Here is a 54,462-nt window from a genome sequence, read left to right on the forward strand (position 1 = left end):
GAGGATGCTCGGATAAAATTGAAAAAGCTTTATCCGACACTTAAAGAGTGACTAAGTACTAGACGAAAACAGCTTAGCCACTTTTATAGTGGAGGTTATGGAGCAACTGGACATCAGCCCGATAGAGTAGGCGTATACAAAGTGGAACACCTATCGAGGTGTTAAAAGAACTTGGCGGGTGGGCGGCAGATATTGAAATCGTATTGAAATACGCTCATCTTTCGAGTAAAAACTTAGTTAGTCACAAATATGTCACACGCGCAAAAAAGGCCTAGATGAAACCATCTAGGCCTTTGATTTGTTGGAGCTGGAGATGGGACTCGAACCCGCGACCGGCTGATTACAAATCAGCTGCTCTACCAACTGAGCTACACCAGCAATTCGTTTATTATACATAATAAAATAAAGATTGCTATAGTTTTATTGCGTCCGTAAGATTTTTAGTTGAAATAGCGCAGTTTACTGCTCGCGTTTGGCTTTTTCATAGTCATCAACAAAGAAACTAAGGCGTTCGCTAAGAATGGAAGACAATTGAAAACTTAAGTCTTTTACTTGTTGTGCTAGTTTAATTTGTAAAATAGCTTGGTCAACTTGACCGCTGGCATAGTAATATTCAGCCATGTAGCGGTGCGATTCGGCAGGTTGATTAAGTTCGCCATAAGTTTGAGCCAATAATTGCCAGTAAAGTGGTAATTTTTGTGTTTGCACACTTAGTAAGCCCAGTGTTTTTCGTGCTTGCTCGGCGTTGCCTGTTTTAAGCAGTGCCGCAACATATTCCAGTTTAATAGCATCATTTTCAGGAAATTGATCGACTATTTTTTTATAGCGTGTCAGTGCTGTGTTGTAATCTTTGGCATCTAATGCGGTGCGTGCTAGCGCCGCCGCATAATGGCTTTGCTGAGGGTATTCGCTTGCCAGTTGCTGAAAAATAGCTTCAGCATCTTTATGTTTTTGTGTGCTGAGTGCAATCAAACCCAATCCGTAACGCGCCACTGAGCGCTGTTCGGTAGTACCTTGTGATAAACCTCTTTGAAAATAATTGTGGACATCAGCCGCGTTAGTAGCTGTTACGACACGAATTTTAGCCTTGATTAATTGATAGGCCAATGAATCAGGGTATTGTTTATACGGGTAAGTGTCTGCTCGGCCGCGCGTATCAGAAATACGTGACGCGGTAACAGGGTGCGTTCTTAAAAACTCAGGGACATTATGGCCATAATAGCGGGTAGATTGCTGCATACGCTCGAAAAAAGTTGGCATACTGCGTGGATCATAGTGTGCTTCGGCTAAATTTTGCATACCCACACGGTCGGCTTCAGCTTCGTGTTCACGGGTAAAATTAATCTGAAATTGTACACTACCAGCTTGGATAGCGACCAGTGCGGCTTGCCCTAATTGTGGCGATTGTGAACCCAGTAAAATCGCCGCCAAGGTGGCTGCCATTGTTGGAATAGACATACGTTTGGCCGCTTCCGCTGCACGGTATAAGTGGCGCTGAGTAACGTGGGCAATTTCGTGGCCAAGCACAGAGGCTAATTCACTTTCAGCTTCTGTGATCAGCAGTAAACCCGCATTTACGCCAATATAACCGCCAGGACCTGCAAAAGCGTTGATGTCATTTTCCATCACCACAAAAAAATGGAAGGGGTTGCTGGGCAAATCGCTGCTAGCCACTAATTTTTCGCCGATGGATTGAATGTACTGCTGTATTTCTGGATCTTGGTTAATGGCGATTTGTGCGTGTAAGCTTCTGAAAAACGCCTCACCTAATTCTTTTTCTTCGGCGGGGGTAATCAGCGTACCAGAAGAATCCCCCATATCGGGTAGGGTAAGTTTAGAAATGTCCACAGCCTGCGAACAGGGTGAAAACAATATCAGGCTTAAAGCCAGTGCGCGAATGCGTGGTTTGCGTGTCATGACAATAGAACTCGGTAAAGTACGTGTCGTTTCTGAAAGAGACCGATGTAAAGCAAGCGTGGTCTTATTTTAAATGCGGTCAACCATTCGGTGCAGGCTTTAAACAATGCCATAATATGGCGCATTCGGCAAACAGACGATTAAATTACGCAATAATATGAAATTTGCACTACAGATAAACAGCAGCCCGTATCAATCAAATGTAGCCTATAGTGCTTATTTATTTATTAAGGCTTTGCTTGCACAAGGCCACCAGGTATTTAGGGTGTTTTTTTATCAAGAAGGGATTTACCATGCTTTTAAACATAATACACCGCCAGACGATGAAGTGCATTTTACCCAATTATGGAGTCAATTAGCCGAGCAGCATCATATTGATCTAGTTGTCTGTATTTCTGCCGCGCAGCGACGTGGCTTGTTATGTGCAGATGAAGCGGCGCGGCAAGGTAAACACGACAACGACATAGCGGAGGGTTTTCGTATTTCTGGTTTAGGACAGCTGATTGAAGCTACACTTGAAGCCGATCGCTTTATTGTTTTTGGTTAAAACCGATGAAACGCTATTTATGTATTATGAGAAAACCGGCGCACAGTGGCAATTCAGTACAAGAAATGCTGGATATTGTGTTAACCGCTGCGGCATTTGATCAGCCGGTGAGTATTTTGTTGTTAGACGATGCGGTGTTTCATTTAAAACACGGCCAATCCCCTGAAAAATTAGCACTAAAAGATACGGCGGCAATATTTAAGGCGTTAGAAATTTATGATGTGACAGAAATACACATTGAGCAAGAATCTTTGCAAGAACGGGGTTTAAAAACCACGGATTTGTGTTTGCCGGTTAGGTTGGTGGCCAGAAATGCCGTTGCCGGATTAGTAAAGCAGTTTGATGTTATTTTTGCAGGCTAATCTTGTTGTGCTCTAAACCGACTGTATTTTATCGTATTTTTATTATCAGGAGTGTCGCATGTTAAAACCATTTGTAACGCTAAATATGTTTTTATTTTGTGTCACTTCAGCAATAGCGGGTGAGCTTAAAAATGGTATTTGGATGCCAGCTAACTGTGGTATTCGTGAACAGCCGCCCGCTATTAATGCAGGTACGATAGATGCTTACAACGCCAGTGTTAAAGCGATTGTTACATGGCAACACGCCGCCGAAGTTTACGATGCTTGTCTCGTGCAAGAAGCCAATGCTGACAGTGCATTGATTGCCAAAACCGCAATGCAAGCGCAAGACGCGGTAAAAATTAGTATTGATAAAATTAATGCTGACTTAGAGTCGAGCAGGGTACTACTGGAGACGTATCGTTAGCTTTTGCTGTTGTTCAAAGCCATTTTTCGTGCTTTTGCTGAAAATCATCTCAACCATACCTGCATTTTGTTCGGGCTTAAATGGGGGGTTCGTTTTAGCACCGGTGGTGCAAAAGCGGACATATTTGATTATCAACTGACTTTACGCGTTTGAGTAAAATTTGGTAAGCAGCCACTGTATAATTACTCAAAGCATACAGCGCTGCATTGCTGTTAAGTATCTGTGTTGCTCTCGTTATCAAAAGCCAATTGATGTGCTGTGAGTAATGTTTTGCGGTAGCCATAAATTTACATTTTATATCTCAGCATGAAAATACGTCGTATGTTACATATTTCTTTTTTTGCGTTACTGTCACTGGTTACCGTGTCTTTAACTGCTGTGGCATTTTTTACTTCTAGATCTATGCTTGAAGAGGAAATTGGGCGTAATTTAACCAGAGATGCTGCCATGTTAATGGCGCAAGTTGATATGTTAATGTTTGAGCGCATGCAAAATATACATTCTTGGAGTCAAATGGATATTATGCAAGAGGCGCGCGTCCGTGATGTTGATAAACGCTTATCGCAATTTTTAACCGATGTCGTCATCGGTTATAAAGGTATGTATAGTAAGTTATTTTTTGTCAATATCGATCAACGTATCATTGCTGCAAGTTCTCCAGAACTTATCGGTATTGTCCATTATGCAACAGCAAACTGGGTGCGTGCAGAAGTGCCTAATGGTGATGTTTTTATAGAAGATTTGCAACTGCTAAGCCCTTATAACGATGCCAGTTTGGTGATTCGTGCGCCGGTACAAGATAATTATTCGTCCCAATATATGGGGCAATTTTATGGCTTGTTTGATATGCGACAATTATTTCGTTTATTGGATGAAGCCAGCCGTTCTGATTCTGGCGAGCGTTATATTGTGTTATTAGATGCCGAAGGTCGAGCGATTGCCGCTTCAGGCAATCTACGTAAGCCAGAATTTTTATTAAAAACAACTTTTTCCAATTGGAAAGCAGATAAAGACCAAGCATTTTTTATTCATTCAGGGGAGCCGGTTATCGCATCCTCGGTATTGGTTGGCCGTGCCAGTTCACCGAATTATTTGGGTTACGTGCAAATGGGCTGGTCACTGTTGGTTTTTCAAAGTACTCATACGGCGTATGCGCCTATTTACAAGCTCTTAGAAATATTTATAGGGATTATTTTTTTTACCATGTTGTTAGCTTTTTGGCTTTCGCAATGGATTTCTGGGCGTATTGCCAGCCCCTTGCTGGGTTTGACAAAATGGGTGCGCGGCGTGCGTTATTTTGAAAAACAAACACCACCTAAATTGGAAGGTACGCTGGAAATTCGTGAACTGGAGAAGGCTTTTGCCACTATGCTACAGCAGTTAGAGCGTTCTCGTGAACAAGTCATTCAAGCATCAAAACTTGCTGTTATCGGTGAAATGGCCGCTATCATGGCACACGAGGTGCGTACGCCACTGGGTATTTTATCGACCTCGGTGCAAATGCTACAAAGAGAACCGGCATTAAGTGCAGAAGGTCACGAAATGACGCGGTTTATCTTAGATGAAAGTAGCCGATTAAAACGCTTGGTAACCACGATGCTGGAATGCTCGCGCCCAAGAAAGCCACAAATGTTGTTTCACAATGTTCATGATATAGTACTGCACACGCTTGAGTTGTTGGCGCGACAAGCCAATGCAAAACACCTGTGTATTGAACGGCAGCTACAGGCTAAAACCCCCGTTATTGTTTGCGACGCTGAGTTATTGACGCAAGTATTTTTAAACTTATTGCATAATGCCATACAGCTGGTAGCTAATGAAGGCAGGGTTTGCATAAGATCAACCTCGTGTAATCAGCATCTTAGCATTGAAATTGCTGATAATGGTCCAGGTATTGCTGTCGCTGATTATCATAATATATTCGAGCCTTTTTTTACTAAACGCGAAGGCGGGGTAGGCTTAGGGTTAACTGTTACCAAGCAAATTATGCTGGCACATCAAGGCAATATTTTTATAAAACAAAGTGAATGGGGCGGCGCTTGTTTTGTTTTAGATTTACCCCTAACACAGGAATAACAGAATGTTACAAAGCGCACATGTCTTGGTGGCTGATGATGAAAAAAATGGCCGCCGCTTATTGGAGATTCTTTTAAGCCAGCTGGGTTTTCAGGTAAGCACGGCGGCGGATGGTGCAGAAGCACTCGACATTATTCGCAAGACATCGATTGATTTATTAATCACTGATCTCAGTATGCCAAAAATGGATGGCTTAGCTTTATTAGCGGCTTTGCGTGCTGAAAAATATGACCTGCCGGTTATTATTGTGACCGCTTACGGCACAGTGGAAAGCGCTGTTGCTGCCATGAAGCTTGGGGCTTTTGATTTTATTGTTAGGCCGTTGGATATAGAGCAAGTTGAAATGGTTGTTCGTCATGCCTTAGACAGCTGTTGGTTAAAGCGGGAAAATAGATTTCTGCGCGATCAACTGGATAAAAAAGGCTGGGGGGAATTTATCGGGCAGAGTACCGTTATGCACGATGTGTATAATTTAATTCAACAGGTGGCATCAACCAAAGCCAGCGTGTTTATTTCCGGTGAAACGGGTACGGGTAAAGAATTAGTTGCCAGAGCCATTCACCGGCATTCAGGACGTACCGGCTTATTTGTTACCATTAATTGCGCTGCTATTCCTGCCAGTATTCTAGAAAGTGAATTATTTGGCTATGTGCGAGGTGCCTTTACTGGTGCGGATAAAGACCGTATTGGTAAGTTTGAGTTTGCCCACCAAGGTACGGTATTTCTGGATGAAGTCACCGAAATACCACTGGAAATACAGGCTAAACTATTACGTGTACTGCAAGAAAATACCATTGAACGCTTAGGCAGCAATCGCAGTTCTCAGATTGACATTCGTATTATTGCCGCAACTAATCGCGATCCTCGTGTAGCGGTTGAGCAAGGCTATCTACGCGAAGACGTGTATTACCGATTAAATGTCGTCAACATTAATTTGCCCCCGTTACGGGACAGACAAGAAGATACTTTATTACTCGCACATGAGTTTATTAAAAAATACTGTTTACAGTCAGGTTATCCGGTCATGACGTTATCGACAGCGGCTTGTGAGCTGTTAACCGCATATTCTTGGCCAGGTAATGTGCGAGAATTAGAAAATGTAATGGAACGTGCAGTGGTAATAAACCAGAGCGGCAGAATAGACGAGGAACATTTGCCGCGCGAAATGACGCGCTTAGAATCACCGTTACAACTGTTGCCTGGTCAGTTTGATGACGCAGTACAAAGTTGTGATAACTTGGAAGATTGTGTGACAAATTTAGAAATTAGCATGATTAACAAAGCATTATGCAATGCCGAAGGCAGTAAAGCGCAGGCCGCGCGAAGCCTTAAAATTAGCGAGCGTACCCTGTGGTATAAGCTTAAAAAATATAAAATAAGTGCTTGATTTATACAAAAAAATAATTATTTTGCACCATAAAACACCGTGTTACGCACGGTATAAGGGCTGCTTATAATGCGCCATGCTTTAAATGTATTGGTGATAGCACTTATGTCGGTGGTGGCCAGTCCTGTGGCTTTAGCCACAGAAGCAAAAACGGCTTATCAATTAGGTCACGGTTATCGACTGGGTAAGACGGGCATTCAACTGGGCGGTTATGTCAGTAGTAAATTGTCAGGTTTTAGTCCTAGACCCTGGAAATTTGATGTCAGCGATCTCAGTTTGTTTGTTAGCTGGAGCAATGGTGCCAAGCTGAACTTTTTTTCAGAGTTAGAGTTGGAAGAATCGATTTCTGGCGGTCAAGAACATGGATTATCTACTCGAAATGCACACGTCGCATTAGAAAGACTGTATTTTGATTATTTGGTCAATGACCTGTTGGCGGTGCGTGTTGGTAAGTTTTTAACGCCTGTTGGTCAATGGAATCAGATTCATGCTGATCCTTTGGTATGGACGACCACACGCCCTGTTGCTACGGAGAATTTATTTTCTAAACATGCAACCGGCATTATGCTGCATGGCAACATCCCGTTCGGCGAACAGTCTTTAGATTACACGATTTATGGCGATTACAGTACCGTTCTTGATCCTTTGTATGAGACAGGTAGGCACGAAAATTTTGATAATGCACTGGGGGTACGTTTACGTTATAACGTTGATGAAGATTTACAAATTGGTTTGTCTTATGTTGATTTTAATTTACTGAGTATCCGTGGCGCTCCCGATATACGCCATCATTTGTTAGGTGTCGATCTTGCGTGGACTTATCAGCGTTTGGCAGTGACCAGTGAAATCGTGTACCGCAATAATAATTCAGCGGGTAACGCCGCCAATGCCTGGCAAGGCTATATTCAAGGCGTAGGATCTTTGTCTAAGCATTTTTATGCGGTGGGGCGGTATGAATTTTTTGAACAGACAAGTAATAAACTGGGTCAGGTGGGGGTATTGGGGATGGCATATCACCCAAGCCCTCCGTTGATTTGGAAGCTGGAATATCGCTACGGTGTCAATAATAAAGATTTTGCTCCCGATGGCTTATTTGCTTCATTTTCTGTGTTGTTTTAACCGATGCACAGACTTCATGTTTTTTTTCGTATTTGTTTGTTGATAGCGGCATTACCCGTATTTGCTGATCATCAGTCGTTAGTGATTGTAACCATGAAGACCAGTCCGTTACAGCGTTTATCCTTGGATGCCTTAAAACGGGTGTATTTACGTAAAAGTTTATTAGATGAAAAAGGCAGGCGTTGGATTCCTTTAAATTTACCGGCTTCAGACAGCTTGCGTGTTGGATTTTCTTTGACTTTGTTTAACAAGCGGCCAGAAGAGTATGAAAATTATTGGAATGAACAGTATTTTCAAGGCATCAATCCACCGGAAGTAATGGCTTCTGAAGAGGCGGTATTGCGGTTTATTGCCATGACTCCTGGGGCGATTGGTTATGTGCGTAAAGGCAGTGTTGATAAGCGCGTTAAAATATTAAATACGTTAATTATTGCTGAACCGCACTGAGTCTGCTGTTTTAAGCCTTTCTTGCTTAAGCGGATTTAATAATCAGCAGTGTAAATTCAGCTTGTAAAGCGCATTGTTATTGCTAAACGCAATGACAATGCGGCGTACAGAGACCGTGCTTTTAATGACCGTGAACAATATTATGCAGGGTACAAATCAATCCCACCCCCGCTGCAATCAACATAATCTGCTGTAACGAGGTTTTCATATCGGTTTTTTTGTGTAAGGAGGGGATTAAATCCGCCACTGCAATATAAATAAAACTGGAAGCCGCGAGTGCTAACAGGTAGGGTAATTTATCGTGCAGGTCTGCTAAACAGAAATACGCTAACACGCCGCCCAGAACTGTGGATAAGCTGGCCAGTACATTATAAAACAGCGCCTTGGCGTTAGAGTAGCCGCTGTGTAATAAAATTGCAAAATCCCCTACTTCTTGCGGAATTTCATGCGCAGCAACGGCAAGGCTGGTGACAATACCTAATTGCACATCGGTTAAAAAGGCGGCGGCAATCAACACACCATCGACAAAATTATGAATGCTGTCGCCGACAATAATTAACGAACCTGCCGATTTAGCACCGTGACCATGATGGCCATGATTGTGGCCGCCATGATCATGATGCGCGTGTTCAGCGTCAGCGTCGTCGCCGTGTGCTTCGCAGTGTTCACCGTAATGGCAATGTCGCCAAAGCAATAATTTCTCCAGTACAAAGAAGCCTAAAATCCCCGCCAATATCGTGCCAGACAGCGCTTGAAACTGCTCAGGTTTGGCACCGGTAAATACTTCGGGGATTAACCCCCAAAATGCCACTGCCAGTAAAGCCCCAATCGCAAAACTGATGCCGTGCGGTAACAGCGCATTTCTGCGTTGTTCAGACAGTAATAAAAAAATTGCTGCCGCCAGCACACTTAACACCCCGCCAATAGCGGTAAAAATAATAATTAAAAGCAATAAATGCACAGCGTTATGTTCTCCAAATCAGGCTAGCCATGCGTCCAGTTTCCTTATCACGTCGATAAGAGTAAAAACGTTCATGCTCGGTAACGGTGCAAAAATTGCCACTATAAATTTTATCAATGCCCAAAACGCTTAATTCAACGCGTGCTAGGTGATAAATATCAGCTAGCCAGCGGTGGTTTTGCTGCGTAAAAGCACCGGTAAAAATCACTGATTTTTCTATAAAAGCGGCGCGTACTTCAGTACCCACTTCAAAACAAGCAGGCCCTATGGCGGGCCCTAGCCAAACCAGCAGCTTATCAGCGTGCATGGCCGTTATTGTGTTGGTAATAATGCCATCTAATAAGCCTTTCCATCCGGCATGAATCGCCGCTACACAGCTACCATCTTCTGCGCACACCAGTAACGGTAAGCAATCTGCTGTCATCACCGTACACACCACATTAGCGGCACGGCTGTAACTGGCATCCGCTTGTGGCAAGCCTGTTACCGTGCTGGCATCAACGGCAATATTGCTGTGTACTTGTTGCAACCACACAGGCTCAGCCGGTAGCATTAAGCTTTGTCTTATGATATTACGGTTTTGCGCCACCGTATTAACATCGTCACCCACATGAGTGGCAGGGTTTAAGCTGGCATAACAGCCAGTGCTGACACCGCCTGTGCGTAACGTACTGACAGCATGAATATTTTTAGGCGCAGGCCAGTTAGGCACTAGCCAAGGATTATTGGTTGTCATTTTCAGTCAAGGCTTCTAATAAATCGACCATATCAAAAGGCAGCGGCTGCTCCCATTCCAGATATTCTTCGGTGACGGGGTGTTTTAAGCCCAGCTTTGCCGCGTGTAAAGCTTGGCGTTTAAAACTGCGTAACGTTGTTGCAAAGCGTTCGGTACAATTAGGCGGCATTTGAAAACGCCCGCTGTACACTTGGTCGCCCAGCAACGGGAAACGAATATGCGCCATATGCACTCTAATTTGATGAGTGCGACCTGTTTCTAGCTTGACCCGAATCAGTGTGTGGCGTAAAAAACGTTGGCTAACACGGTAGTGGGTGACGGCTTCTTTGCCGGACATGCGTATCATATAGCGTTTGCGGTCAGCTGGATCTCTGCCAATTGGTTCATCGACCGTGCCACCTGCGGTCATTCGGCCACGGCAAATAGCAATGTATTCGCGGACAATGCTGCGTTCTTGCAATTGTTGCGTTAAGCTGTTGTGCGCGGGTAAGGTTTTAGCGACCATCAATAAGCCGCTGGTGTCTTTATCAATACGATGCACGATGCCGGCTCTTGGCAGGCTGTCTAAGCCAGGTACGTAATTTAGCAAGGCATTGAGCAACGTGCCATTCCAATTGCCCACGGCAGGATGTACCACCAAGCCCGCAGGTTTGTTGACAATCAAGATACTGTCATCTTCAAAAATAATATCCAGTGGGATGTTTTCAGCTTCCGCAGTAATCACTACTTCGGCTTCGGCATCTAATATGATGATTTCACCGCCATCCATTTTTGTTTTAGGGCTGATGTTGATGGCATCGTTAATTTGCACGCGGCCTGATTTAATCCACGTTTGCAATTTACTGCGCGAATAATCGGCAAACAGTTCTGCAAGCGCCTGATCTAAACGCATTCCGGCTAATTCGTAAGGCACTTCTTCGGTTAGTCTTGTCATAACAAGTTCTTCTGATAAACCCATTGTTAAGTTATACTCGCAGCTGAGCTTGGCATGATACTGTGCCATGTACACCTAACGAAAAACCTCTAATGTTACAACGTGTCGTCAGTACTATGCGATTAATTTTAATTAAATCTTTATTTATTTTTACAGTAAGCCTTATTTTAGTGGGCTGTCAGACGCTAAAAAGCATGGTGTCTGATAATTCTGAGTCAACAAAAAATGAGTGTTCCCAATGGAAAGATGCCGATAATCAAGATGATGACTGTGTTGATTGGGATGCCAGTAAATTCTCTAGTAAAGCCAAAAAAGCTTTAGAGGATGGTAATTATGATAAGTCGATTAAGATTTATGAAGCCTTAGAAGCGCGCTATCCGTTTGGGCCTGATTCTGGGCAAACGCAGTTGAATATTGCGTATGCGTATTTTAAAAATGGTGATCATGATGCGGCTATTAGCACCGCTGACCATTTTATTAAAACTAATCCGCGTAGCGCACACGTTGATTACGCGTATTATTTAAAAGGCTTAGTCAATTATAAGCGCGATATCGGCTTTATTGACCGCTATTTACCTACCGATGGTTCGCAACGCGATCCTGGTAGCGCGAATGAAGCTTACAATATTTTTGCTGAATTACTGCGGCGTTTCCCCAATAGTCGCTATGTGCCGGATGTAAAACGCCGGATGATGGGGCTTAAGAACAAACTGGCCATGCACGAAGTGAATGTCGCCCGCTATTATATAAAACGCAAAGCTTATGTGGCCGCCGCCAACAGAGCAACCGGTGTAGTTGAAAAATACCAACGTACCCCAGCAATTCCTCATGCGTTAAAAATTATGCAGGAAGCCTACACCAAGTTAGAGATAACTGAGTTAGCCAATGATGCCGAGCGGGTTTATCAAGAAAATTTTGCTCACGCGCCTCCTGAAAATACTCAAAATGTAACGTTGGCTCAGAAAGTATGGGATTTTATTGGTTTGGATGAATAGGTTGTCAATTTAAGCTGGGATTTGTTTTGTAGGTTGGGGTGACGTTAGGAACCCCAACACGTACTAGGTAGCCCCGAAAACCGATAAATAATGATGCTTATTTAGCCGTTAACGGATTACCGTTAAATTGCAAACCGTCCCAGCCATAACGCATAAAATTACGGATATTTTGATGCCCAGTGCCGTCAGGATCATTTAATACGTCATTACGGTAATAGTCGCCGAATAAAGCGAGCGTTTGCTGCTTGTCTAAGTTGTTTTGCATGGCAAAAGCAAAAATTTTACACGAGCCTTCATTGGTTCCAGCCGAATTAACTAATGATCCATTGGTAAATTCTGCTGGAGAGTAATGATAATTTTTACTGATGATTGTAATAGTTTCATCGAAAGTGATGGTTTGATTATTTTGTATTTTTTTAATAAATAAAGCCAGTGTCATAGATGTTTTATGTTTTTTTGAGATTTAATAACGTGAAAGTTTTTGTTTTTGCTATCTAATTAAGGTGGAATACAGCGTAATGTCGTTGTTGTGGGCTGGGGTAATGTTATCTCACCACAACTTACATTAACGCGGATATTTTTCGAAAATCAGGGTGCGAAGAATCTCTTATCCATTCAAATAATACCGACTCATAGTTGGTAACCGTAATATTATGCCGATGTAAGCGCTGCATGGCATTTACGCGATGCCTGTTTTTCCGTGAACAAATAGCATCTTCAACAACATAGACATCATAACCGATATGAAATAATTCCAATGCGGTTTGCAATACGCTTAAGTGCGCTTCTTGCCCCACTAAAATGATTTGCCGTCGCCCGCTAGCGCGTAAGGCCATATAAAAACCCTCGGCGGCAAAGCAAGAAAAACTGGTTTTATTAAACGCTTGTTTGGGGTTGAGTAATTTGTTAACAATATTTTTATCGGTTTGGCCTAATATTTTGGGGCATAACTCAGTTAAAAAAACAGGAATATGTAACACGCCCGCCGCTTCAACCAAGCTGCTGATATGTTGAATTGTCGGTTTGTATTCTGCTTTGGGCATCACCGCTGACAATTTAGGCTGCACATCAATGACGATTAGCAGGCTGTTTTCCGCAGACAATAGGTTTAATGGTGCGTTCATTAGTTTTAATAAAATCCAGCTGTCGGTGAATACTGACAATAGGCTAGATTAAATTAAGGAGTCAAACAATAGGTAGTATTACCTATTGCGTCTAACAAAAAATCATGCTTTTGATATTTTACAATGCGTTATTGTTAGGCATGTTTCATAATACGTTCTTTTTCGCGCTGCCAATCACGATCTTTTGAGGCGGTGCGCTTATCGTGTAATTGCTTACCCTTGGCCAGACCAATTTCTAACTTAGCCCTGCCATTTTTCCAATACATCGATAATGGCATTAACGTATAGCCTTTGCGCTCCACTGCACCAATTAACTTATTGAGTTCATGCCGATTTAATAGCAGCTTCTTCATACGCACGGCTTCGGGTTTAATATGGGTAGACGCAGACAGCATGGGTGAAATATGCGCTCCCGACAACCAGGCCTCGCCACGCTTAATCACCACATAGCTTTCTTTGAGTTGAATGCGGCCATCGCGGAGACTTTTAACCTCCCAACCTTCCAGCACTAAACCGGCTTCAAAACGTTCTTCTACGAAATATTCATGCCGTACCTGACGGTTAACTGCAATGCTGGCATTTTGTTGTTTAGTGTCTTTTTTGGACTTTTTATCAGCCATAGTATGTATTTAGTATTTTTAAACTGACGTAAAGGAATAATTTTGTTATTTTACTCGATATTAACCGATAAGTTAGTTTTTAATAGGCTCACAAAATGGATACAAAAAAATCAATACAGGGCGAATGGTCGTCAGACTTTGGCTTTATTCTCGCCGCTACAGGGTCTGCTGTTGGCTTAGGCAATATCTGGAAATTCCCCTACATTGCCGGAGAAAACGGCGGTGGCGCGTTTGTCATTGTGTATTTAGCCTGTGTGCTACTTATCGGCATGCCTATTATGATGGCTGAAACGCTGATGGGGCGACGCAGTCGGCAAAATCCTATTGATACTCTGATCACCTTAACCGAAGAAGCCGGTGCAGATAAACGCTGGCGTTATTTAGGCTGGATGGGAGTGATTGCCGGATTTTTGATACTGTCTTATTACAGCGTGATTGCCGGTTGGGCATCAGCATACGTCGTTAAAAATCTCACTGGTAGTTTTTCCGGTGCTAGTCCTGCGGACATTAAGACACTGTTTGATAGTTTTATCGCAAGTCCGATGCAGTTGATCTTCTGGCACACGCTGTTTATGGTCGCCACCATGTTAATTGTGGCGCGTGGTGTAAATGGTGGCTTGGAAAAATCAGTACGCTTTTTAATACCTGGTTTATTCGTATTGCTGATATTACTGCTCGGTTATGCGATGACTACCAGCGGTTACTTTAAAGGTTTAAACTTCTTACTTAACCCCGATTTTAGCAAATTAACCGGCACGTCTATTTTGATGGCGATGGGGCAGGCGTTTTTTACACTCAGTATTGGTATGGGCGCTGTGATGGTATACGGTGCATATTTACCCAAAAATGTATCGATTGCCAAGGCTATTTTCATTATTGCTGGCGCTGACACGCTGGTTGCTTTACTGGCGGGGCTGATTATTTTTCCGATTGTTTTTACACACCAATTACAGCCGGATTCTGGTCCTGGGCTTATTTTTCAAACTTTGCCAATTGCCTTCGGTAATATGACGGCTGGTTGGTTGGTGGGTACTTTATTTTTTATCGCTTTAGTCTTTGCGGCGCTGTCTTCGTCTATCTCGCTGATTGAACCGGCGGTTGCTTGGTTGATAGAACACAAAGGTTTAACCCGTCAGCAAGCGTGCATTAAATCGGGTTTGGCGGCATGGCTAATGGGTTTAATCACGGTATTTTCGTTTAACGTTTGGTCGGGTTTTAAGATTTTTAATCAGAATTTGTTTGAATTAATCGATTTTATAACTTCAAACCTGATGTTACCAGCCGGTGGTTTGTGTATCGCCGTGTTTGCTGGCTGGATTATGCACCAGCAGCATACTGAAAATGAATTGGCGCTGCCTGATGCGCAAAGTTACATACTGTGGCGCGTTGTGGTGCGCTATGTTTGCCCGTGTGCGGTGTTTTTGGTGTTTCTTCACGTTGCTGGAGTAGTGTAATCATGACTGTTGTAGAAAAAAGCGCTTTGGTTAAATTTTCTGCGCTGCAAATGTTTGAGCTGGTTAACGATATTGAATCTTATCCAAAGTTTTTGCCGTGGTGTAGTGCTAGTCGCATTCTTAAACGCGGTGAAGATTTTGTTGAGGCTGAGTTATTGATAGCCAAGGGCGGATTTAAAAAAGCTTTTTCTACCCGAAATAAGATAGATAATGGCGGAAAAATAACCGTTTCTTTGCTGGATGGGCCATTTTCTTACTTGGAAGGTTCGTGGAATTTTTTACCGCTACGTGAAAATGCTAGCAAAATTTCGCTGAATTTAGAATTTGAAATGGCAGGAAAATTGGCCAATTTGGCGTTTGGTGCGGTATTTAATCAAATTTGTAACACGATGGTGGGCGCGTTTACCCAGCGTGCTAAAGATGTTTATGGCTATTGATAGCGCATCCAGTCAGATGTTGTTAATAGAAATTGCTTATGCGACATCGCATAAGCAACGCCTTGTTGCGGTACAAATACCAGCAGGGTCAACGGTTGAACAGGCTATTTGGGTATCGGGTTTATTAAATGAATTTCCTGAGATTGACTTAAAGCAGACTAAAGTGGGGATTTTTGGTAGCGTGTGCGATTTGGATCAATTACTTAAGCAGGGCGATCGCGTCGAGATTTATCGCCCCCTGGTATTAGAGCCAAAAGCGGCAAGGTTACAAAGAGCGGCAAAATGATTTGCAAGCACGATATTTATTGATTATTTCGCGTATTACGCCACAGGTTTACCATGCTGACTGAAAAATATATCAATCCGTTTACTGATTATGGCTTTAAACGCTTATTTGGCGAAGAGGCTCATAAAGATTTGTTATTGGATTTTTTAAATGAGTTACTGTATGAAGAACAAGGGCAAATTAAAAGTTTAACCTTTCTCAAAACAGAACACTTGGGTTCAACTGAAACCGATAGAAAAGCCATTTTTGATTTGTATTGTGAAAATGAAAAAGGTGAGAAATTTATCGTTGAATTACAAAAAACCAAGCAAAATTTTTTTAAAGAACGGGCATTATATTATTCAACATTTCCTATTCAGGAACAGGCTAAAAAAGGTGATTGGGCGTATGATTTAAAAGCGATTTACACCATCGCTATTTTAGATTTTGTTTTTATTGAAGATGCCGAGGAGTTGGATAAATACAAATACGTGATTAAACTCAGCGATATTGAAACCAATAAGGTTTTTTACGATAAATTAACCTTTGTCTATTTGGAAATGCCTAAATTTAAAAAAGCATTAGCGGATATAGAAACGCATTTTGAAAAATGGTTATATGTGTTGAGGCATTTAAACGAACTGGAAAAAATCCCCGCCAAGTTATCAGAAAAAGTGTTTAGTCGATTGTTTGAAGTGGCAGAAATCGCTAAATTTAACCGTGAACAATTAATGCAGTATGAAGACAGCTTAAAGTATTATCGTGATTTGAATAATTCATTTTCTACCGCCAAAGTAGAGGCAATGAAAGAAGGCTTGAAACAAGGATTAGCGCAAGGATTGGAGCAAGGATTGGCACAAGGTAAGTTAGCAGAAAAGCTGGCGCAAGCTGTAAAAATGAAGAAAAAAGGTTATGATGCAGATGACATTATAGAAATAACTGGCTTGGATGAGCAAACGATTGCAAGCTTGCGCTTTTAACTAAACTCAGTCACTTTTTATATCGGGTGTGTTTTGTTTGGTGTGAGATTTACGAGGCTTTGAAAATCTTGTAGGTCTGCAATGTTACTCGATAAAATAAATGTGACTGAATGCTAGATAGTTTATTGTCTTGAAACTTGTGAGGAAAGATTATGAAGCACTGTGTAAAATTAACTCTGGCTGCGGCGATGGTAAGTTTAAGTGCAGGTTGTGCAACACATGCGGGCACCGCAGACCTGCAAGCACAAATTGATAGCCTAAAAGCACCTGAAGACCAGGTGGTAATTGATTCGGCTCGTGCGCAGGCCGCCGCTTCAGCAACTCAAATAGATGTTAATCTCACCGATCATGCGCTTGAGCTAGCTAATTTCAGGATAGGGAAAAGGTTTCGGGGTGCAATGAAAAAAAATCACTAATCGTGTGCTGATTTTTATATTGACTAATTAAGAGGGTTTTAGGGTGATAAAACAAATTTTAGCCGTCGATTTAAAAGATAGACTGCAAAACAACGAAGCGTTTTTTTTATTGGATGTCAGAGAGCCTAATGAATTTCATTATGCGCATATTGAAAACAGCGTGTTAATTCCCCTCAATGAAATTCCACAACGCCTGACGGAGTTAGATGTGCAGGATGATATTGTGGTTATTTGTCATCACGGCTTGCGTAGTCAGCAAGCGGCACATTTTTTAGTGCAAGCGGGTTTTAGCCAGGTTACAAATCTGCTGGGTGGTATTGATGCCTGGTCTTGTTTGTGCGACAGTTCAGTGCGGCGTTACTAATGCTTGTTGGTTTTAACGCTGTTGTTTACGAGATTGCGATTTGGCAAAGATGATATTTTGGTGCTCTAAGGCGGCCATTTTTTGTTGTGTGCGAACCAAAATAAAAGGATCTTGTTGGTGGGCTGCCTTTTTTTCTGTACTTTGTACGGGTAAATAGCCCTGTTGGTCTGAATACAATCGTATAATCAGGCTTTTAAACCATAGTGGTCGCCTTCGTACCACATACAAAGCAGTCGGTATGATAATCGGCACTAAAAGATCAAGTATAAAAATGATGACCAAGCCTATTGTGCAATTTTTGCGTACCAACAGCGGGTCATGGCTGGCTAATAAGGCGTAATCAGTTTCGTCTGTTTGCCATTTTTCGGCATAAAGTTCATGGGTAACAATGGGGAGCCATGTGGGGCGTTTTCTAATGGCATATAAGCTGTAAAGCGAAGTAAAAGGCACGGGGAGGATTTCAATAATTAATAAGCCAATAATGACCCATGTGCATTTGGTTTGCAGTTTCATTTTTTTGCCAGGAGAGGTTACGTGCAGTGCAAGAGCGTAACAAATAATGCGTCATGATGTAAGTTACGGTTACAAAAAATTATTTGCGCTGGCTGTTTTATACCACGTACATTCTCAACGAGATGATAAAAATGCTCTGGCTATTTTTAAACTGTTAGCTACAACCTGATGCATATCATAGTAAATATATTGACCGCAACGGCCGATAAAAGTGATATGCGTTAATTTTTCGGCCTCAGTGCGGTAGCGGTTATATATTTTTTGTGGACTACCTTCAACCGTTTTGACGGGGTAGTAACGTTCAAAATTATTGTCCTCGTAGCTACAGGGGATTTCTTTGGTGAGCAGTATTTCTGTGCGCGTGCCTAAATCGCAGCCAGGGTATAAGCGCCAATCGGTTTGGCGTGTATAAATGCCTTCATCGGTAAAGTTGATTGTGGGTACAGGCTGTTGATGTGTTGTTACACGTTCATGTATAAATTGAATTGACCGATACGGTAAAGCACCGTATTTTTCATCAAAATACACGTCAATAGGCATGGCGTTAAAAATATGCTGATAATTTTTTTCCATGCTTCTTTCAAAGCGGCATGATAGTGAAATAGAAATATCAGCATGATCCAGTAGATTTTCAAATAAACCGATATAGCCATGCTGTGGCATAGCCTGTATTTTGTCGTTAAAATAATGTCGGTTATCATCGTAGCGCACTGGTAAACGCGCTAATACTTGTGCAGGTAATTCGCTTAATGCCATCCCCCACATTTTTTGAGTATAACGACCAAAAAATAATTGCGTTAATTCAATACCATAAATATTTTCCGCCATTTGTTGCGCATTTGTTGGCATGGTATGCTGGCATTTAAGCGTATCAAGAAAGCGTTTGATATCTTCTGCGTAGTTTAATTGACATTGATAAATTCTGTTTAACGTGGTTCTATTGATAGGTAAGGGCACATAACCGATTTTATCTACCCATGCTTCAACGCTGTGTTGGTAGGGTATCCACTGTGTGAAGCGTGATAAATAGTCAAAAATGTGTTGATCATTAGTATGAAAAATATGCGGTCCGTAATGATGAACCCGTAAATTGAGCGTTTTATCGACTGGATCGTAAGCGTTGCCAGCAATATGAGGACGTTGATCTATAATGTGAATTTTATAACGGCCACTATCGGCAAGCTCACGGGCAATTGTTGCGCCTGCGAAACCTGCACCGACGATCAGTATGTTTTTTTTAATCACTGGCGTTACTCGTAAGGCTTATGTGTAACCAGTTTATTAACTTTTTTGCTTGATCTTGCCAGGTTGGAATCGTAATAGTGATGCTAACGGGATTTTGTAATAAGTATTCAATTTTTGTTTGTAAATCAATTTGGTTATCCGGTTCATACAGGCATTGCGGGTAGTCTTTAAAAGTATGTTGTAACGCGCCTAATCGGGCAGTTAAGATCGGTGTATTACATGCCAGTATTTCGTAGGTTTTTTGTGGGAAGGCATAGCGGCCAAATGCGGTATCGCGCATACAAACAACCGCTAAATTTAGGCTATTGTAAAAGCTAGCAATAGCGCTATGCGGTAATAAACCCAAATAATGAATGCGTGGATGGTTTGGAATGGGGGATGCAGAGTCGGTAGAACCTGCCAGTGCTAAATGCAAATCGGCTTGGCTTTTCGCCATGTGTAAAAAGCTGTCATAAAGCAAGTGGATGCCTCGACTGTGGCTTAATGATCCGGCAACACCAATAATCTTGGCATGAGTGGGTAATCCCCTTGCTAGCCGAGCGTCTTGTTGGTTTTGTTGATAAAAATCGCCGCCTTTGATGGTACTTTCTAACGTCAGTACATTAGTGTGGCGGTAATGCTGTCTGATGTAGTCAGACAATGGTTCGCTGACGCAGCTAATGCCCATAGAATGTCGGATAGCCCAACGATACAAAAGTAACATACCGGGTATTTTTGATAAACCGAAACTTTCGTAATTATCGTACAGGTCAATAAAATAAGGGGTTTTTATGCTGCGTGCCAGCAGTGCGGTGAGAATTACGCTAGGGCTATCGGAACTTGCCAGAATAACGTCAGGTTTAAATTTTTGAAGTAATGCACGTACGCGATAAAGATAGCGTATGAGTCCTGGCATAATAAATAGGCCAAGATTGTACGAGTACCAGTTTAAGTAAGCGTCGCCGTCTTGGTAATGCTGAAAATAACCTTCTTCTCGCTTTCGGTAGCTCAAGCAAATGCCCAAAACCTGATGCCCCTGTCGTGCTAATTGATGAGGTAATTCATAAAGTCTGGCGTAGCGATCGTCAATGACATCTTTTTGCATGTATTGGCGTTTTGAGAAGCAAATAATTTTCATGAATCGGGATAGTTTGTTGTTAAATTATTTTTATGCTGCATATAATTATGATTTATAGTCTCTAAGCTGACAGCTTCTGCTATTAAGGTGATTTATAATAATCGAACGAGTACAAGGGTTGTCGATGAAAAGCACGGAATAAAGCTATTTTTTGTGGTTTTTTGTGCTTTTCATAGAAATCACTTAAGTTAAAGATAGACCAATACGGCTATGATTGATAAGAAATAATATTTAAATGACTATTAGATTAAGTGGCATATAAGTTATAGGCTACAATCAGTTCAGATGGCAAAAAAGCAAGCGTTATTAAGCGTTGCTTAAAATCTTATTTTGTAATGGCCGCGTCAACAAGTTAAATATGCTGAGTAAATTTATTGTAATGCGGGTATTTTTTCGGCGGCAGTATTGGTTTAAGGTACGCTAAAATTTTTAAAAATGTGGCATGGATTTACCTATTTATAATGCCTTTTATTGAAAATCGGCTTATCATTGCGTATATTTTGTCAGTCTGAAAAATGATATATGCCGCAATACAAATTGATTTACTTAGCTCTTATAGTGACGCTAGCCAGCTGCGGTCAACCCGGCGCGCTTTACATACCCCATAAACCCACTCCTGTTTCTGTTAAGCCTAAGCCAGAACTCAAAGAACTTAAAAAAGATAAATAATAACAATGGATTATTTTAATTACAGGCGTAGTGAATTATTCGCCGAAGACGTTGCGGTACAAGATATTGTTTACATGCACGGCAGCCCTTGCTACATCTATTCAAAACGTACATTGGAAAAACACTGGCACGCTTTTGATGATGCATTTGGCGAACATCCGCATTTAATTTGTTATGCGGTGAAGGCCAATTCTAATATTGCCATTATCAATGTCTTAGCGCGATTGGGATCGGGATTTGATATTGTCTCGCTTGGTGAATTGGAGCGTGTTCTCACTGCTGGTGCGGATCCTAAAAAAATTGTTTTCTCAGGTGTTGGTAAACGCGAAGATGAAATACTCGCCGCGTTAAAAATTGGTATACGCTGTTTTAACATAGAAGTCAGCACTGAACTGGATAGAATCAACTTGTTGGCTGGGCAATTAGGTGTTATTGCCAATGTTTCGTTTCGGGTTAATCCGGATGTAGATGCAAAAACGCACCCGTATATTTCAACCGGTTTGAAAGAAAATAAATTTGGCATTGATATTAAATACGCGTTGACAGAATACCGTCGTGCGGCGAGCATGGCGCATATTAATGTCGTGGGTATTGATTGCCACATTGGTTCACAATTGACCGAAACCCAGCCGTTTTTAGATGCTTTAGACCGCGTACTCAGCCTGGCAGAAAGCCTTAAAGCCGAAGGCATTCACCTGCATCATCTGGATTTGGGCGGCGGTTTGGGGATTCGTTACAAAGACGAGCAGCCTACCGAACCTGCCGAGTACATTCAAGCGCTATTAGCACGATTGGCCGGTAGCGACTATGAAATTTTGTTAGAGCCTGGCCGTGCCATTGTCGGTAATGCGGGGATTTTAGTTACCCAAGTTGAGTACCTAAAGCCTACCGAGAGTAAAAATTTTGCTATCGTGGACGCGGCTATGAACGATTTAATCCGTCCAGCGCTATACAGTGCCTGGCAAGAGATTATTCCCGTTAATCAACACAGTGATGCTGTTGAACAAACCTGGGACATTGTAGGCCCTGTATGCGAAACCGGCGATTTTCTCGGTAAAGAACGTAGGCTCAAACTCGCACAAGGCGATTTATTGGCCATCCGTTCTTCTGGTGCTTATGGTTTTTCAATGAGTTCTAATTATAATTCCAGACCGCGTGCCGCCGAGTTGATGGTTGATGGCGATCAGCTATACTTAATCCGGGAAAGAGAGATTTTATCGCAGCTATGGAATGGCGAACACTTACTACCCTAGGCACACACTATGATTAACTTCACCAAAATGCACGGACTTGGTAATGATTTTGTCGTTATCGACGCTATCAACCAAAACATTAGCTTGAGCAGTGAACAAATTCGTTTTATGTCTGATCGCCACTTTGGCATTGGCTTTGACCAATTGCTATTGGTAGAAGCGGCAACTGATGACCAAGTTGACTTTACTTACCGCATTTTTAATGCTGATGGCAGCGAAGTTGCCCAATGTGGCAATGGCGCACGCTGTTTTGCTCGTTTTGTCCGTGACAAACACTTATGTGACAAAGAAGAAATTCGTGTCAGTACAAACTCAGGTATCCTGATATTATGTTTTGAAGACGATGGTATGATTACCGTCAATATGGGTATTCCTAAACACAAGCCCGCTGAAATTCCTATACTAGCGGCAGAAGAGTCTAAATTTTACAGTGTTGATATGGTAGAAGAACGCCGTCAAGTTGATAATTTTTCTCATCACGTCAGTCAGCGTGCTTTTGGTGCGGTATCTATGGGTAATCCCCATGCTGTCATGCAAGTACATGATATTAAAACAGCGTATGTACTCAGCATTGGAGCGCAATTAGAAAACCATTCGGTTTTTCCTGAACGCGCAAATATTGGTTTTATGCAAGTGATTGATCAGCAGCATATTAAATTGCGTGTGTATGAGCGCGGCGCAGGAGAGACACTAGCGTGTGGCAGCGGTGCTTGTGCTGCTGTTGTTATTGGTATTGAGCAACATCTATTGGCATCTGATGTTTTAGTTGAGCTACCGGGTGGTAGTTTAAAAATACACTGGTCGGGCAGGGGGCAGCCGGTCTTTATGACAGGTCCTGCTACCTCTATTTATGATGGAAGCATAACCCTATGACTAAACAGCACTCTTTAACGGCCGAAGAGGTTGAATCTTATCTGCAACAACACCCTGACTTTTTTAACAAGCACTTACATTTGCTAGAAAAAATGCGTATCCCACATCCGAGTGGCGATGCGGTTTCATTGATCTCTAAGCAATTGGAAATATTCAGATCTAAGCATCATGAGCAAGAAAATCAGTTGATGACATTGATTGAAATTGCCAGAGACAACGATATTGCTTGTATGCGCATGCATAAATTAACCCTGGCGTTGCTGGATGCTGCCACTTTAGAAGATGTTATCAATCATCTTAATATTGTGTTGTCAGATTATTTTTTAACTGATTTTGTTGCTTTACGTATCATAAAATCTAACGCGACATCTACGATTCCTGATCTGTTTATAGACTCGGATCCTAAAAGCTTAAAACCATTTGCGACCGAATTAGGCAGCAATCAGCCCAGCTGTGGCCGCCCGACGTTAACGCAAGCCAAAGCTTTGTTTGGAGATTGTGCGCTGGAAGTGCGTTCGTGTGTCATTATTCCTATGCTATTTACGCAATTGGAAGGTATATTGGCAATAGGCAGTCGTCAAGAAGGACGCTTTCAGAACGGCATGGGCAGTATTTTGCTAACTCAGATGAGTGAAATTATTGCCACGCGGCTGATTTCATTAATTCCCAGAGACTGATGTCACCGTTAGCTGATGCTTGGCTGGATGATTTTTTTAACAATTAACCGTTGAGCAAGGTGTTTTGGAGTACACATTAAAATGTTACCGGCGCGACATTTTGCAACTCAGTTTATACTGTAGATAAAAAGCCATAACTGAATGGTCGGCGATCAGTCAGAATGATATACGCTACCATATCGCCAGTCGGTATCGCTTAGGCATTAGCGATAAAAGTTTACAGCGTGAATTATCGGTCATACGGAGTTTTTATAATGACTTACTTAAAAACAATGTCCTAGACAGCAATCCAACGCAGTAGATAAAAACCCCTAAACCACAGCGAAAATTGCCTAAAACTTTGGATGTTGATCAAATAACTAGCAGTCAGTCAACTTTATTCTGTCGGGTGTTACAAAGACCTACGAGGTTTTAAAACCTCGTAGGTCTCACGCTGGTCAAAAATTTACCCAATATATCAAGATTGACTGAGTATTAGCCTATTAGCAGCACAAACCAGCTCGCATTTAGAAACTCGTGATGTTGCCATGTTTGAATTATTCTATTCATCAGATTTACGGCTCAGTGAGTTGGCGGCACTTGATGTTAATGATATTGATTTATATGACAATTCATTGCTTGTGCGTGTCGGTAAAAGTGGCAAAAGCCGTGTATTGCCTATAGGGCGTAAAGCTTTTAGCATTAAGCACTTAGTTGTTATTACGCAGCACAGTGGCTAAACAAACGGAATCTGCTTTGTTTGTCTCTTGGCACGGTAATCGCTTATGCCAGCGTAGCATTCAGTTAAGGCAAAGCGATGCTGTCAAAAAAAGGCATAGACACGCACGTACACCCGCACATGCTCAGGTATTCGTTTGCCAATCATTTGCTAGAGGTTAGCCAAGATTTACGTACGGTACAAGAATGACTCGGCCACAGCGACATTAATAGCGCACAAATATACACACATCTGGATTTTCAGCACTTGGCAGAAGTCTACGACAAAGCGCCTGCACGCGCCAAAAAAAAGCACGCCACCGCTATTGTCAATAAGCAAAAAACTTAAAAACCTGCTACCATGTGGACATATATTCGGTATTGACAGCAATCTGTTTTTACACACATAAATTTCTTGTTTAGTTAGGATTCCAAAATGGTGGACAGCGAAATGCAGGACGACGAAAAATCTAAAGGCATCCTTTGGGGATTTGGCGTGCTTGGCTTGGTTACAACACTCGTTCTTGTTATTTTGGGCGCATGGTGGGGAGCAGAACCAGAGCAGTTCAATATTCACGATGAAGCTTTAAAACGGATGAAGGAAACTAACACCACAGAAGTGCCGTTGGGTTACACCTATACCAACACTTTGGCACACATTTCTGAGGTTTTGCTGCATAAAAGTGGCGGCTATATTACCAATGATGTAGCACCCCCAGGTTTGTTGTTAGATAACATTAAAAACTTTGAGTACGGTGCGCTGGTTATTTTACGTGATGCTACCTCGGCGTTGAGAAATCATTTTTCACGCGATCAATCGCAGTCTTGGGAAGATGCTGACTTAGCCATTGCCGAACCGTATTTTTATTATGAAAATGATTCTTGGGCGCTGCCGTCCACAGAAGCTGAGTATCAAAAAGGTATTGATGCTTTGCATAAATACATGATACGTCTGCAAAAGTTTGATTCTACCACAAAGCAGGCGCGGTTTTTTTCAAGAGCTGACAATTTGTGGCAGTATACTGAGGTTGTTATTAAGCGCTTAGGCGGACTCTCAACACGACTGAGTTCAAGCAGCTCTAAGGCTAATTTAGGTCCTGGTTTGAATGAAATTTCTGAAGAAGATGCTTTAAAGCCCAATAGCACCGCGTTGGACAAGATATCTTGGTTAGAAATTGACGACGTATTTTATGAGGCGCGTGGTGCAAGCTGGGCTTTATTGCATATTCTTCGTGCTATTAAACACGATTTTAAAGATATTTTATTGGATAAACGCGCTATGCGTACTGTCGATATCATGATTAAAGCTTTAGAAAATGCTATGAACCCTATTATGAGCCCCATGATTTTAGACGGTGGTGGTTATGGCTTGTTTGCCAATTATTCGTTAACAATGGCAACCTATATTGCCCGTGCTAATGCGGCAGCTTTGGATTTACGTGACATTATGAACAGAGGTTAGGTACAATAATTATGGATGATCAAATCAACGAAAATTTAAAAAAAATCAGCACCTGGAAAAGAATTTTCTTTATGCTGGTTTTTGCCGCTATTGGCGGTGTCGTCAGAATGTTACTGTGGGCAGTTATTTTGCTGCAAATATTTGCGGTATTATTTACGGGGAAAATCAATAGTAATATTTTGGATTTTGGCCGTAGCCTTTCTATTTACACTTATCATATTTTGCTGTTTTTATCTTTCAACACAGACGTATTGCCGTTTCCGTTTGCTGCGTGGAATTTAACCGCTGAATTAAGAATACCGGACGCGTCCAGCAAATAATCTCATGGGCTCTATACGCAAAATCATCCATATTGATATGGATGCCTTTTTTGCCGCTGTAGAGCAGCGTGATAATCCACAATATCGTAACAAACCTCTGATCGTCGGTGGTCAGCCGTTTGCCCGTGGCGTTGTTGCCGCCTGTAGTTACGAAGCTCGAAAATATGGCATTCATTCTGCCATGCCCTCTACCAAAGCGTATCGCTTGTGCCCACAGGCTATTTTCGTTAAGCCGCGCTTTGATGCCTATCTTGATGTCTCTCGGAGCATTCGCAGTATTTTTGCTGAGTTTACCGATATTATTGAACCTGTTTCATTAGATGAAGCGTATTTGGATGTCAGTGCTGTTAATCTGTATCAGGGTTCAGCAACCTTTATTGCCAATGCTATTAAAACCGCCATTTTGCACAAAACCCAGCTCACCGCATCCGCTGGTGTGTCCTACAATAAATTTCTTGCCAAGATAGCTTCTGATATTAATAAACCCAATGGTTTATATTTAATTACACCTGAACAAGGTGGTGTGTTTGCTGAACAGCTTCCGATAGACAAGTTTCATGGCATTGGTAAGGCTACAGCGCAAAAAATGCGTAATCTGGGCGTGCATACTGGCAGTGATTTAAAAAATATTGCTCTGGAAATGTTGCAACAACACTTTGGTAAAGCGGGGTTGCACTATTATGATATTTGCAGAGGTGTAGATCACCGTCCTGTTAATAATCACAGAGTTTGTAAGTCGATAGGGGTGGAAATCACCTTGCAAGCAGACATTGTCACCCAGCACGATGTTGTTAATCATTTACAGGCACTGCTAAAAAAAGCCGTGTTAAAAGTTGCTGAAAAGCAGTTGTCTGCTTATGCAATTACGGTGAAGATAAAATATTATGATTTTATACAAATTACCCGTAGCCGCACGCTGACACAGGCGATTACACCTGTGCTTAGCGCGCACCACCTGTTTGAGGATTTACTGAAAAATACTGATGTAGGTCGTCGCAGTGTGCGTTTATTGGGTATTACGTTGTCATCGTTCAAACATTCTTCTGGCTTGCAACACGCTCAACAAATTGATCTGTTCGATAATCTCTGAGCTATTTTCTTGCCAGGCAAAGGCTTTATGCTTATTTACAGATACTGGTTTTTTAACGTGATGTAATGTTGATAGGAGTATTTTAGAAAGTCGTATTCGGAATCTTTTAGCATACGTATGCGTCTGGCTGGTGCGCCAACATACAAATGACCGCTTTCCAATTTTTTCCCTGAAGGGACTAAAGAACCTGCACCAAGCATAACGTAATCTTCAATCACAGCATCATCCATGATAATGGAGCCCATGCCGATCAAACAATAATCACCGATGGTACAGGCGTGTACTACGGCGCGATGACCAATAGTAACGCCTTTGCCGATAACCAGCGGGTAACTTTTTTCTGAAAACGGTGTCGCATGAGAAACATGCAACACCGAGCCATCTTGAATATTAGTACCCGCACCGATGGATATGCTTTCAACATCGCCTCTAATAACAGTTGTTGGCCATATAGAGACATCATCACCGATGCTGACATTACCAATAACGACAGCGCTGTTATCGATGTAGACAGATGCGCCGATTATTGGATGTATGTTATTAAATTTTAAAACTGACACGATGCACTACTCCTTGGCTAACTGTAAATTTTAATTATTCATATACGCAGATTACAGGGTAATAAGTGTATTGATTTCGACACAAAAGCTATTTTTGTTTACAGTGCTATTGGGGGTTGGTGCTATTTGTAAATACGACTGAAAAAACAAACAATTTCTGAGTGATTCATTAATTTGCTGCGATAGCGTACATTTTACCGAAGTATTTCAGTTTTTATGAGCTTAAAGCTAATATTTGCAAATATAATAAAAACGCCTGTTGGTGGCTAAAAGCGATATCAATAGTTTTAGCTGAGGCGGATATCAGGCATCGACATTTATGCGATGCCTGATCAAAACAAAAAACCAGTAAATTGGTTTTAGTGGGCTATTTTTGCACCTGCTTCCTTAATATCTTTGGTGACTGCTTTAGCGCCATCAACAGCTGCTGTGCCTGCTGTCGCTGCGCCTGCTGCTACTTTACCTGCCGCATCAGCTCCGGCGGCTTTAGTGCTATCTACTGCTTTACCTGTTGCATCTGCCGCCGCAGTGCCCGCCGCTTTAGCGCCATCTACCGCTTTGTCCGCGACATCAGTTACAGCAGCACCCGCCGCTTTAGCACCGTCAACAGCCGCAGAACCTGCCGCCGCCGCACCGTCTACCGCTTTACCTGCCACATCAGTTGCAGCAGCGCCTACCGCTTTAGCACCGTCAACAGCCGCAGAACCTGCAGCGGCTGCGTCTTCTGCTACGTTACCCGCTGCATCAGTTGCAGCAGCGCCCGCTGTTTTAGCGGTATCAACTACGGCAGCACCGGCATTAGCTGCGCCGTCAACGGCTTGGCTAGTCGCATCTTTAGCAGCACCAACAGCAGATTCTGTTGTTGATTTAACAGAGTCAATAACAGAGCTGGCTTTAGATTCTTGCTGTGTAGCGTGTCTGTCGTTAGCGGGTGGTGTGCCTTGATCTTCTGCGCCACAACCTGCAAGCAATGCTAAGCTAACTAGGCTCGTTGCTATAATTTCTTTAGTTTTCATAAATATACCCTATTTTATTAAATTTATAAGACCTGATATTACCCAGAAAAACACTAGGATCAACTTCCAATACTATCACGATTATTCATCGCACATTAGAAAAATACACGCTAGCATAGCCATGAGATTTATCAGCGAACAATTGTAAGCTATTCTATGGTTTTTTTTAGTATTTGCAATAATAATGGTCAATTTAATCCTATGGTTACAGGGTACATTTAAAAATTATTGCAGGTGTTATGGTTGCATAAGCCAAATATTTTTACAAGATTTCAAATAAATCACCCTTAGGAACGCGCACGAAATAACTTGAGCAAGTTCATGCTTCGACAGGCTCAGCACGAACGGTGGTGGCGTTTAAGTTGTTCAAGTTATTTCATGCACGTTCCTTAATACATAGTCTAGCGACAATCAGTAGGATTTTTTTATAACGGCAAGGGTAATAAATAATACCAAAGCGCTGGGGAAAATAGCCACTAAAGGTGCATTAAATTCATAAATTAAGCCCATATGGCTAGCAATTTTATCGACAATATTAAAGCTCATGCCAATTACCACACCTATCATAATCCGACTGCCAGCACTGATGCCGCGCTTAATACCTATCACAAAAGGTACAGAAATTAATAGCATAACAAAGGTGACTAACGGATTAACAATACGTCCCCAAAAGGCTAGCTCAAAAGTGAGTGATTTTTGGTGATTGTCTTGCAGAAAATCAACATAAGTAGCCAAATCGTAAAGCGATAAATTATTAGGATCTACGGTAACCATTTTAAAAAGCTGTGGATCAATCGACGATTGCCATAAACGTTGCCGTTGTTTAACAACGTGCATTTGTTGTGACGATACCAATGATTGCCGAGGCTGTTCTAAACGCCATTGTTGCTTACCCAAAAAAGTGGCTTGCTGAGCGTAAGTAGCGCTGTGTAAATGGTGCTGTTTATCGATTTCATAGAGATTAATGTTGGCCAATTTACCGTCATCTTGTATGCGCCTGACATTAATAAATTGATTATTTTCACGTAGCCATAGTCCGTAGCGCGAGTGCATAATAGCATTGGGATTTTGCGACAGTATCTTGATTTTTTGTCCCATGCGTTCGCCTAATGGCGCAATAAATTCGCCAACTAAAAAAGCAATAGTGACTAGCACGGCACCTGCTAATAGTGTGGATTTTACGATGCCTGAGATGGCTAGCCCAGACGATTGCATAGCAATTAATTCACGGTTATTGGCCATATTACCCAAGACAAATAGACTGCCCAATAACGCGGCGGCGGGTATGAGTTCATAAATAACTGTGGGTGAAGTGAGTGCGACATAGTAAAAAATTTCTTTTAAACCGTAATTATTTTTACCAAGGTAGCCTAATTCATCGCTGAAGGTGAATAAATTGAATAAAGTTAATAAACAAACTAAGGCAACAAAAGAACCTTTTAGAATTTCTTTAACGATATAAAGCGTTAAGACGTTCATTGTTTGGCCTTAGCGTTAATTTTTATGAGTAACCACTGCCAGCCATAAAGTCGCATTAGTAATAGTGCGCCTACCAGTAAAAATAATGCATTAACACCGACTACACCCAGTTCAGTTGGCAGTGTGCCGTTGCTTACCCAAGCTTGACTGACACGGGTAAAATTGCTGTAGGTAAAATAAATAAGAAACCCTATTGCAATATTGCCATATACACCGCCGCGTGGTGACATTTGCGCCAATGGCACGGCTAAAAAAGCCAGTAATAACACACTCAGCGGTGCAAAGCAGCGGCGTTGTAATTCGGCAATATCTACCAAAGCACTTGAGTGCCATAAATCGCTACTGGTCATGGCTTCGCGTGGAAAACTGAGCGCGGAATTTTTGCCTTCTATTTGCACAGAATATTCATCAAAAGCTTCAATGACGTAATTAAATGCGCCAGGTTGTCCTTGCGCTCGCTCACCGTGTTCAAAAACCATGTAGCGGCCATCGGGTAGATCTACTATGCTTGCTGTTTCAGCGGTAATAATACCGACATCGTTTTTATTGCGCTGTTGTACAAACACCTGGTGCATTTTTTTGTTGGCATCAATGTGTTCAACATAAAAAACCAAATCGCCATGACTGTATTCACTGAATTTTCCAGCGGCAATGCCTCTTAAGTCAGCCGTTTGCTTGTCGCGGTGCATTAGTTTTTCCATGCCAGCTTCGGCCCACGGCGACAATAGCATTGATAGCCCCGTGGTCACTATACTCAAAGGTAATAACAAAGTGAATACGGCGCGATAAATTGTGCTTGAACCCCCGCCTGCTGAGGCCACTGCCGCCATTTCTTGGTCTTTATACATGCGGCCAAAGACCATTAATACTGCCATAAAGACGGCTGCCGGTAGTAGGTCAACACTGATAATGATTGATTTAAGGGCAAGCATGGTCAGTAATGTTTCATTAGAAAGTTGGCCGTCTACGGCTTTATCCAAAATTCTGATAAAAGCGCGGCTGACGATAATCACCACAATCACCGACCACACGGATAGCAGTGTTTTTAATAAATCCACTACAATCATTTTATCGAATACCGTAATCCAGGGTCGATTTACCTTGTTATATGCTTTGGAACTTCGTGCTTGCAAACGACTCTCTCCCCATTAAAACAGCGGTTATGTTGTATAATTTTACTGATATACCTTAAAAATATAAAAAATCGGCAAATACTGCATTCAGTTGGTTGATTTTGTATTTTTAAGCTTGTTTTTTTCGGTCTTTCATTTTAAAGCGCGATAAAAAACTATGATACCTGTGTAAGCCGAGCAAAAAGCCTGCTCACTTTACACCGCCCTATTATTTGTTCCACTTAAAATGGCTAACCTCTTTTTTATACAGCACCTAAACGGATATACATACGATGGACTATTTTATAGAAAACGCCCCCTTAGAAACACTGGCTTGTGATTGTGTCATCATCGGCGTTTATCAAGATCAGCAGTTATGTTTACCCGCTAACGCGCTGGACAATAGCACGCGCGAGGTAATTAACGGCGTGATTAATCGCGGCGATATCAAAGGCAAAATGGGCGAAACCACGTTAATTAATGTGTTGCCCAATAGTTTATTAACACGCATTTTACTGGTCGGACTGGGTGAAAATAAACCTTTATCTAGCAAAGCCTATCGAAAAATACTGTCCAGTGCAGTTAACAGCTTAAAAAAACCGCATATTAAAGTTATTGTGTGCAGTTTGGCTGAGTGTGCAGTGCTTAACAGCGATTGGCAATGGAAGACGCGGCAAGTGGTGGAAATGTTTAGCGATGCGGTTTATCAGTTTACAGCGCTTAAAACGGATAAAGAGATTGACAGTAAACTGGAAAAAATCATCATTAGCGTGCCCACAGCGCAAAATAGCTTAGCACACGCAGGCTTGGCTCAAGGGTTGGCGATTGCCGGTGGCGTTACCTTAACCAAGCATTTGTCTGATTTACCCGGTAATGTGTGTACGCCGACGTTTTTGGCCGAACAAGCCATTGCGCTGGGCAAAACATCTGCCAAGCTCAGTATCAATATTCTCGAAGAAGCTGACATGGCGGCTTTGGGTATGCAAGTTTTCTTGTCGGTAGCGCGCGGTAGTCGTGAACCGGCTAAATTAATTTGCATTAATTATCAAGGCGGCGACAAAAACACTAAACCGATCGTTTTAGTTGGCAAAGGCCTTACTTTTGATGCCGGTGGTATTTCATTAAAACCAGGCCCTGGTATGGATGAAATGAAATACGATATGTGCGGTGGCGCGGCGGTTTTAGGTACGTTACAAGCTGCTGCTCAGATGAATTTACCACTGAACATCATCGGCTTGATTCCATCTTCTGAAAACCTGCCCGATGGTAACGCCGGCAAACCGGGTGACATCTGGAAAAGCATGTCGGGTAAAACTGTGGAAATTTTAAATACCGATGCCGAAGGCCGGTTAATACTTTGCGATACCTTAACTTACGCAGAAAGATTCAACCCTGATGTGGTAATAGATTTGGCAACCTTAACGGGGGCGTGCTTAGTGGCATTAGGTCGCGTACCCAGTGGTTTGTTAGGTAATGACGATGCGCTGTGTAACGATTTGTTAGCGGCCAGTGAAACCGCCAATGACAGTGTCTGGCGCTTGCCATTGTGGGAGGAATACCAAGAGCAATTAAAATCCAATTTTGCTGATCTGGCTAATATTGGCAGTAAAGACGGTGGTACGATTACCGCTGCGTGTTTCTTATCACATTTTACTAAAAACTTCCGCTGGGCACATTTGGATATCGCTGGTACAGCGTGGCGTTCTGGTGCTACGAAAGGTGCAACTGGTCGGCCTGTGCCGCTGTTGATGCAGTATTTGATTAACCGCACTAACGCGCTGTAGGCGATTATGCCCGCTATCAGTTTTTATATACTGGCGAGCGAGTCCACTGCGGAACGCGATGTATTTGCCTGCAAATTAATCGAAAAAATTTACCGCAGTGGTGCGTGTGCTTACGTACTTACTGATAACGCGCAACAAAGTCAGTTATTTGATCGCCTGCTGTGGACGTTCAGAGCAGGCAGTTTTATTCCACACCAAACGCATACCGGCACATTGCCCACAGCTGAAAATGCTATATTGATCGGTTCAGATACGCCACCGGAACACTGGCAAAAAACGCTTATTAATGTGTCGTCGCACTGCCCACAAAATTTTGCAAAATCTGAACGGATACTGGAAATATTGGATAATAGTGTAGCGGCTAAAACTTTAGGCAGAGATCGTTATCGGCGTTATCAACAAGCCGGTATTGCGATAACTACCCATAAAATGTGATGAGGGATTTTAAGGGTGTGGCGAGAAAAAATCTATCTGACATTACTCAATACAGCGTTTTCACAGTTTAATAGTTACAGCGTAACCGTTTGTGCTGAGCCTGTCGAAGTGTGCCGTTCATGCTTCGATAAGCTCAGCACGAACGGTGGCTGTAACTGTCCTAAATTGAAAACGCTGTAAATGGTTTTTAATAAAGTTGCCCGACCAAATCAAGGTAAGTTAAATACAGTCGCATATCAAATTCTAACTGATGATAATCAGCTTCCATATGTTGGCATAAGTTATAAAACGCTTTGTTGTGCTGTTTTTCTCGGATGTGTGCCAGCTCATGCACAACAATCATTTTTAAAAACCCAAGTGGCGCAGTTTTAAAAACTGAGCCAATGCGAATTTCATTTTTTGCTTTTAAGTTGCCGCCTTGTACTCTGGAGACAAAAGTATGTAATCCCAGCGCCTGATGGAGTACATCGATTTTATCATCGTAAATGACTTTGCTCAGTGGGCTGGATTGTCGTAGGAAGTGGTTTTTAATGTCCACGGTATAGCTATAAAGCGCCTTATCGGTGCGAATATCATGGGTGATGGGGTATTTTTTTAGCAATAGCTCGGCTAATTTATGGGTGCTGATGAGTGTCTGTACTTGCTCTGTAATGTTGGCTGAATAGCCGGCTAAATATTTTAATGGTTTCATTTTGGGTGCAGGTATTTAACGCAGATGGGGTTTGCGACAGTATGTTAATCCCATGGCGGTGCAGCCCCTTTATAGGCGATAAAATTTTTATCTGCTGCGTAAGTTATCACGCCAGTAGCATCAGTTGACACGCTGGTTTTTGTGGCTATTGTTGACGCTTTAGGCTTATTTGTACGGGGTGTGGCAGTGTCTATTGTCTCTGAAGGTATATGCCACTGTGCAAAAAGTGCAATGTCCTTATCAGCAGGTACATACCATTTTTTAAGCGTTGCATCCCATTTTGCTCCCAGTGCTTTGGCAGCATCTTTTTGTGCAAAAGCGACAGTGAGATAAGTTTTTGATGGTGTCATGTGATGTGCAGTAGCGTAGGGCGGACAACTTAGATTTGGCAATGTGCTTGCAGGAAGATAACATTGTAAATTTCAACTTGGTAAAAGTCCATGTAAAGCACAAGCCGCAGGTTAAATTTTGCTTGGGAACGTGCATGAAATAACTTGAACAACTTAAACGCCACCACCGTTCGTGCTGAGCCTGTCGAAGCATGAACTTGCTTAAGTTATTTCGTGCGCGTTCCTTAGTATGAAAACAGATAGACCAGTCAGCTTTTAGAAATCTGACTGGTCTGAGTGTACAATTTTGGGGTTAGATTAGAAACATTGTTCGGGGTATTTTTTATAGGTGATAGGCAGTTTCGCCATGTTCATTAATATCCAGACCTTCACGTTCAACGTCTTCGCTAACGCGCAGGCCAATCAACATATCAACCAACTTGAAAGCAACAAAAGACACCACGCCAGACCAGATAATGCACACGATTACGCCCCATAACTGGCTGCCTAATTGTCCTAGCAGATTGTATTCAGCCACGCCATTGCTGACATAATCCCATACACCGGTACCACCTAAAGCGGGGTTGGCTACCACAGCAGTACCTAAAGCACCGAGTATGCCACCAACACCGTGTACACCAAACGCATCCAAAGAATCATCATAACCTAATTTGGCTTTTAATACGGTAACCGACCAAAAACACACCGCACCAACAAGCAAACCTAAAAATATTGCCCCCATAGGCCCTGCCCAACCGCACGCCGGTGTAATCGCAACCAGTCCTGCCACTGCACCAGAAGCGCCGCCCAACATACTGGGTTTGCCGCGCATTAGCCATTCTGCACCTACCCACGATAAGGTTGCTGCTGCGCTGGCTAATAAGGTATTAATAAACACTAAACCGGCTAAGCCATTAGCTTCCAAATTAGAACCTACGTTAAAGCCAAACCAACCTACCCATAATAACGAGGCTCCGATCATGGTCATAGTAACGCTGTGTGGCGCGAGGGATTCTTTTTTAAAGCCGATGCGTTTGCCTACTAAAATACAGCCGATTAAACCAGCTATACCGGCATTAATATGTACTACCGTGCCACCGGCAAAATCCAATGCACCTTTTTGGAACAAAAATCCTGCGGTAGCACCGGCAGCTTCTGCGGCGGCGGTATCGGTATAAGCATCAGGGCCTGTCCAATACCACACCATGTGCGCCATTGGTAAATAGGCAAAGCTAAACCAAATCAGCATAAACAGTAATATGGCAGAAAACTTAACCCGTTCAGCAAACGCACCAATAATGAGCGCAGGGGTAATGCCAGCAAACGTCAACTGAAAAGCCACGTAAATAAATTCGGGGATATACACACCTTTGCTGAAGGTGGCGGCCATAGAATCCGGTGTAATACCTTTAAGAAATACTTTGCTGAAACCACCAAAAAACGCATTGCCTTCAGTAAAAGCTACACTGTAACCATAGATAGCCCACAGTATTGACATCATCGAAAAAATAACGAACACTTGCATCAAAATGGACAGCATGTTTTTGGCGCGTACCATGCCGCCGTAAAACAAGGCTAATCCTGGAATAACCATTAAGATAACCAGCACTGTAGCCACTATCATCCACGCTGTGTCGCCTTTGTTAATGGTTGGAACAATGGCTTCTGCTGCATTAGCGAGTTCTGTAAACGCCAGGAATGTTAATAAGGTGCTTGTTTTTGTTATTGTTTTCATATGTCCTCCTACAGTGCTTCTTCGCCAGTTTCTCCGGTACGAATCCGAACAACTTGCTCTAAATTGGTTACAAAAATTTTACCGTCACCAATTTTGCCGGTGTTGGCGGCTTTAGTAATGGCAACAATGACTTGCTCGGTTAAATTGTCAGCAACCGCCACTTCAATTTTGGCTTTCGGTAAAAAATCAACCACGTATTCAGCGCCGCGATACAATTCGGTATGGCCTTTTTGACGACCAAAGCCTTTTACCTCAGTGACAGTTACACCGGATACGCCCAAATCGGACAATGCTTCACGAACATCATCGAGTTTAAAGGGCTTAACAACAGCAGTTATCAGTTTCATACGGTCTCCTTAAGACAAGTTAGCAAGCTTGGAACTCACACTGTTTTTCTGTACGAAAAGATCGTTTAAAAATGAGATGAGTTCAGTTAAATAAGATAATGCATGGATCATGCCAACTGATAAAAATTGCTAATCTCCCTGTAAAATCGCGGCTTTAAGTGTGAGAGATGGCTAAAAATCACAGATGATGCACTTGTTTGGTGCGAGTGGGTTTTTTTTTGATAATATTTGGTGCAAATAAGCTGTTTAATAACAGCCGCACTCAGTGCCGGTAACGGTGTTTTTGCTGATAACACAGCGCAAAAAAAATGCGCCCGAAGGCGCATTTTAAGTGAGGCATATTGGGTTGCCTAAGTGTTTTAAAACGCGATGTTCATGTCGGTTGAAAACAGGAATTGGTCTTTTTGGTTGCCGCCGTCAAACGGTTGTGAGCCAGATTTTGCATCACTGTCTACCCAGTCATAACGTACATTAGGCCGTACATTTAACCAGGCGACAGGTTTCCAGTTTACGCCCGCAGTAATTGCGTAAAAAGAACCTGGCGCACAGCGTGCAGCGGTACGTGCTGGCGAACACACACGAAAGCCATTTTGGTCACGGAACCACTCGGCACGCAAACCGGCGGTTAAGTTATCTCTTACATCGTAGGTTAAATGGCTTAATACGCCATACCATTCTGCATCAGGAGCGGTTGAATAAGCAGGGTTGATACCGTCGGCAAAACCGTGATCGTGTTGTAATACAAAGTGCATTTTATCGGTAAAATTGTGTTTTAATACAGCGCTGTACATTGCCCACGCATCGCTGGTGGTTTCTGATCTAGCACCGTAAGTACCGCTCACGTTTAGCGAGGTGGCTTTATTAGTACTGGTCCAGGTTGCGCCCATTAAGCCAGACCAATTCCCCAATTCCCTATCCCAGCCGCCATCCCAACCACCGGTAGCACTGCCGGTTACCACGCCACCCATAACAGCCCAGTTTTTATCGACTGTGTAGTTAGCCATGATCCCAGTATGGGTAAACGGTTCGCCATATTGCATGGTATAAGCATGGGTGTAGAAGAAGTTATCTGGTGCAGGTACGGTTTCGTAACCAATCGGCGTGTAAAAATGACCGGCTTTTACATTTAAGCCATTACCAACGGGGATATAGGCTTCTAAATACGCTTGCGGAACGGCAAAGCCATAAAAACGATTGTTAGCGGTAATATCCAAATCCCAGGTGCCACGATCCATTGTGCGGCCTGTACCAAGATCAGCACCTGGTACGCCATAGGCTTGGGTAAAAAATGCATCCGAACCATACATGACATCAAAACGCCCGCCAAAATCCCAGGCACTGCCCTCGGTAGCGACAGCGCGTTGCATGTACAGGTTGAGCTGGTTCATTTGCAGTTCAGCAGAACGATCGCCAAAGGTAATCGGGCCATTGAAACGATCGCCTGGCGCAGTGGCATTGTAGGTAATGCCTGAATTTAACCAACCGCCTATTTTTAAATTATTGTTTTTCATGAATGCGGCATCATTTGGATTGCCCATTGCTTCTAACAAGGTATTGGCTTCGGTTAATGTTTTGGCTTCGGCAGACACATTGGCTGAATTTATCGCACACAGTGACGCTATGGCGAAAGCCAGTGGTTTAAGGGTGAAATAGCGGTTTTTAATTGGCGGGTTCATGGTAGGCTCCACATAATAATTGTAGTTTAAGTCAAGACTTTCTTAGATTATTTTAGCACAGAATGTGCCAGTTGCTTAAATGCTAATTTAATAGGCTTTATACAACAAATAGACGAAAGATAATGCACTAATAGTGTGCATTTTAGACGAATTTTGCACCATTATGGGTTGAGATTCATTTGAATGCGTGATGAAATACATCGCAGCAAATAGTCTGGCGGTTGTGGGCGTTGGTTACCTGTATTTGGTTACCTGTATATGGTGATTTCGGCGTGTAAAAAATCAGAATCACAACGCAAAGCCGATAACTCTATGGCGTAATCCGCTTAGAAAACGGATTACGCACCATTTTTACAGGAACTTATTCCAATGCTTTTTTATATTGAATAGACGAAAACACCGATAAACCAATTAATATTGCACCGGTTAAGCCAGTAATAATTTCAGGTACATGCACACGCATACTCAGTAACATTAACCCCGCCAACACGCCAATCGCATAATGTGCGCCATGTTCTAAAAACACGTATTCATCTAATGTGCCTTGGCGTACCAGATACACGGTTAAGCTTCGCACAAACATGGCACCAATTGCCAAACCCAGCATAATAATAATCACGTCTTGGGTAATGGCAAACGCACCAATCACACCATCAAATGAGAACGAGGCATCCAGCACTTCCAAATATAAAAAGCTCATTGCACCGGCTTTTTTAATCATCGCAGTAGCTTCTGCGCCTTCATCGGCATCATCAAACAAACTGCCCAGGCTATCGACAACGACATACAAAATGACACCCCACATACCCGCAACCAAGGCATCGTGGCGGATTGCAACCGGCAAATAATTTTGCACTGTCATCAATATTATCAGTGCCAAAATAATTTCTATCGCTTCAAGCTTGCCGATAGCCGACATTTTTTCTTCTATCTTGCCCAGCCAATGCAATTCTTTATCGGCATTAAACAGAAAAGAGAAAAATACCATTAACAAGAACATGCCGCCAAACGCGGAGATTTGGGTATGGGCTTCTTCTAAATGTTTGGCATAGGTGGCAGAATCATGCAGTGCCATTTGGGTGACACCCATAAAGCTAACACCGGTTGCTGCTGAAACAATCAAAATAGGAAACAACAAACGCATACCAAAGACGGCAACCAAAATACCCCAGGTTAAAAAGTAATTTTGCCAGCGCTCATCCATGCGCTTTAATACTGAGGCATTCACCACCGCATTATCAAAGGATAAGCTGACTTCAAGCACACCCAAAATAATGGCGATAGCGGCTCCCATGACACCGCCCCAGTAAAATGCTATACCGAGACAAAGCACCGAAACAATCATAGAAAGACGAAAATGCTGCATAGACAACCCCTAAATGTTTTTAATACGCCAACTATAGCGGATTTTGTTTAAAATCAAAATTTAAAGCATGAAACGAAGCGTGCCTTAAGCTTGTCTAGCCCAGCATATCGGCAGTGCTTTGCATCGCTGGATTAACTGGATTAGAAGCCTGTTTTTGCCGCTGCGATAAATATGTACCGCCTAAAATAAACCCTAAAACCAACAGGTAAATCACTGCCGCCACCCGTCGGGCTGTTTTTGATTTTTCGTATTCACTCATCACGTACTATCCAAGGCTTTAAATAAGCGCATCATACATTTTTTAGTGTCACTGTGCTAATGGCGGCTACTAACTTAATGCGAGATAAAGAATAATAGCATTCAAGCAGGTTGGGTTGCCAAACAGCATTCAACCCAGTCTACATTTTGTCCCGTATTAGCGGGTAGCTTGAAAAAACAATCCGCCGCCATAGCTGATATAATCTAAACTCTATCATAATTCTAGGAGTTTATTTAATGAGTACTATCAAACACTGTCGTCTTCTCATATTGGGTTCTGGTCCTGCCGGTTATACCGCTGCTATTTATGCCGCGCGTGCCAATTTAAAGCCGGTGATTATTACCGGTATGCAGCAAGGTGGACAATTGACTACTACCACCGAAGTCGATAACTGGCCCGGCGACGTTGAAGGCTTGCAAGGCCCCGATTTAATGGACAGAATGTTGAAACACGCAGAACGTTTCGACACAGAAATGGTCTATGATCACATCCATACTGCCGATTTGTCTAAACGCCCGTTTACCTTAACCGGCGATTCCGGTACGTATACCTGTGATGCACTGATTATTGCCACCGGCGCATCAGCCCGTTATTTAGGCCTGGATTCAGAAGAAGCCTTTAAGGGCAAAGGTGTGTCTGCGTGTGCCACCTGCGATGGCTTTTTCTACCGCAACAAGCCGGTTGCGGTGATTGGCGGTGGTAATACTGCGGTTGAAGAAGCCTTGTACTTAGCCAATATCGCTTCCAAAGTGACCGTCGTTCATCGCCGTGATAAATTCCGTTCCGAAAAAATTCTGTCTGATAAGCTGATTGAAAAATCCAAAACCGGCAATGTCGCCATCGAATGGCATTACGAACTGGATGAAGTATTAGGTGATGATTCAGGCGTTACCGGTATGCGTATAAAAAGCACACTTGATGGCTCAACCAAAAACATTGATCTGCACGGCGTGTTTATCGCCATCGGTCACACGCCTAATACCGGCATTTTTGAAGGCCAGTTAGAAATGGATCACGGCTATATTAAAGTAAAAAGCGGCATTACTGGTAATGCTACGGCCACCAGTGTTGAAGGCGTATTTGCCGCTGGCGACGTGATGGATTCGGTGTACAAACAAGCCATTACTTCCGCAGGTGCCGGTTGTATGGCGGCGTTAGACGCTGAAAAATTTCTGGATGATTTAGGCTAATCACCCCGCCATAGCTCATTCGTATTATTGATGTTATTGATTGTTGGAAAAACCTTCCGCCTGTGCGAAATATTCTTATGTCGCTGACTATACTTGATGCCAATAATCCTGAGCAAGAGTTTCCGGCACTTAATAAAGCCTTGAGCGTACCCGATGGTTTATTGGCCATCGGCGGCTGCTTGTCCAAACAACGCTTATTAAAAGCCTATCGACACGGTGTGTTCCCGTGGTTTAACCCTGATGATCCTATTTTGTGGTGGTCACCTGATCCACGCCTGGTGTTATTTCCACACAGGTTGCTTATTTCGCGCAGTTTAAAAAAGACTTTGCGTAAGGCGGTGTATAGCGTCACCTTTGATCAAGCCTTCGAAGCGGTTATTCATGCCTGTGCAGAGCCGCGCAAACAAAGCAGCGGTACCTGGATCACCTTGGAAATGAATCGTGCTTACCGCGAACTGCACCAACTGGGCATCGCGCATTCTGTAGAAGCCTGGTGTAATGGCGAACTGGTCGGTGGGCTTTACGGTGTCGGCATAGGCCAGGTATTTTTTGGAGAATCCATGTTTCATACCCAAACCGATGCCTCTAAAGTCGCTTTTGCACATTTGGTGAAGCAACTCAAAGACTGGGATTATCAGCTCATTGATTGTCAGGTACATACCCAGCATCTTACCAGTTTGGGCGCTGAAGAAATTAAACGTGCGACGTTTAAAAAATTGCTTGATCAGTATTGTGATTTACCTACCGGTTCCCGTGCATGGCAAAACCAATGATCTCTATTCCACTGCTGTTAAACGCAGAGCATGCGTGCAGTTATCTTGCCGAGCAACAGGCACGGTCTATTTTTGTACACCCGCATTTTGCGCTGAACACAGACATCTACGGTCAACTGATAGAACAGGGTTTCCGGCGCAGTGGCGATAATGTGTATGCGCCGCAATGTGCAGGCTGTCATGCGTGTATTCCGGTGCGTATTCGCGCCGATGACTTCAAAGCCAATCGCAGTCAAAAGCGTTGTTGGCAAACTAATATAAACACCCAGGTTATCGTTAAACCGGCTGAATTCGAGCAACAACATTACGATTTATATTGCCGTTATCAGCTTATGCGCCATGCTGAAGGCGCAATGGCCGATGCCAGTGCAGGCGATTATATTAACTTTCTTGGCAGCACCTGGTGCGACACGGTGTTTGTGGAGTTTTCTATTCAAGGCCAGTTAGCGGGCGTGGCGATTGTCGATCAATTACCCAATGCGCTGTCTGCGGTGTATACGTTTTTTGATCCGCACTATGCCAGTTATAGCTTGGGCACTTATGCGGTGTTATGGCAAATTGCCAGGGCAAAACGCCAAAAACGTGAGTTTGTGTATTTAGGCTTTTGGATTAGCGCGTGCCAAAAAATGGCCTATAAAAGTAATTATCACCCGTTGCAACAACGGCTGGATGGGCAGTGGTTAACCGTTGATGATCACTTAGCGTGCAGTTAACGTTGTTGTTGCTGGCGCTGGGTTTTTATACCCGCGTACCTGTGCCAAAGCAACAAGATTATAACCAACTGCCCAAAGCCACGGTGTATTTACCGGTGGTGGGCTGGCTGGTTGGCGCAGTTACCGCGCTGAGCTGTTATCTGGCGGATGCAATCTGGCCAAGCCCCGTAGCAGTGATTTTAGCGTTAAGCGTGGGTATTTTTCTGACCGGCGCATTTCATGAAGATGGCTTTGCTGATGTCTGTGATGGTTTTGGCGGCGGTTATACTAAAACCCGTATTTTGGCCATTATGAAAGACTCGTATATTGGTGTGTACGGCACGGTTGGCCTTATCGTATTGTTTGCTCTAAAAATCAGCTTACTCAGTACGCAAGGCCAGTCTGCACCGTTATTATTATTCGTAGGCCACAGCCTCAGTCGCTTGCCGCCGTTATTACTGATGCACCGTTACGAGTATGCCCGTGTTGATAACAGCAAGGTAGCCGCTGTCGTTTATAAACCCAATACACAGGATGTACTCTTTGCCAGCGTGTGTGCGGTAGCGCCAATGCTATGTTTGCCGCTTGGGTGTTTAGTCGCTGTAATACCCATGTATCTGGTCAATAGCTTGCTTGGGCGCTATTTTTACCGTCATATTGGTGGTTATACCGGAGATTGTTTAGGCGCTAGCCAACAAGTGGCCGAAGTGGTGTTTTATTTAAGCGTGAGTGCCTTGTGGACATTTATTTAATTCGCCACACCCAAACCGATACCGCTAAAGGCTTGTGTTATGGGCAAAGCGATGTTGAATTGGCCAGCAGCTTTTGGGACGATTGGCACAGGTTACGTGCAAAACTTCCCGACATTAGCGCAGATTGTAGGGTACTTAGCAGCCCGTTACAACGCTGCATGCAGTTGGCTGAACAATTTGCCAAGCCTATCATTCAAGATATACGCTTATTAGAAGTTAATTTTGGTGATTGGGAAGGTGTGCGCTTTGATGCGATTGAACCGGCGGTTTTGCAGCATTGGACCGATAATTTTGTACATTTACCGCCACCAAACGGCGAATGTTTTGCACAGTTATGCCAGCGGGTCGGCGAGTTCTGGCAAGAGGTAGTGCGCTATGATGTTGAACAGGTTTTAGTTATCACGCATGCGGGAGTGATTCGCGCTTTGTTAACCCATATTTTGCAACTGCCACCGGCCAATGCGTTCCATTTTCAGGTGGATGCAGGCTCGGTGCATAAATTGCAATACCTTAATGATTACACTTATATCAATTATATTAATCACTAAAAATAGCGTAACCGTTCAGTTCCCCTCTTTGAAAAAGAGAGGTTAGGGGAGATTTTTTAAATAAATCCCCCTCCACCCCTCGTAAACTCTCCCCCTTTTTCAAAGGGGGAGGTGAGCACATACAAGGCGAGACAGTTTCAGGTTATACCCAAGCACAAGAGCCGTTCGTGCTGAGCTTGTCGAAGCATGAACAACAGCCTTCGACAAGCTCAGGCCGAACGGAAGTTGTAGTTTATTGTCCCGTCTTCAGTAGATAGCCAAATAGCTTGAGTTGTTGCGCCACAAAAAATACGAAAGACACGAAACAATAGCTTGAGATGCCTCCTCTGCCTTTACGCATAGGATCTACACAATTTATTCAGCCCCATTACCCAAGACTATCTATTCCGTGCCTTTCGTATTTTTCGTGCTCAACTACTTTAACCCTAATTGGCTAATTGCTCAACAACGTCGTCATCAACTGTACATAATACCGCTGTCGCCAGATTATGGAATATACCGTGTTCAACCACACCCGGTGTATTATTGAGTAAGTTATTCAGTACTTGGCTGTCCAATCCGCTTTCGAATGTCATATCTAACACTAAGCTGCCATAAGACGATACGACTAAGCCGTCTTTATGGGTTGTTTGACGTAAATTGCCACGGCCACCCAATAATTCCAGTGTGTGTTTAACCATTTGCCAGGCAAACGGCATGACTTCTATTGGAATGGCGTAGTTTGCGCCAATATAATCAACCCGTTTACTAGAGTCTATCAGTACCCAGAATTCATCAGCCGCCCGCGCCAGTAATTTTTCGCGTACCAGATCAAAGCCACGACCTTTTAGTAGGGTTAAATCCGGTGTTACTTCGTCTGCGCCATCCACATACACATCAATATGGTTAATGCTTTCAAAGCCTAGCAACGGCAATTGCAAGGACTGCGCTTTTACCGCGCTCACTACTGAGCTTGAGACCACTCTAACACACAAGCCATCTTCGCTACGCCGCCGTGCCAGTTCTTCTATAAAGTAATTGGCGGTTGAGCCAGTCCCCAAACCCACCAGCATGCCGTCTTTGATTTTTTGAGCTGCATAATGGGCGACGCGTTCTTTATCATTCATGTGATGCCTGCTTCAACTGGCTTTGTTTGCTAATGTAAACAAATGATAACAAATTTGGGCGAATAAGTTTGACAAAGTGCATAATCAACCTACAATGGAACGAGCTAAGAAATACGATATACTTTTTGTTTACCACTTCGATGTCTCACTTGTAGTATTCGTCCTGTTTTTCATACCGTACTATTCAAATTTACCAGCTTACTGGCCTTTTTTTAAGGCTTTATTTTATTTATATAGGACTCCTATGACAACTCCAGCTACCACTACCGGCACCGTAAAATGGTTTAACTCTGAAAAAGGTTTTGGCTTTATTGAACAAAAATCAGGTCCTGACGTTTTCGTACATTTTAAAAATATTTTAGATACCAGCGGCTACAGAACTTTAAGCGAAGGTCAGCAGGTTGAATTTAAAATCACCCGTGGCATGAAAGGCCCACAAGCCGAAGAAGTTAAAGTCGTTTAGTTGATTGTAAGGTTGAGGGAGTCTCCCTCAACCACCCCCGTTTAAAACTGGCGTTGCTTTATTAGCCACCAATACCTTTCCCCCTCTTTTTTTTTGTTAGAGCTTATTGGCTCTCATGCGGTCATTTGTTGTTTATTTTGCATTATTGTTGCCTTGTCACACAACTGTAACATTCCTGTCATAAAGCTGTCATATTTGTCCCTTAAGCTGTTCCAAGTTTTCCCATATTAACTTGCGAGCAATCCATGAAACAACCAAGACTCACTTTGGCGATAGCAACAGCTTTAATAGCAGGCGCATCATCGACCGCTTTTGCGATTGACCTTTATGTTGATACCCGTACTCAACAAATCTATGCAGAACCTGGCTCACACCGTGAATTGATGGGGTCTTTTGAAAGAAAAGAAGATCAAGCCGCCGACACACTAAGCCCTTCTGATACCCAAGCTATTAAAGAAGACTTGGAAGCCAAAACTTTGCAGCTCAATGCGATGAAAGAGCATATGGATGAAGCTGAGAAAGTTAAAGTCAAAATGGATGAAAAAGGCTTGCAGGTTGAATCAGCGGATAAAAAATTCAAATTCAAATTGGGTGGCCGTATTCAAGCAGATTCTTCATTCCACAGTGGCGATGTGATGTCAAAAGGTGGGATTCCTGTTGAAGCCAATGATGGTACAGAACTGCGCCGTGGCCGTATCCGTTTTGAAGGCGTGTTTGGTACTGATTGGTTGGCTAGATTGGAAGCCGATTTTGCAAATGATCGTACAGCGGTTAAAGATGCGTTTATCCAATATACCGGCTTAAGCAAATACGCAAACATTACGGTCGGCCAACAAAAGCAAAACTTCAGCCGTGAGTTGCAAGAGAGTTCTAACGATATGATGTTTACTGAGCGTTCTTTAATGAATATCTTGGTAGCTCCTGTCGCTGACCGTGCCATCGGCCTTAATTTTACCCATAATGATGAAAAATGGATGGGTGAAATCGGTGTTTTCGGCGATTCGATTACACCACCCACCACATCCGGCAGCGTTGATGCCAATGGCATAGCCAAGCCTGGACGGGTTGCTATGGATGAAGGCTGGGGCATTTCCTCACGTTTTACCTATAACCCGATCATAGAAAAAACCAAAGTGATCCATTTGGGTGTGGCAGGTAACTACAGAAAAACCGATGATAACGGTGAAGTCGCGAAAAGTGCGCCTTTGAAAAATTCTTACAAAACCACCAACATGTCCGATTTGTCGCTGATCGATAGCGGTATAAGTAATGTCACGGATATAACCATGCTAGGCTTGGAAGCTGGCGGTATTTACGGGCCTTGGTCAACCGGCTTTGAATACACCAAAAGCTGGATTAACTGTAACGAAAATTGTAACGACATTGACAAAACCGATAAAATACAAGATGGTGTTAACTTGGATGCGTGGTATGGCGAAGTTGCTTACACACTTACTGGTGAATCGCGTGGTTACAAAAATGGCAACTTTGGCTATTTGAAACCCGCCAAGCCGTTCAGTCTGAAAAACGGCGGCTGGGGCGCATGGGAATTGGCGGCACGTTATTCGGAAGCCGATCTTAACGACGGTGAATTTAAAGGCGGTGGACTTTCTAACGTAACCGTTGCGCTTAACTGGTATATCAACAACAATTTCCGCTTGATGGCAAACTATACCCGCATGTTGGATATTAGAAATTCGCCCTTATCCACACTGGATGGTGCAGAACGTATCAGTGGTGATAATACTGACCTGGATACCTTTATGTTACGTGCCGCCATGTTCTTCTAAGCAACACTTTTCATTGTTCGACCTTATAAAGCCAAGCGGCTTACCGTTTGGCTTTTTTTATTGTGTCATATTTTTTTGCATGGCACAAAATCCAACTTTATTTGGTAGCTATGTTAGAGTGTTGCGACTCAACATAGGCATCAAGCAATCGGCGAATCATGCGTTGATATTGGGTGTGATTTTTAGCGGCCTCCAACTTAAAAAATTCAACACTTTTTTTACTCAAGGCTAACGTAACTTTAACACCTTCTTCATTGAAGGCCAGTTCAGCAGGTGAGGGCAAAAAGTCCGCAGTCACTTTAACATCGCCCAGAGGTTCATTTGTGTACTTGATTTTCACGCTCATAAATTGCTTTCCCTTTACGCCAGTAACCAGCGCCAATAATTCGAATAACAGAAGAACGATAAGTAAACCGCACCGTCAGAATGCCCTCTTCAAGCGCACCAAAACAATAAAAACGCTCTTCAGCTTGGCTATGGGATTCGTCTTTAGCAATAATACGGAAGGGGGTCAGCAAAAGCATATTGAGCAAGGCCAAATGAAATACCGTGCTTTTCTTGATTTAACAAATCTTTGTCCGCATCCCATTCAAATGTTGTTTTTGCCATGCGTTAAAGTTAGCATACAGCCATAAAAATAACCATATATTTATATGTACAACACTCAACATAACTCTTATATTGCTACTATCACGATGAAATTGTCCTTAAAAATAAGTCCGCTCATCAAATTATTGCCTTTTTTATGCCTAGTCGCTTGTGCATCAATTCCAAGCCCTACTGCTAACTGGCATGTCGATGCTGTAAGCCTTTATGATTCAGGGCATGACAAAGGCACGGAAATCATCGGCGTACAACAAACCACGCTACGTGCCGTACTCAGTAATTTTGATACCGGCGAAGTGGATGTGTTGGATGTAAGCAAGCCCACGCATTTGAAAAGAACCGCGCGTTTTAATTTAGGATTAACCAAGGGCGAAGAACTCACCTCGGTGGCTTTTCACCCGACTTTAGATGTGTTTGCAGCGGTGATTGATGCCGGTAATAGCCCTGGTCGATTAGAAATGCGCTCCGCATCAACCGGCGCAGTATTAGATCGACTCACCGTTGGCTTTGGCCCCGATGCCGTGGTGTTTTCAGGTGATGGCAGTGTGCTGATGATTGCCAATGAAGGCGAAGATTTTTTGTTTGAGCCATTGAATAAACAGTTTTTCAGTCCAGAAGGCAGTATTTCACTGGTGCGCCTGAGTAAAACCGGACACATCAACAGCCATAAAAATTTGGAGTTGGCCGATGTGATTAACCACCAAACGATTGTCATTAACCAAGGCGGTCGGTTTATGGAACGGGAAATTGACTGGAACGGCGATGGTAAAATCAGCAAAAAAATAGATTTTAACGGCGACGGTGTCATTGACAAGAAAAAAGTGCTACTAGGCTACTTTGAAGGCCGTGACGTGTTCGGTACTGAAACCAGTGGCGAGAAAAAAATATTAATCCCGGTAAAAACCCATTCCCCGGCCTTATTAGAGCCGGAATACATTGCCATTAGCCCAGATGCCAGCAAAGCTTATGTCACCTTGCAGGAAGATGATGCGGTCGCGGTGGTGGATTTACGCACTGAGCAGGTTATTAGTTATTATGGGCTGGGCGCTAGCCAGCATAAAACCGATAGCCATTATGACGGCTGGGTAAAATTTGACCAAGCGCTAACAGGATTACGTGAACCCGACGGCATTACCACCGTCGCTGATGGCCGCTATTTCGTCACCGCTGATGAAGGTGACACCGACTCGGACAGTGCTAGCCTGGCGGACAATCAACCTACCAGCGGCGGACGCTCAGTCAGCGTGTTTGATGCGGCCACCGGCACGTTGCTGGGTGATACCGGCAACCAGCTGGATGAAACGGCCTTCGCCAATAAAATCTACCCCGAACGGCGCAGTAGCAAAAAAGGCTCTGAGCCGGAAATGCTGGTGGCTGTCGAGCTGGACGGCATACCCCATGTTGCCGTAGGCATGGAAAGGGCAGGGGCGGTCGAATTGATTTCACTCGCCGATCCTCGCCACCCCAAAGTTGTCGCCTTAGGCAAAATTGCCGGTGATGAAAACAAATCACCCGAAGGCATCGCCCATTTTGAGGTGGCTGGCGAGCATTATGTGATTACTGCGAATGAGATGAGCGGTACGGTCGAGTGCTTTAAAATCAGCCGCCATCGTGCTGAGTAATCCATAGGTAATGGCGTAACCTATGCCGGAAAACTATGCGTTAGACTTGCGCCCGACCAATTTTCGCTCACTGTTTTTATTTGTACTCACGCTGGGCAATTATGCCCTCATGTATCTGGCCAATATTGTATTGGCCAGATCGCTGAGTGTCGGTGATTTTGATGATTACAGTGTCGCGTTGTCTATAGTTACCATGCTGTCTACCTTGGCCACATTAGGCTTGGAAAAATACGCCTTACGTGGCATCGCCTTATTTCGGGAACGCCAAGATTGGCGAAAATTTCGAGGCTTCTGGTTGTTTTCACTCAGAACCATTTTTAGTTTCAGCGTGTTGCTGGTTATATTACTGGGCATTGGGCTTGAAACTTTATTGGCCTTACACGATGCCGATTACCATATCGCCATCGTGTTATTTGCCGGTTTTTTGCCGATTATTGCTATCACCTTATTTCTGGTTGAAGTTATTTCCGCACAAGGTGCCCACCTGCTAGGCTTCAGTCTTTATCGATTATTTTTACCGCTGGTGTATTTGCTGTTAATCACTGGCTATTCGGCAAGCCACATCCCGCTCACGGCATCGACAGCCGTATTGTGTTTTGGTGTGGCCTGGACATTAACCTGCGGTGTTATCTGGTATGCAGCCAAACTGTTAATGCCCACCGAAGTTAAACACGCCACCCCGTTATCACTGCCCAAAAAATGGCTGAGCCGCTCATTACCTCTGGTGTTTAACAGCTTGATGCTGACCGTGATGACCAGTAGCGGCGTGGTTATCCTGGAATTACTTTTTCCTTCCGGTCTAGAGGTGGGTATTTATGCCATTGCCGCACAAACCGGCGGCTTTATTTCCCTCATAGGTACATCGACCAACCGTTATTATCTACCGATGATGGTTATACTGGTTGAACATAAAGACAGAGCAGGCATACAGCGGTTAATTAAGCAAAGAACGCTGGTGGTAGGCAGCCTTATTTTAAGCTTATTCGCTGTCATTGCCTTTTTTGGTCAGCCGTTACTGAACCTGTTCGGCAGCCAATTTAGCAGCGGCTATTTAACCTTGGTGGTTATTGCCACAGGGGCATCGTTTAGCGCGTTATTTGCCGATATTCCTTATTACTTGCAGTTTATGGGGTTTAATCGGCGCGTCCTTTGCGCAACGCTCATCGCTGCGGTAACAATGGTAACACTGGCTTTCTACCTGGGTAATTTGTTCGGAACTATTGGCGTAGCAATTGCCTATATGTTACCTGTGGTTTTATTGTTTAGCAGTTTTCGGATGATGGTAGAACACCACTTTAAGCAGTTTTAAAACTTACTTTAACTGGCTGCATTGTTATTTTTACCCTGCTTATTTTGGGCTACTCACTTAAGACGGGACAGTTTCAGGTTAAGCCGTTCGTGGTGAGCGTGTCGAACCATCATCGGCTTAACCGCCCACCCTTCGACACGCTCAGGGCGAACGGTTAAGCCTTGCACCGTGTCCAACCTTAAGTGGGTAGCCCTGTTTTGCAATTGTCACACAATCTTCATGTAACCTTAACAAAGCCGTCATATAGGGGCGATACACTGCACCCAGCGTAATTAGCCACAGATACTTAAATGTAATTAATTATGCCTAGATATTTATACTCTTCTAACCGAAACTATTTTTTGGAGATTACGCATGATGAATAAAAAAGCCTCTTTGCTTCTTATAATTACTGTACTAAGCTTTTTCAGTTTTAACGCGATGGCTGCCGGTGAATGTGCGGCACAAGTTATGTCAAAGTTAGCGTCAAATTCAGCTTATAAACAATTGAACACACAGCTTGCTCCAAAAGTAGCCAATTTAACCACGTTGTTAAGAAATGTTAAAGATCAACCTAGTACACCAAATTGGAAGTCAACAGGATTTTAATTTAGCTTTATGCTGTACACAATCAGCATTTCATTCATTTTTATTATCCTGTTTTTATACGATTTGATGTACTAGCTATGCAGCATTACTGAGCGCTGTTAAAGCTACTGCGGGCACTAGTCGTTTAGTGATTACCTTGGCAGATGGTACAGTTGTAGTTGATACTGGCAAATCAGCCAACAACAACTATGCAACTTTCGCAGCAAAAGCCGTTAACGAAAACCACAACTCGCGTGTTGCCATCATGTTGGCTCAAACTCACGAATGTGGTCTTGGTGTTGAAACCAAATACAGCTCAACTGATAAATCTAATGAAAAATATGTTGCCATTCGTCTTGGCGCATACTTGGACAGTGCTGGTACAGCTAGATTATCTATGAAATAACAATTCTGTCAGTAACAGGGTCACGTTAAAGATGCAAAGGAAGTTATATTGACAAGGAGTCATTATTTATAAAAGCTTGTTTTAAGCGCTATTGCTTAAAACAAGCCGTAAAGTTGGCAGTGTCATATTTGTACAAAAATAAAAAGCTTCAAATCATAACCCCCAGCCACAACTCACTTAGCAAGCCCTCGGCTTGTCACATAATTGTCATAGAACTGTAACAAAATTGTCATATAGGGTCGATATACTAAGGTTTGCGTAATTAGCCACAGATGCTTGGATGTAGCTAATTATGTATAAATATTTAGTATTTTAATTACAATTTTTGGAAATTACATATGATGAATAAAAAAGCCTCTTTGGTTCTTATAATTGCTGCATTAAGCTTTTCTAGTTTTAACGCGATGGCTGCCGGTGAATGTGCGGCACAAGTTATGTCAAAGTTAGCGTCAAACTCAACCTATAAACAATTAAATAAACAACTTGCTCCAAAAGTCGCCAATTTAACCACGCTGTTAAGAGCTGTTAAAGATCAACCGACATATGCCGCATTACTGAGTGCTGTTAAGTCTACTGCGGGCACTAGCCGTTTAGTTATTACCTTGGCAGATGGTACGGTTGTAGCTGACACAGGTAAATCAGCCAACAACAATTACGCAACATTTGCAGCCAAGGCAGTTAACGAAAACCATAACTCGCGTGTTGCCATCATGTTGGCTCAAACACATGAGTGTGGAGTTGGCGTTGAAACCAAATACAGCTCATCTGATAAATCTAATGAAAAGTATGTCGCCATACGCCTTGGCCCCTACTTGGAAAGTGCCGGTACAGCTAGATTGTCTATGAAGTAATAACGGACAGTTAGTAGACAGGATGTCACTTTTTGTAAAAAACTTGCTTGGGCAGTGTAGCTCAAGCAAGCGGCTATATGCAGCGTGTTAAGCCTACACGGCACACATCCATCAGCAATTTCGTTTTATATCCCTCCCACCTGCCAGTTCATTCGATTAAAATCCACATAAGACATACTGATTGTACCGGTTTATGGGGTGATGCGACTGCACTTTAGTTGTCATACAAATCAAATAGTTATAAATAACCAGTTCTACAAATATGGTCATATTTTCCTTTTTCAAAAGACTGTAGATGCATATCTTAAGGACACTGTTATTGCTCTGAGACCATATATTTCGGACTACCCAGATAAATCAATAGGATGTTAAGTTTCAGCCACCCCATAATCCGGTACAACCAACCGCTATCTACCCCAGACGGTTTAGCACCGATTTGAATACCTTTATGCTACGTGGCACAACGTTCTTTTAAACAGCACTTTTCATTACTGCTACCTCAAAGCCGAGCGGCGTGCCGCTCGGCTTTTTTATTGCATCATGTTTTTTCACATGGCACAAAATCCAATTTTATTTGGTAGCTAAGTTAAGTGTGAATTAAGAGTTAAAAATCAATAATGCCGAATGAAACCTTCTCCAAAGGGAGAGGTTTGGGTGAGGGGGAAATAAAATAAACGTAGTTGACTGATTTCATAGTCTAAAAGTTAGCACTTAATTCGTATTTAAGTGTTGCGATTCAACATAGGCATCAAGCAATCGGCGAATCATACGTTGATATTGGGTGTGATTTTTAGCGGCCTCCAACTTAAAAAATTCAACACTTTTTTTACTCAAGGCTAACGTGACTTTAACACCTTCTTCATTGAAGGCCAGTTCAGCAGGTGAGGGCAAAAAGTCCGCAATCACCTTAACATCGCCCAGAGGTTCATTTGTGTACTTGATTTTCACGCTCATAAATTGCTTTCCCTTTACGCCAGTAACCAGCGCCAATAATTCGAATAACATTAGCATACCGCCATAAAAATAACCATATATTTATATGTACAATACCCAACATACCCCCTATATTGCCGTTATCACCGTGAAATTGTCTCAAATAATTTGACCAAAGTTGCGGGTGATATTAGTGGATCGATACATTATGGTATATGATTACAAACGAACCACATTAAACAGGAGTAATGATTATGGCTACTGAAGCATTTACCGTGAGAGCAGAATCAGATATTGTGCATCAAATCGATTTCCTAGCCGATTCTTTGGACAGGTCGCGTAATTATTTAGTTAATCTGGCTTTAAAGGAATATCTGGAAACTCACGCCTGGCAAATTGAGAAAGTCAGCCAAGGTATGGCGGCGGCTGACCGTGGTGAATTGGTTTCGCACGAGCATGTCATGCGTGAAATAGAAGCCTTGGTCGAGCACAAAGTAAAAGGCCAGATGTGAAAATAGTCTGGACTGAACCTGCCCGCCAAGATTTACGCACTATTTTTGAATACATTGCCGAAGAAAGCCCGAAGACTGCCCGCAGCCTGCT

General features: G+C 42.9%; 64 protein-coding genes and 1 tRNA gene (1 of these 65 only partly in view). 39 read left to right on the top strand and 26 right to left on the bottom strand.

The window, feature by feature from the left end; genetic code table 11:
- Positions 1 to 302: 302 nt before the first annotated feature.
- Together CRENPOLYSF2_RS11280 and CRENPOLYSF2_RS11285 are read right to left on the bottom strand one after the other, a co-directional pair.
- Positions 303 to 378 (bottom strand) — tRNA-Thr (locus CRENPOLYSF2_RS11280).
- 81 nt (positions 379 to 459) lie between these two features.
- Positions 460 to 1,917 (bottom strand): M48 family metalloprotease, encoded by a 1,458-nt coding sequence (locus CRENPOLYSF2_RS11285; RefSeq protein ID WP_087144052.1) that lies wholly within the window; start codon positions 1,915 to 1,917, stop codon positions 460 to 462.
- Between the two features lie 157 nt (positions 1,918 to 2,074).
- Between CRENPOLYSF2_RS11285 and tusD the strand changes: the two genes are divergently transcribed.
- The 7 genes from tusD (at position 2,075) to CRENPOLYSF2_RS11320 (ending at position 8,261) form a co-directional block, all read left to right on the top strand.
- A complete protein-coding gene (gene tusD / locus CRENPOLYSF2_RS11290; protein WP_087144053.1) occupies positions 2,075 to 2,464 on the top strand; it encodes a sulfurtransferase complex subunit TusD in 390 nt (129 codons plus the stop codon).
- A gap of 5 nt (positions 2,465 to 2,469) precedes the next feature.
- Positions 2,470 to 2,826, top strand: coding sequence for a sulfurtransferase complex subunit TusC (gene tusC, locus CRENPOLYSF2_RS11295; RefSeq protein WP_087144054.1), 357 nt, complete (start codon positions 2,470 to 2,472; stop codon positions 2,824 to 2,826).
- A gap of 58 nt (positions 2,827 to 2,884) precedes the next feature.
- On the top strand, positions 2,885 to 3,232 hold the full coding sequence (locus tag CRENPOLYSF2_RS11300) for a hypothetical protein (RefSeq protein WP_087144055.1): 348 nt from the start codon (positions 2,885 to 2,887) through the stop codon (positions 3,230 to 3,232).
- A 321-nt stretch (positions 3,233 to 3,553) separates the two neighbouring features.
- Positions 3,554 to 5,308, top strand: a complete 1,755-nt coding sequence (locus tag CRENPOLYSF2_RS11305; RefSeq protein ID WP_245807979.1) for a sensor histidine kinase — start codon at positions 3,554 to 3,556, stop codon at positions 5,306 to 5,308.
- Positions 5,309 to 5,312: 4 nt separating this feature from the next.
- The gene (locus CRENPOLYSF2_RS11310; protein WP_087144057.1) at positions 5,313 to 6,695 is read left to right on the top strand and encodes a sigma-54-dependent transcriptional regulator; all 1,383 of its coding nucleotides are present in this window, start codon (positions 5,313 to 5,315) and stop codon (positions 6,693 to 6,695) included.
- A gap of 69 nt (positions 6,696 to 6,764) precedes the next feature.
- Positions 6,765 to 7,814, top strand: coding sequence for a hypothetical protein (locus tag CRENPOLYSF2_RS11315; RefSeq protein ID WP_245807980.1), 1,050 nt, complete (start codon positions 6,765 to 6,767; stop codon positions 7,812 to 7,814).
- Between the two features lie 3 nt (positions 7,815 to 7,817).
- Entirely contained in the window at positions 7,818 to 8,261 is a 444-nt protein-coding gene (locus tag CRENPOLYSF2_RS11320; protein ID WP_245807981.1) for a type 2 periplasmic-binding domain-containing protein, read from the top strand.
- Between the two features lie 121 nt (positions 8,262 to 8,382).
- Here CRENPOLYSF2_RS11320 and CRENPOLYSF2_RS11325 read toward each other — a convergent pair whose 3' ends face one another.
- From CRENPOLYSF2_RS11325 to rluD, 3 genes are read right to left on the bottom strand one after another with little or no spacing between them, the layout of a single operon-like run.
- A complete protein-coding gene (locus CRENPOLYSF2_RS11325; RefSeq protein WP_087144058.1) occupies positions 8,383 to 9,222 on the bottom strand; it encodes a ZIP family metal transporter in 840 nt (279 codons plus the stop codon).
- A 4-nt stretch (positions 9,223 to 9,226) separates the two neighbouring features.
- Entirely contained in the window at positions 9,227 to 9,958 is a 732-nt protein-coding gene (gene pgeF, locus CRENPOLYSF2_RS11330; protein ID WP_087144059.1) for a peptidoglycan editing factor PgeF, read from the bottom strand.
- On the bottom strand, positions 9,945 to 10,892 hold the full coding sequence (rluD, locus tag CRENPOLYSF2_RS11335; RefSeq protein ID WP_087144190.1) for a 23S rRNA pseudouridine(1911/1915/1917) synthase RluD: 948 nt from the start codon (positions 10,890 to 10,892) through the stop codon (positions 9,945 to 9,947). The genes pgeF and rluD overlap by 14 nt, the downstream gene beginning before the upstream one ends.
- A 92-nt stretch (positions 10,893 to 10,984) precedes the next feature.
- Here rluD and CRENPOLYSF2_RS11340 point away from each other — a divergent pair, with 92 nt between their 5' ends.
- Complete coding sequence (locus CRENPOLYSF2_RS11340) at positions 10,985 to 11,887, top strand: outer membrane protein assembly factor BamD (protein ID WP_336469730.1); 903 nt, start codon at positions 10,985 to 10,987, stop codon at positions 11,885 to 11,887.
- Positions 11,888 to 11,984: 97 nt separating this feature from the next.
- Here the strand turns inward: CRENPOLYSF2_RS11340 and CRENPOLYSF2_RS11345 are convergent, their stop codons facing one another.
- The 3 genes from CRENPOLYSF2_RS11345 to smpB all read right to left on the bottom strand — a co-directional run bounded on the left by CRENPOLYSF2_RS11345 (position 11,985) and on the right by smpB (position 13,631).
- Positions 11,985 to 12,326, bottom strand: coding sequence for a HopJ type III effector protein (locus tag CRENPOLYSF2_RS11345; RefSeq protein ID WP_087144060.1), 342 nt, complete (start codon positions 12,324 to 12,326; stop codon positions 11,985 to 11,987).
- A gap of 121 nt (positions 12,327 to 12,447) precedes the next feature.
- Entirely contained in the window at positions 12,448 to 13,011 is a 564-nt protein-coding gene (locus tag CRENPOLYSF2_RS11350) for an isochorismatase family protein (protein ID WP_087144061.1), read from the bottom strand.
- Positions 13,012 to 13,145: 134 nt separating this feature from the next.
- On the bottom strand, positions 13,146 to 13,631 hold the full coding sequence (gene smpB / locus CRENPOLYSF2_RS11355; protein ID WP_087144062.1) for an SsrA-binding protein SmpB: 486 nt from the start codon (positions 13,629 to 13,631) through the stop codon (positions 13,146 to 13,148).
- Between the two features lie 95 nt (positions 13,632 to 13,726).
- Here smpB and CRENPOLYSF2_RS11360 point away from each other — a divergent pair, with 95 nt between their 5' ends.
- The 6 genes from CRENPOLYSF2_RS11360 (at position 13,727) to CRENPOLYSF2_RS11385 (ending at position 17,547) form a co-directional block, all read left to right on the top strand.
- Positions 13,727 to 15,085, top strand: coding sequence for a sodium-dependent transporter (locus CRENPOLYSF2_RS11360; protein ID WP_087144063.1), 1,359 nt, complete (start codon positions 13,727 to 13,729; stop codon positions 15,083 to 15,085).
- A gap of 2 nt (positions 15,086 to 15,087) precedes the next feature.
- Positions 15,088 to 15,522 (top strand): type II toxin-antitoxin system RatA family toxin, encoded by a 435-nt coding sequence (locus tag CRENPOLYSF2_RS11365; protein WP_087144064.1) that lies wholly within the window; start codon positions 15,088 to 15,090, stop codon positions 15,520 to 15,522.
- Positions 15,512 to 15,808: an RnfH family protein gene (locus CRENPOLYSF2_RS11370; RefSeq protein ID WP_245807982.1), complete on the top strand. Its 297-nt coding sequence runs from the start codon at positions 15,512 to 15,514 to the stop codon at positions 15,806 to 15,808. The genes CRENPOLYSF2_RS11365 and CRENPOLYSF2_RS11370 overlap by 11 nt, the downstream gene beginning before the upstream one ends.
- A 53-nt stretch (positions 15,809 to 15,861) precedes the next feature.
- A complete protein-coding gene (locus CRENPOLYSF2_RS11375) occupies positions 15,862 to 16,767 on the top strand; it encodes an Rpn family recombination-promoting nuclease/putative transposase (protein ID WP_087144065.1) in 906 nt (301 codons plus the stop codon).
- A 152-nt stretch (positions 16,768 to 16,919) separates the two neighbouring features.
- A complete protein-coding gene (locus CRENPOLYSF2_RS11380) occupies positions 16,920 to 17,183 on the top strand; it encodes a hypothetical protein (RefSeq protein ID WP_087144066.1) in 264 nt (87 codons plus the stop codon).
- 46 nt (positions 17,184 to 17,229) lie between these two features.
- Complete coding sequence (locus CRENPOLYSF2_RS11385; protein WP_087144193.1) at positions 17,230 to 17,547, top strand: rhodanese-like domain-containing protein; 318 nt, start codon at positions 17,230 to 17,232, stop codon at positions 17,545 to 17,547.
- 12 nt (positions 17,548 to 17,559) lie between these two features.
- On the opposite strand, the gene CRENPOLYSF2_RS11390 is transcribed toward CRENPOLYSF2_RS11385, so the two are convergent.
- The 3 genes from CRENPOLYSF2_RS11390 to CRENPOLYSF2_RS11400 form a co-directional block, all read right to left on the bottom strand.
- Positions 17,560 to 18,060 (bottom strand): hypothetical protein, encoded by a 501-nt coding sequence (locus CRENPOLYSF2_RS11390; protein ID WP_087144067.1) that lies wholly within the window; start codon positions 18,058 to 18,060, stop codon positions 17,560 to 17,562.
- A gap of 114 nt (positions 18,061 to 18,174) precedes the next feature.
- On the bottom strand, positions 18,175 to 19,305 hold the full coding sequence (locus CRENPOLYSF2_RS11395) for a UDP-galactopyranose mutase (RefSeq protein ID WP_087144068.1): 1,131 nt from the start codon (positions 19,303 to 19,305) through the stop codon (positions 18,175 to 18,177).
- A complete protein-coding gene (locus CRENPOLYSF2_RS11400; protein ID WP_176371106.1) occupies positions 19,298 to 20,389 on the bottom strand; it encodes a glycosyltransferase in 1,092 nt (363 codons plus the stop codon). Before CRENPOLYSF2_RS11400 ends, CRENPOLYSF2_RS11395 begins: the two co-directional genes overlap by 8 nt.
- Positions 20,390 to 21,096: 707 nt before the next feature.
- Between CRENPOLYSF2_RS11400 and lysA the strand changes: the two genes are divergently transcribed.
- From lysA to dinB, 9 genes are all read left to right on the top strand, one after another.
- Positions 21,097 to 22,344, top strand: a complete 1,248-nt coding sequence (gene lysA, locus CRENPOLYSF2_RS11405; RefSeq protein WP_087144070.1) for a diaminopimelate decarboxylase — start codon at positions 21,097 to 21,099, stop codon at positions 22,342 to 22,344.
- A 9-nt stretch (positions 22,345 to 22,353) separates the two neighbouring features.
- Positions 22,354 to 23,217: a diaminopimelate epimerase gene (gene dapF, locus CRENPOLYSF2_RS11410; protein WP_087144071.1), complete on the top strand. Its 864-nt coding sequence runs from the start codon at positions 22,354 to 22,356 to the stop codon at positions 23,215 to 23,217.
- A complete protein-coding gene (locus tag CRENPOLYSF2_RS11415) occupies positions 23,214 to 23,894 on the top strand; it encodes a DUF484 family protein (protein WP_087144072.1) in 681 nt (226 codons plus the stop codon). Before dapF ends, CRENPOLYSF2_RS11415 begins: the two co-directional genes overlap by 4 nt.
- 133 nt (positions 23,895 to 24,027) lie before the next feature.
- Positions 24,028 to 24,195: a site-specific integrase gene (locus tag CRENPOLYSF2_RS19250; RefSeq protein ID WP_272867705.1), complete on the top strand. Its 168-nt coding sequence runs from the start codon at positions 24,028 to 24,030 to the stop codon at positions 24,193 to 24,195.
- 226 nt (positions 24,196 to 24,421) lie between these two features.
- Positions 24,422 to 24,613: a tyrosine-type recombinase/integrase gene (locus CRENPOLYSF2_RS19505; RefSeq protein ID WP_087144073.1), complete on the top strand. Its 192-nt coding sequence runs from the start codon at positions 24,422 to 24,424 to the stop codon at positions 24,611 to 24,613.
- 77 nt (positions 24,614 to 24,690) lie between these two features.
- Positions 24,691 to 24,801, top strand: a complete 111-nt coding sequence (locus CRENPOLYSF2_RS19510) for a tyrosine-type recombinase/integrase (RefSeq protein WP_176371107.1) — start codon at positions 24,691 to 24,693, stop codon at positions 24,799 to 24,801.
- Positions 24,802 to 25,026: 225 nt separating this feature from the next.
- Positions 25,027 to 26,052 (top strand): DUF2333 family protein, encoded by a 1,026-nt coding sequence (locus CRENPOLYSF2_RS11430; RefSeq protein WP_087144074.1) that lies wholly within the window; start codon positions 25,027 to 25,029, stop codon positions 26,050 to 26,052.
- A gap of 11 nt (positions 26,053 to 26,063) precedes the next feature.
- Complete coding sequence (locus CRENPOLYSF2_RS11435) at positions 26,064 to 26,372, top strand: DUF4389 domain-containing protein (RefSeq protein ID WP_087144075.1); 309 nt, start codon at positions 26,064 to 26,066, stop codon at positions 26,370 to 26,372.
- Between the two features lie 4 nt (positions 26,373 to 26,376).
- A complete protein-coding gene (gene dinB / locus CRENPOLYSF2_RS11440) occupies positions 26,377 to 27,462 on the top strand; it encodes a DNA polymerase IV (RefSeq protein ID WP_087144076.1) in 1,086 nt (361 codons plus the stop codon).
- A gap of 35 nt (positions 27,463 to 27,497) precedes the next feature.
- Here the strand turns inward: dinB and CRENPOLYSF2_RS11445 are convergent, their stop codons facing one another.
- From CRENPOLYSF2_RS11445 to lptF, 4 genes are all read right to left on the bottom strand, one after another.
- Positions 27,498 to 28,022 carry a gamma carbonic anhydrase family protein gene (locus CRENPOLYSF2_RS11445; protein WP_087144077.1) on the bottom strand — a complete coding sequence of 175 codons (525 nt, stop codon included), beginning with the start codon at positions 28,020 to 28,022 and terminating at the stop codon, positions 27,498 to 27,500.
- A 359-nt stretch (positions 28,023 to 28,381) separates the two neighbouring features.
- The gene (locus CRENPOLYSF2_RS11450; RefSeq protein ID WP_087144078.1) at positions 28,382 to 29,038 is read right to left on the bottom strand and encodes a hypothetical protein; all 657 of its coding nucleotides are present in this window, start codon (positions 29,036 to 29,038) and stop codon (positions 28,382 to 28,384) included.
- A gap of 411 nt (positions 29,039 to 29,449) precedes the next feature.
- Positions 29,450 to 30,517, bottom strand: coding sequence for an LPS export ABC transporter permease LptG (gene lptG / locus CRENPOLYSF2_RS11455; RefSeq protein WP_087144079.1), 1,068 nt, complete (start codon positions 30,515 to 30,517; stop codon positions 29,450 to 29,452).
- Positions 30,514 to 31,650, bottom strand: coding sequence for an LPS export ABC transporter permease LptF (lptF, locus tag CRENPOLYSF2_RS11460; RefSeq protein ID WP_336469731.1), 1,137 nt, complete (start codon positions 31,648 to 31,650; stop codon positions 30,514 to 30,516). The genes lptG and lptF overlap by 4 nt, the downstream gene beginning before the upstream one ends.
- Positions 31,651 to 31,922: 272 nt before the next feature.
- Here lptF and CRENPOLYSF2_RS11465 point away from each other — a divergent pair, with 272 nt between their 5' ends.
- Positions 31,923 to 33,413 (top strand): leucyl aminopeptidase, encoded by a 1,491-nt coding sequence (locus CRENPOLYSF2_RS11465; RefSeq protein ID WP_087144081.1) that lies wholly within the window; start codon positions 31,923 to 31,925, stop codon positions 33,411 to 33,413.
- A 6-nt stretch (positions 33,414 to 33,419) separates the two neighbouring features.
- Entirely contained in the window at positions 33,420 to 33,848 is a 429-nt protein-coding gene (locus CRENPOLYSF2_RS11470; RefSeq protein ID WP_087144082.1) for a DNA polymerase III subunit chi, read from the top strand.
- Positions 33,849 to 34,035: 187 nt separating this feature from the next.
- Here CRENPOLYSF2_RS11470 and CRENPOLYSF2_RS11475 read toward each other — a convergent pair whose 3' ends face one another.
- From CRENPOLYSF2_RS11475 to CRENPOLYSF2_RS18855, 7 genes are all read right to left on the bottom strand, one after another.
- On the bottom strand, positions 34,036 to 34,539 hold the full coding sequence (locus CRENPOLYSF2_RS11475) for a YgjP-like metallopeptidase domain-containing protein (RefSeq protein WP_087144083.1): 504 nt from the start codon (positions 34,537 to 34,539) through the stop codon (positions 34,036 to 34,038).
- 44 nt (positions 34,540 to 34,583) lie between these two features.
- Complete coding sequence (locus CRENPOLYSF2_RS11480) at positions 34,584 to 34,889, bottom strand: DUF5710 domain-containing protein (RefSeq protein ID WP_087144084.1); 306 nt, start codon at positions 34,887 to 34,889, stop codon at positions 34,584 to 34,586.
- Between the two features lie 322 nt (positions 34,890 to 35,211).
- Positions 35,212 to 36,603 carry an ammonium transporter gene (locus CRENPOLYSF2_RS11485; RefSeq protein WP_087144085.1) on the bottom strand — a complete coding sequence of 464 codons (1,392 nt, stop codon included), beginning with the start codon at positions 36,601 to 36,603 and terminating at the stop codon, positions 35,212 to 35,214.
- A gap of 8 nt (positions 36,604 to 36,611) precedes the next feature.
- Positions 36,612 to 36,950 carry a P-II family nitrogen regulator gene (glnK, locus tag CRENPOLYSF2_RS11490; protein ID WP_087144086.1) on the bottom strand — a complete coding sequence of 113 codons (339 nt, stop codon included), beginning with the start codon at positions 36,948 to 36,950 and terminating at the stop codon, positions 36,612 to 36,614.
- Between the two features lie 359 nt (positions 36,951 to 37,309).
- Entirely contained in the window at positions 37,310 to 38,626 is a 1,317-nt protein-coding gene (locus CRENPOLYSF2_RS11500) for a porin (protein ID WP_087144088.1), read from the bottom strand.
- A gap of 361 nt (positions 38,627 to 38,987) precedes the next feature.
- The gene (locus CRENPOLYSF2_RS11505; protein ID WP_087144089.1) at positions 38,988 to 39,992 is read right to left on the bottom strand and encodes a DUF475 domain-containing protein; all 1,005 of its coding nucleotides are present in this window, start codon (positions 39,990 to 39,992) and stop codon (positions 38,988 to 38,990) included.
- A gap of 94 nt (positions 39,993 to 40,086) precedes the next feature.
- Positions 40,087 to 40,251 (bottom strand): hypothetical protein, encoded by a 165-nt coding sequence (locus CRENPOLYSF2_RS18855; protein ID WP_176371108.1) that lies wholly within the window; start codon positions 40,249 to 40,251, stop codon positions 40,087 to 40,089.
- Between the two features lie 236 nt (positions 40,252 to 40,487).
- Between CRENPOLYSF2_RS18855 and trxB the strand changes: the two genes are divergently transcribed.
- The 5 genes from trxB to cobC all read left to right on the top strand — a co-directional run bounded on the left by trxB (position 40,488) and on the right by cobC (position 44,206).
- The gene (trxB, locus tag CRENPOLYSF2_RS11510) at positions 40,488 to 41,441 is read left to right on the top strand and encodes a thioredoxin-disulfide reductase (protein WP_087144090.1); all 954 of its coding nucleotides are present in this window, start codon (positions 40,488 to 40,490) and stop codon (positions 41,439 to 41,441) included.
- A gap of 77 nt (positions 41,442 to 41,518) precedes the next feature.
- Positions 41,519 to 42,214, top strand: a complete 696-nt coding sequence (aat, locus tag CRENPOLYSF2_RS11515; protein ID WP_087144091.1) for a leucyl/phenylalanyl-tRNA--protein transferase — start codon at positions 41,519 to 41,521, stop codon at positions 42,212 to 42,214.
- Positions 42,199 to 42,927 carry an arginyltransferase gene (locus tag CRENPOLYSF2_RS11520; protein ID WP_245807983.1) on the top strand — a complete coding sequence of 243 codons (729 nt, stop codon included), beginning with the start codon at positions 42,199 to 42,201 and terminating at the stop codon, positions 42,925 to 42,927. The genes aat and CRENPOLYSF2_RS11520 overlap by 16 nt, the downstream gene beginning before the upstream one ends.
- A complete protein-coding gene (cobS, locus tag CRENPOLYSF2_RS11525) occupies positions 42,918 to 43,658 on the top strand; it encodes an adenosylcobinamide-GDP ribazoletransferase (RefSeq protein ID WP_087144093.1) in 741 nt (246 codons plus the stop codon). Before CRENPOLYSF2_RS11520 ends, cobS begins: the two co-directional genes overlap by 10 nt.
- Positions 43,643 to 44,206, top strand: a complete 564-nt coding sequence (cobC, locus tag CRENPOLYSF2_RS11530) for an alpha-ribazole phosphatase (RefSeq protein WP_087144094.1) — start codon at positions 43,643 to 43,645, stop codon at positions 44,204 to 44,206. Before cobS ends, cobC begins: the two co-directional genes overlap by 16 nt.
- Positions 44,207 to 44,631: 425 nt before the next feature.
- On the opposite strand, the gene rpiA is transcribed toward cobC, so the two are convergent.
- A complete protein-coding gene (gene rpiA, locus CRENPOLYSF2_RS11535) occupies positions 44,632 to 45,312 on the bottom strand; it encodes a ribose-5-phosphate isomerase RpiA (RefSeq protein WP_087144095.1) in 681 nt (226 codons plus the stop codon).
- Positions 45,313 to 45,556: 244 nt separating this feature from the next.
- Here rpiA and CRENPOLYSF2_RS11540 point away from each other — a divergent pair, with 244 nt between their 5' ends.
- Both CRENPOLYSF2_RS11540 and CRENPOLYSF2_RS11545 read left to right on the top strand, forming a co-directional pair.
- Positions 45,557 to 45,775, top strand: coding sequence for a cold-shock protein (locus tag CRENPOLYSF2_RS11540; RefSeq protein WP_087144096.1), 219 nt, complete (start codon positions 45,557 to 45,559; stop codon positions 45,773 to 45,775).
- A 245-nt stretch (positions 45,776 to 46,020) separates the two neighbouring features.
- A complete protein-coding gene (locus CRENPOLYSF2_RS11545) occupies positions 46,021 to 47,565 on the top strand; it encodes an OprO/OprP family phosphate-selective porin (RefSeq protein ID WP_087144097.1) in 1,545 nt (514 codons plus the stop codon).
- A 97-nt stretch (positions 47,566 to 47,662) separates the two neighbouring features.
- Here CRENPOLYSF2_RS11545 and CRENPOLYSF2_RS11550 read toward each other — a convergent pair whose 3' ends face one another.
- Complete coding sequence (locus CRENPOLYSF2_RS11550) at positions 47,663 to 47,911, bottom strand: CopG family transcriptional regulator (RefSeq protein WP_087144098.1); 249 nt, start codon at positions 47,909 to 47,911, stop codon at positions 47,663 to 47,665.
- Entirely contained in the window at positions 47,883 to 48,104 is a 222-nt protein-coding gene (locus CRENPOLYSF2_RS11555; RefSeq protein ID WP_245807984.1) for a BrnT family toxin, read from the bottom strand. Before CRENPOLYSF2_RS11555 ends, CRENPOLYSF2_RS11550 begins: the two co-directional genes overlap by 29 nt.
- A gap of 156 nt (positions 48,105 to 48,260) precedes the next feature.
- On the opposite strand from CRENPOLYSF2_RS11555, the gene CRENPOLYSF2_RS11560 reads away from it, so the two are divergent.
- The 5 genes from CRENPOLYSF2_RS11560 to CRENPOLYSF2_RS11580 all read left to right on the top strand — a co-directional run bounded on the left by CRENPOLYSF2_RS11560 (position 48,261) and on the right by CRENPOLYSF2_RS11580 (position 52,926).
- On the top strand, positions 48,261 to 49,793 hold the full coding sequence (locus CRENPOLYSF2_RS11560; protein ID WP_087144099.1) for a choice-of-anchor I domain-containing protein: 1,533 nt from the start codon (positions 48,261 to 48,263) through the stop codon (positions 49,791 to 49,793).
- Positions 49,794 to 49,815: 22 nt separating this feature from the next.
- Positions 49,816 to 51,102 carry a lipopolysaccharide biosynthesis protein gene (locus CRENPOLYSF2_RS11565; RefSeq protein WP_087144100.1) on the top strand — a complete coding sequence of 429 codons (1,287 nt, stop codon included), beginning with the start codon at positions 49,816 to 49,818 and terminating at the stop codon, positions 51,100 to 51,102.
- A 354-nt stretch (positions 51,103 to 51,456) separates the two neighbouring features.
- The gene (locus CRENPOLYSF2_RS11570) at positions 51,457 to 51,690 is read left to right on the top strand and encodes a hypothetical protein (protein WP_140396850.1); all 234 of its coding nucleotides are present in this window, start codon (positions 51,457 to 51,459) and stop codon (positions 51,688 to 51,690) included.
- Between the two features lie 136 nt (positions 51,691 to 51,826).
- A complete protein-coding gene (locus tag CRENPOLYSF2_RS11575; RefSeq protein ID WP_176371109.1) occupies positions 51,827 to 52,075 on the top strand; it encodes a hypothetical protein in 249 nt (82 codons plus the stop codon).
- Between the two features lie 338 nt (positions 52,076 to 52,413).
- The gene (locus CRENPOLYSF2_RS11580; RefSeq protein WP_140396851.1) at positions 52,414 to 52,926 is read left to right on the top strand and encodes a hypothetical protein; all 513 of its coding nucleotides are present in this window, start codon (positions 52,414 to 52,416) and stop codon (positions 52,924 to 52,926) included.
- Between the two features lie 711 nt (positions 52,927 to 53,637).
- Here CRENPOLYSF2_RS11580 and CRENPOLYSF2_RS11585 read toward each other — a convergent pair.
- The gene (locus CRENPOLYSF2_RS11585; RefSeq protein ID WP_087144194.1) at positions 53,638 to 53,880 is read right to left on the bottom strand and encodes a CopG family transcriptional regulator; all 243 of its coding nucleotides are present in this window, start codon (positions 53,878 to 53,880) and stop codon (positions 53,638 to 53,640) included.
- Between the two features lie 233 nt (positions 53,881 to 54,113).
- Here CRENPOLYSF2_RS11585 and CRENPOLYSF2_RS11590 point away from each other — a divergent pair, with 233 nt between their 5' ends.
- A complete protein-coding gene (locus CRENPOLYSF2_RS11590) occupies positions 54,114 to 54,371 on the top strand; it encodes a CopG family ribbon-helix-helix protein (protein WP_087144104.1) in 258 nt (85 codons plus the stop codon).
- Positions 54,368 to 54,462 carry the 5' portion of a type II toxin-antitoxin system RelE/ParE family toxin gene (locus CRENPOLYSF2_RS11595; protein WP_087144105.1) on the top strand. 196 nt of this gene lie beyond the right edge of the window, so 95 of the gene's 291 nt are visible here — the first part of the coding sequence; it begins with the start codon at positions 54,368 to 54,370; the stop codon falls past the right edge of the window. Before CRENPOLYSF2_RS11590 ends, CRENPOLYSF2_RS11595 begins: the two co-directional genes overlap by 4 nt.

The sequence above is a fragment of the Crenothrix polyspora genome, from assembly GCF_900163755.1.
Lineage (GTDB): Bacteria > Pseudomonadota > Gammaproteobacteria > Methylococcales > Methylomonadaceae > Crenothrix > Crenothrix polyspora.

Excerpts from the sequence above, each read along its gene's own strand:
- aat (WP_087144091.1), top strand. The coding sequence starts at position 41,519 with ATGTCGCTGACTATACTTGATGCCAATAATCCTGAGCAAGAGTTTCCG.
- CRENPOLYSF2_RS11465 (WP_087144081.1), top strand. The coding sequence starts at position 31,923 with ATGGACTATTTTATAGAAAACGCCCCCTTAGAAACACTGGCTTGTGAT.
- CRENPOLYSF2_RS11450 (WP_087144078.1), bottom strand. The coding sequence starts at position 29,038 with ATGAAAACTAAAGAAATTATAGCAACGAGCCTAGTTAGCTTAGCATTG.
- CRENPOLYSF2_RS11590 (WP_087144104.1), top strand. The coding sequence starts at position 54,114 with ATGGCTACTGAAGCATTTACCGTGAGAGCAGAATCAGATATTGTGCAT.
- CRENPOLYSF2_RS11480 (WP_087144084.1), bottom strand. The coding sequence starts at position 34,889 with ATGACACCATCAAAAACTTATCTCACTGTCGCTTTTGCACAAAAAGAT.
- CRENPOLYSF2_RS11380 (WP_087144066.1), top strand. The coding sequence starts at position 16,920 with ATGAAGCACTGTGTAAAATTAACTCTGGCTGCGGCGATGGTAAGTTTA.
- CRENPOLYSF2_RS11540 (WP_087144096.1), top strand. The coding sequence starts at position 45,557 with ATGACAACTCCAGCTACCACTACCGGCACCGTAAAATGGTTTAACTCT.
- CRENPOLYSF2_RS11500 (WP_087144088.1), bottom strand. The coding sequence starts at position 38,626 with ATGAACCCGCCAATTAAAAACCGCTATTTCACCCTTAAACCACTGGCT.
- CRENPOLYSF2_RS11400 (WP_176371106.1), bottom strand. The coding sequence starts at position 20,389 with ATGCAAAAAGATGTCATTGACGATCGCTACGCCAGACTTTATGAATTA.
- CRENPOLYSF2_RS11375 (WP_087144065.1), top strand. The coding sequence starts at position 15,862 with ATGCTGACTGAAAAATATATCAATCCGTTTACTGATTATGGCTTTAAA.
- CRENPOLYSF2_RS11435 (WP_087144075.1), top strand. The coding sequence starts at position 26,064 with ATGGATGATCAAATCAACGAAAATTTAAAAAAAATCAGCACCTGGAAA.
- CRENPOLYSF2_RS11570 (WP_140396850.1), top strand. The coding sequence starts at position 51,457 with ATGATGAATAAAAAAGCCTCTTTGCTTCTTATAATTACTGTACTAAGC.
- CRENPOLYSF2_RS11340 (WP_336469730.1), top strand. The coding sequence starts at position 10,985 with ATGTTACAACGTGTCGTCAGTACTATGCGATTAATTTTAATTAAATCT.
- CRENPOLYSF2_RS11310 (WP_087144057.1), top strand. The coding sequence starts at position 5,313 with ATGTTACAAAGCGCACATGTCTTGGTGGCTGATGATGAAAAAAATGGC.
- dinB (WP_087144076.1), top strand. The coding sequence starts at position 26,377 with ATGGGCTCTATACGCAAAATCATCCATATTGATATGGATGCCTTTTTT.
- CRENPOLYSF2_RS11580 (WP_140396851.1), top strand. The coding sequence starts at position 52,414 with ATGATGAATAAAAAAGCCTCTTTGGTTCTTATAATTGCTGCATTAAGC.
- CRENPOLYSF2_RS11475 (WP_087144083.1), bottom strand. The coding sequence starts at position 34,539 with ATGAAACCATTAAAATATTTAGCCGGCTATTCAGCCAACATTACAGAG.
- CRENPOLYSF2_RS11560 (WP_087144099.1), top strand. The coding sequence starts at position 48,261 with ATGAAATTGTCCTTAAAAATAAGTCCGCTCATCAAATTATTGCCTTTT.
- CRENPOLYSF2_RS18855 (WP_176371108.1), bottom strand. The coding sequence starts at position 40,251 with ATGAGTGAATACGAAAAATCAAAAACAGCCCGACGGGTGGCGGCAGTG.
- CRENPOLYSF2_RS11470 (WP_087144082.1), top strand. The coding sequence starts at position 33,420 with ATGCCCGCTATCAGTTTTTATATACTGGCGAGCGAGTCCACTGCGGAA.
- CRENPOLYSF2_RS11485 (WP_087144085.1), bottom strand. The coding sequence starts at position 36,603 with ATGAAAACAATAACAAAAACAAGCACCTTATTAACATTCCTGGCGTTT.
- CRENPOLYSF2_RS11285 (WP_087144052.1), bottom strand. The coding sequence starts at position 1,917 with ATGACACGCAAACCACGCATTCGCGCACTGGCTTTAAGCCTGATATTG.
- CRENPOLYSF2_RS11320 (WP_245807981.1), top strand. The coding sequence starts at position 7,818 with ATGCACAGACTTCATGTTTTTTTTCGTATTTGTTTGTTGATAGCGGCA.
- CRENPOLYSF2_RS11370 (WP_245807982.1), top strand. The coding sequence starts at position 15,512 with ATGGCTATTGATAGCGCATCCAGTCAGATGTTGTTAATAGAAATTGCT.
- CRENPOLYSF2_RS11390 (WP_087144067.1), bottom strand. The coding sequence starts at position 18,060 with ATGAAACTGCAAACCAAATGCACATGGGTCATTATTGGCTTATTAATT.
- dapF (WP_087144071.1), top strand. The coding sequence starts at position 22,354 with ATGATTAACTTCACCAAAATGCACGGACTTGGTAATGATTTTGTCGTT.
- CRENPOLYSF2_RS11565 (WP_087144100.1), top strand. The coding sequence starts at position 49,816 with ATGCCGGAAAACTATGCGTTAGACTTGCGCCCGACCAATTTTCGCTCA.
- trxB (WP_087144090.1), top strand. The coding sequence starts at position 40,488 with ATGAGTACTATCAAACACTGTCGTCTTCTCATATTGGGTTCTGGTCCT.
- lysA (WP_087144070.1), top strand. The coding sequence starts at position 21,097 with ATGGATTATTTTAATTACAGGCGTAGTGAATTATTCGCCGAAGACGTT.
- CRENPOLYSF2_RS11365 (WP_087144064.1), top strand. The coding sequence starts at position 15,088 with ATGACTGTTGTAGAAAAAAGCGCTTTGGTTAAATTTTCTGCGCTGCAA.
- CRENPOLYSF2_RS11345 (WP_087144060.1), bottom strand. The coding sequence starts at position 12,326 with ATGACACTGGCTTTATTTATTAAAAAAATACAAAATAATCAAACCATC.
- CRENPOLYSF2_RS19505 (WP_087144073.1), top strand. The coding sequence starts at position 24,422 with ATGTTTGAATTATTCTATTCATCAGATTTACGGCTCAGTGAGTTGGCG.
- CRENPOLYSF2_RS11520 (WP_245807983.1), top strand. The coding sequence starts at position 42,199 with ATGGCAAAACCAATGATCTCTATTCCACTGCTGTTAAACGCAGAGCAT.
- CRENPOLYSF2_RS11430 (WP_087144074.1), top strand. The coding sequence starts at position 25,027 with ATGGTGGACAGCGAAATGCAGGACGACGAAAAATCTAAAGGCATCCTT.
- glnK (WP_087144086.1), bottom strand. The coding sequence starts at position 36,950 with ATGAAACTGATAACTGCTGTTGTTAAGCCCTTTAAACTCGATGATGTT.
- CRENPOLYSF2_RS11415 (WP_087144072.1), top strand. The coding sequence starts at position 23,214 with ATGACTAAACAGCACTCTTTAACGGCCGAAGAGGTTGAATCTTATCTG.
- CRENPOLYSF2_RS11305 (WP_245807979.1), top strand. The coding sequence starts at position 3,554 with ATGTTACATATTTCTTTTTTTGCGTTACTGTCACTGGTTACCGTGTCT.
- lptG (WP_087144079.1), bottom strand. The coding sequence starts at position 30,517 with ATGAACGTCTTAACGCTTTATATCGTTAAAGAAATTCTAAAAGGTTCT.
- CRENPOLYSF2_RS11585 (WP_087144194.1), bottom strand. The coding sequence starts at position 53,880 with ATGAGCGTGAAAATCAAGTACACAAATGAACCTCTGGGCGATGTTAAG.
- CRENPOLYSF2_RS11300 (WP_087144055.1), top strand. The coding sequence starts at position 2,885 with ATGTTAAAACCATTTGTAACGCTAAATATGTTTTTATTTTGTGTCACT.
- tusC (WP_087144054.1), top strand. The coding sequence starts at position 2,470 with ATGAAACGCTATTTATGTATTATGAGAAAACCGGCGCACAGTGGCAAT.
- CRENPOLYSF2_RS11360 (WP_087144063.1), top strand. The coding sequence starts at position 13,727 with ATGGATACAAAAAAATCAATACAGGGCGAATGGTCGTCAGACTTTGGC.
- pgeF (WP_087144059.1), bottom strand. The coding sequence starts at position 9,958 with ATGACAACCAATAATCCTTGGCTAGTGCCTAACTGGCCTGCGCCTAAA.
- CRENPOLYSF2_RS11550 (WP_087144098.1), bottom strand. The coding sequence starts at position 47,911 with ATGAGCGTGAAAATCAAGTACACAAATGAACCTCTGGGCGATGTTAAA.
- CRENPOLYSF2_RS11545 (WP_087144097.1), top strand. The coding sequence starts at position 46,021 with ATGAAACAACCAAGACTCACTTTGGCGATAGCAACAGCTTTAATAGCA.
- rpiA (WP_087144095.1), bottom strand. The coding sequence starts at position 45,312 with ATGAATGATAAAGAACGCGTCGCCCATTATGCAGCTCAAAAAATCAAA.
- CRENPOLYSF2_RS19510 (WP_176371107.1), top strand. The coding sequence starts at position 24,691 with ATGCTGTCAAAAAAAGGCATAGACACGCACGTACACCCGCACATGCTC.
- rluD (WP_087144190.1), bottom strand. The coding sequence starts at position 10,892 with ATGACAAGACTAACCGAAGAAGTGCCTTACGAATTAGCCGGAATGCGT.
- CRENPOLYSF2_RS11315 (WP_245807980.1), top strand. The coding sequence starts at position 6,765 with ATGCGCCATGCTTTAAATGTATTGGTGATAGCACTTATGTCGGTGGTG.
- tusD (WP_087144053.1), top strand. The coding sequence starts at position 2,075 with ATGAAATTTGCACTACAGATAAACAGCAGCCCGTATCAATCAAATGTA.
- CRENPOLYSF2_RS11505 (WP_087144089.1), bottom strand. The coding sequence starts at position 39,992 with ATGCAGCATTTTCGTCTTTCTATGATTGTTTCGGTGCTTTGTCTCGGT.
- CRENPOLYSF2_RS11350 (WP_087144061.1), bottom strand. The coding sequence starts at position 13,011 with ATGAACGCACCATTAAACCTATTGTCTGCGGAAAACAGCCTGCTAATC.
- smpB (WP_087144062.1), bottom strand. The coding sequence starts at position 13,631 with ATGGCTGATAAAAAGTCCAAAAAAGACACTAAACAACAAAATGCCAGC.